We start from the raw sequence: 56,417 nt of genomic DNA, 5'->3' as shown, positions 1-56,417 counted from the left end.
CGTGGCGGCCATGGCCTCGGTCGGTGCGCACGCCTTGCCGGTGGTGACCGGCGCCTACGCACGCGATACGGGTGAGATCTTCGAGCACTTTCCCTTCGACGAGGAGGCCGTGGCCGAGCAGGCGCGCGCCGTGCTGGAAGACGTGGCGGTGCAAGTCATCAAGGTCGGATTCGTCGGCAGCCCGGAGAACATCAGCGCCATCGCCGAGATCGCCGCCGACTATGCCGACGTGCCGCTCGTGGCATACATGCCCAACCTCTCGTGGTGGGACGAGGACAAGATCGACGAGTACCTGGACGCGTTCCGCGAACTCATGCTGCCGCAGACCACGGTGTTGGTTGGACACCACAGCACCCTGCGCCGCTGGCTGCTGCCCGACTGGAACAACGACCGCAACCCCACCCCGCGCGACATCGCCAAGGCGGCCGGCGAAATGGGCGTGGCCTACACCCTGGTCACCGGCATCCCCTTGCCCGACCAGCATGTGGACAACGTGCTGACCAGCCCGCAGGCCGTGCTGGTCAGCGAGAAATTCGAACTCTTCGAAGCCGTGTTCACCGGCGCCGGCGACACCCTGTCGGCCGCCCTCGCCGCGCTGCTGGCCAGCGGCACCGAACTCGGCGAAGCCGCGACCGAGGCGCTGAGCTACCTCGACCGCTGCCTCGATGGCGGCTTCCGCCCCGGCATGGGCCACGTCGTGCCCGACCGCATGTTCTGGGCCCAGCCCGACGAAGAGGACGGCGACGGCACGGGCGAGGAAGTCGACGAAGAAACCCTCAAAGCCATTGCCGCCCTGGAAGCCCCACCCCATGACACAAGACATTGATCTGAACCAGCAACTGTTCGCCCGCGCCCAGAAGGTCATCCCCGGCGGCGTGAACTCTCCCGTGCGCGCCTTCAAGGCGGTGGGCGGTACGCCGCGCTTCGTGAGCAAGGCCCAGGGCGCTTACTTCTGGGACGCGAACGGCCGGCGCTACACCGACTACATCGGCTCCTGGGGCCCGATGATCCTGGGCCATGGCCATCCGGCGGTGGTGGAGGCCGTGCAGCGGGCCGTGCTCGAAGGCTTCTCGTACGGCGCGCCGACCGAGCGCGAGGTCGAGCTGGCCGAAGAGATCCTCAAGCTCGTGCCCTCGATGGACATGGTGCGCTTGGTCAGCTCGGGTACCGAAGCCGGCATGAGCGCCATCCGCCTGGCGCGCGGCGCCACGGGCCGCAAGACCCTCATCAAGTTCGAAGGCTGCTACCACGGCCATGCCGACGCGCTGCTGGTCAAGGCCGGCTCGGGCCTGGCAACCTTCGGCAATCCCACCAGCGCCGGTGTGCCGCCCGAGGTGGTGCAGCACACCCTGGTGCTCGAATACAACAACGTGGCGCAGCTCGAGGAAGCCTTCTCGCTGCACGGCCCGGACGTGGCCTGCCTGATCATCGAGCCGATCGCCGGCAACATGAACTTCGTGCGCGCCAGCGTGCCCTTCATGCAGCGCTGCCGCGAACTCTGCAGCCAGCACGGCGCGCTGCTGGTGTTCGACGAGGTGATGACCGGTTTCCGCGTGGGGCTGCAGAGTGCCCAGGGCGTGTACGCAGAGTCCATTCCCGGCTTCAAACCCGACATGACGGTGCTGGGCAAGGTGATCGGCGGCGGCATGCCGCTGGCGGCCTTCGGTGGCTCGCGCGCGGTGATGGAGCAACTCGCGCCGCTCGGCCCGGTCTACCAGGCCGGCACGCTTTCGGGCAACCCGGTGGCCACCGCCTGCGGCCTGGCCACCCTGCGAGAGGTGCAGAAGCCGGGCTTCTACGAAGACCTGTCGCGCACCACCCGCCTGCTCGTCAACGGGCTCACCCAGGCCGCGCTGGGCGCCGAGGTGCCCTTCTGCGGCGACAGCGAAGGCGGCATGTTCGGCTTCTTCCTGCTCGACGCCCTGCCTGCCAACTACGGTCAGGTCATGAAGACCAGCAACCCGCGTTTCAACCACCTGTTCCACGGCCTGCTCGACCGTGGCGTTTACATCGCGCCGGCGCTGTACGAGGCCGGCTTCGTGAGCGCGGCCCACACCGAGGCCGACATCGCGGCCACGGTGGCGGCCGCGCGCGAGGTTTTTGAAACACTACCAAAAGCATAGCTGACTGCGCAGATGGCATCTGCGTCAGCGCATGATTTGCAGGTGAAACAGTCGTCACAGGCAGGGGCTTGGCCGTTTGCATTTGAAAACGGCGGGTAAAGGTCTAAACTTTTCAGGGCCATCGGGTTTCTAATCTGCACCATGAAAAAGATCATCTTGCTCTCCGCCCTGACACTGAGCACAGGGCTCACTTTCGCCCAGGAAGTTGGGCGGGTCTTGTCTTCCACCCCCGTGGTGCAGCAGGTCAGCGTGCCGCGACAGGTGTGCAGCACCCAGCAGGTCGCGGTCGAGCCGCAGAAGTCGGGCGCGGGTGCACTGCTGGGCATGATCGCCGGCGGGGTGCTGGGCAACACCATCGGCCACGGCGGCGGCCGCGCGGCGGCGACGGCCCTGGGCGTGGTGGGCGGTGCCATGGTCGGCGACCGGGTCGAAGGCAGCGGCGCACCCTACTACCAGAACGTGCAGAACTGCGGCACGCAGAATTTCTACGAGAACCGCACCGTGGGCTACAACGTGGTCTACGAATACAACGGCCGGCAGTACAACGTGCAGCTCGCGCAGGATCCCGGCCCGACGATTCCGCTGCAGGTAACGCCCGCCGCCAACAGCGCACCGCCACCGGTGCAGGCGCCCGTGCAGACGATTTCGAGCCAGCCCTATGCGCCGCAGCCGGTCTACGTGCAGCAGCCCACCTGGTACCAGGCGACGCCCTACGTGCGGCCCTATGTGGCGCCCGTCTCGGTCGACCTGAACCTGGGTTATGTCTGGGGCGGCGGGGGCTACCGGCACGGCTGGCGCTGAGCCGCTACGCCACTGGCCACGGGCAGCGGCGCCCTCAGCCCGCTGCCTCTTGAAAACCGGGTTTCAGTCAGCCTTTTTGGCCGTGGGCTCGCCGTAGCCGCCGCCACCCGGCGTGTGGATCTCGAAGATGTCCCCTGCCGCCATCTCCGCCTGCCCGATGTGCGCCAGTTCCTCCACGCGCCCATCGGCCCGCACCACGCGGTTGATGCCCACCGCGCCCGCGCCGCCGCCGGCCAGGCCGAACGCGCCGCGCAGCCGGCCGTTGGACAGGATGCTGGCGGTCATCGGCTCGAGGAAGCGCAGGCGCCGCACGCCGCCGTTGCCGCCCGTCCATTCGCCCACGCCGCCCGAACCCTGGCGGATCGCGTAACTCTCGAGCCGCACCGGGTAACGGAACTCCAGCACTTCGGGGTCGGTCATGCGTGAGTTCGTCATGTGGGTCTGCACCACGCTGGTCCCGTTGAAGCCGCCGATGACTTTGCCCTCGGCATCGGTGATCGGGCCCGCGCCGCTGCCGCCGGAGATGGTCTCGTAGTACTGGTAGCGCGCATTGCCGAAGGTGAAGTTGTTCACCGTGCACTGGCTCGCGGCCATCACGCCCAGCGCACCGAGCAGCGCGTTGGTGATGCAGGTCGAGGTCTCCACGTTGCCCGCCACCACCGAGGCCGGCGGCCGCGGGTTGAGCATCGACCCTTCGGGGATGATCACCTTCAAGGGCTTGAGGCAGCCGGCGTTGAGCGGAATGTCGTCGTCCACCAGCGTGCGGAACACGTAGAGCACGGCGGCCATGCACACCGCGGTCGGTGCGTTGAAGTTGTTGATCTGCTGCGGACTGGTGCCGGTGAAGTCGATCTCGGCGCGGCGGTTCTTCGCGTCCACGCGGATCGCGACCTGGATCTGCGCACCGTTGTCCAGCGGCAGCGTGAACTGGCCGTCCTTGAGCAACGTGATGGCGCGGCGCACCGATTCCTCGGCGTTGTCCTGCACATGGCCCATGTAGGCGCGCACCACGTCCAGGCCGAACTGCTCGACCATCTTGCGCAGTTCCTGCACGCCTTTCTCGTTCGCGGCGATCTGCGCCTTCAGGTCGGCCAGGTTCTGCTGCGGATTGCGGCTCGGGTATTCGCCGCTTTCCAGCAGCGCGATGATCTCGGCCTCGCGCAGCACACCCTGGTCGACGAGCTTGAAGTTGTCGATCTGCACGCCCTCTTCCTCGATGCGCGTGGAGAACGGCGGCATCGAGCCCGGCGTGATACCGCCGATGTCGGCCTGGTGGCCGCGCGCGCCGACGTAGAACATCGGCGCTGCATCCGTCGAAGCATTCAGGTACACCGGTGTGATCACCGTCACGTCGGGCAGATGCGTGCCGCCGTGGTACGGGTCGTTCAGCGCGAACACGTCGCCCGGTTTCATCTGGCCCGCGTTCTCGCGGATCACGGTCTTGATGCTTTCGCCCATCGAGCCCAGGTGCACCGGCATGTGCGGCGCGTTGGCGATGAGGTTGCCTTCGGCATCGAACAGCGCGCAGCTGAAGTCGAGCCGCTCCTTGATGTTGACCGAGTAGGCCGTGTTCTGCAGTTGCAGGCCCATCTGCTCGGCGATGTTCATGAACAGGTTGTTGAACACCTCGAGCAGCACCGGGTCGGCCGTGGTGCCGGCCGCGTAGGTGACCGTGCGCGCGATGCGCCGCTCCAGCACCAGGTGGTCCATGGCGGTGAGCGCGGCCTCCCAGCCGGGCTCGACGATGGTGGTGGCGTTCTGCTCGGCGATGATGGCCGGGCCCGGGATCAGATCGCCGGGGCGCAGGTCTTCGCGCACCACGAGCGCGGCGTCGTGCCAGGCGCCGCCGGAATACATCTTCACGGTTTCCCGGCGCGGCACTTCGCGCACCGGATGGGTGGGGTAATGCGGCTCGGCCGGCGCGTCGCCCGCGACCACCGCCTCGACCGACACGGCCTCCACGACCAGGCCCTTGCCGTGCATGAGGAAGGCGAAGCGTTGCTTGTAGGCGGCCTCGAACGCGGCCGTGAGCGCGGCGATGTCCGGCACGAAAGGCACGATGAGTGCCGAGTCGCTGCCCTCGTAGCGCACATGCACACGCCGGTGCGTGGTGATGCTGCCGGTGCTGACCTCCTGGCGCGTGAGTTCACCCTGCGCGGCGGCGGCCAGCGCGTCAAGCCGCTCGGCGATCAGCGGCAGCGCGTCGGCGGCGAGCTTGAGTTCGACCGCCTGCTCGCGGATCACGTTCTGGTCCGCCAGGCCCATGCCGTAGGCGCTGAGCACGCCGGCCAGCGGGTGCACGAACACCTTGGTCATGCCGAGCGCATCGGCCACCAGGCAGGCGTGCTGCCCGCCCGCGCCGCCGAAGCACTGCAGCGTGTAGCGCGTGACGTCGTAGCCGCGCGCCACCGAGATCTTCTTGATGGCGTTGGCCATCTGCTGCACGGCGATGTGGATGAAACCTTCGGCGACTTCCTCGGCCTTGCGCCCGGACCGCTCAGCCAGTTCCTTGAACTTGCCGCGCACCACTTCGTCGTCGAGCGCCTCGTTGGCCTGCGGGCCGAACACCTTGGGGAAATAACGCGGCTGCACCTTGCCGACCATCACGTTGGCATCGGTCACGGCGAGCGGGCCGCCGCGGCGGTAACTTGCTGGGCCGGGATTCGCGCCGGCGCTCTGCGGGCCGACGCGGAACCGCGCACCGTCGAAGGCCAGGATCGAGCCGCCGCCGGCGGCCACGGTGTGGATGCTCATCATCGGCGCACGCATGCGCACGCCGGCCACCTGGGTTTCGAACTCGCGTTCGAATTCACCGTTGAGACCACCGCGGAAATGGCTCACGTCGGTGGAGGTGCCGCCCATGTCGAAGCCGATCACGTCGTCATGCCCGGCCAGGCCCGCCGTGCGCGCCATGCCGACAATGCCGCCGGCCGGGCCGGAGAGGATCGCGTCCTTGCCCTGGAACACATGCGCGTCGGTCAGGCCGCCACTGCTCTGCATGAAGAACAGCTTCACACCCGGCATCTGGCCGGCCACCTGCTCCACGTAACGGCGCAGGATCGGCGAGAGATAGGCGTCCACCACCGTGGTGTCGCCGCGGCTCACGAACTTCATCATCGGGCTGGTGCCGTGCGAGGTGCTGACTTGGGTGAAGCCCACCTCGGCCGCGATGCGCGCCGCGGCCTTCTCGTGGTCGGTGTAGCGGTAGCCGTGCATGAAGACGACGGCCACGCTGCGCAGGCCGGCGTCGAAGGCGGCCCACAGGTGTTCACGCAGGCTGGCTTCGTCCAGCGGCTCGACCACCTCGCCCTGGGCGCCGATGCGCTCCTGCGCCTCGATGACGCGCGTGTACAGCAGCTCGGGCAACAGGATGCGCCGGTCGAACAGACGCGGCCGGTTCTGGTAGGCGATGCGCAGGCCATCGCGGAAGCCGCGCGTCGTGACCAGCAGCGTCGGCTCGCCCTTGCGTTCGAGCAGCGCGTTGGTGGCGACCGTGGTGCCCATCTTCACGCAGTCCACCTGCTCGGGCGTGATCGGCTCGCCCGGCTTCAGACCCAGCAGATGGCGGATGCCCGCCACGGCCGCGTCGGCGTATTGCTCGGGGTTCTCGCTCAGCAGCTTGTGCGTGACGAGACTGCCGTCGGGCCGCTTGCCGACGACGTCGGTGAAAGTGCCGCCGCGGTCGATCCAGAACTGCCAGCGGGAAGGGGTGGGTTGCATTTGCATGGTCAAGGGCTCCGGGCCAGGGAAGAGGTTCGTGAAAAAACGTGCAGCAGCGTGGCGGACTGCAGCAGGGAAAGGGTACGCCAGCCGGTCCGCCGCTCGATCGCCGCGGCATAGGGCGGCATGTTGGTGCACTCCAGCACCAAGGTACGCAGGTGGGGGGCATGCGCCTGCAGCACCAGCGCGGCGCGCACAACGTCGGCCTCGGCCGCGGCCACATCCAGCCCGGGCTGGTTGCGCAGGATCGGGCCGGCGAAGGCGCCTTCCGGATCCATGCCCTGGACCAGCACATCGCCGAGCCGCTCCTCGGGCACGCCAGCCACCCGCAGGTGCGCCGGGCCGAGCTTGTCGGCGCTGATGGTCAGGACGCCGACCTGGCCCTCACGCGCGAGGCAGCCAGGCAGCGCAAGCAGGCTGGAGGTGACGACCGGCACCTTCACCGCGGCCTGAAGCACCTGCTGCATCAGCACCAGGAAACCGCAGCTGGTGGTGATCGCGCGCACCCCGTCGGCCTGCAGCGCCCGCGCAGCGGCCACGAAAGCGGGCTGCATGCCATTGGCCTGCTGGGCCTCGGCCGTCTGCACCACGGCGGCCGGCCAGGCGCCCGACACCACCCGCTGGCGCACCGGCACGGCAAAACTCGCCGGGTTGCCGATGTCGCCCGGCGGGCGCGGGAAGCGCGTGTCGAGCATGATCACGCCGAGTGCGGCGGCTTCCACGGTTTCCATGGGGGTTTGCAGCGCCATTCGCCTCCTACAGCGACGCGGCCGAGCGGGCCGCCTGGTCGTAGGCACCGGACAGAATGCGCAGCAGCCGCGCCAGTTCGCCCACGTCGCGGTTCAGGCCGTCGTCCAGATTCATTGCATCCATCAGGCAGGACTCGCGGATCTCGCGGTAGCGCTGCACATAGGCATTGCCCTGCTCGGTGGAGGCATAGGTCACTTCCTTGCCGTTCTTGCTCGATGCCACCACGCCCAGGCCCTGCAGCTTCTTCAGCGCGTAGTTGATGAGATGGGTGTCTTCCACATTCATGATGAAGCAGATGTCGGCCAGCCGCTTGTCGCGCGCGCGGTGCGTCACGTGGTGCAGCACGAGCACGTCCAGCGGCGTCAGGTCCTTCAGGCCGGCGGCGCTCATGCAATGCACGATCCAGCGGTTGAAGGCATTGTTGGCCACGATCAGGCCGAATTCGAACTCACTCATCTCGGCGCTGCGCGGCGACACCAGGTGCGCGGACGAAACGATGGGCGGCTTGCCCGCAGCCCTGGGCGCGGCGGGTTGCGCGGTGGATCTAGGGGCCATCAAATTGCCTCCGGTTCGGGTGGTGGGACGCTCGATTCCTGAAATTGTAGAGAGTTAGCCAACAATTTATCGACAATTTTGTGACGTTGCGACAAAATGCGCGGCACAATCTTTATACCTGCACGTCATGTGCGTATTCTTTCCTTGCATGGGGCGGCCAAAGCTGTCCTCGCTGAAACCGGAGTTACCGCAGCAATGTCCGCGCCACCCCTTTCAGTTGCGCCTTTTCCGCCGCCGCTGCTGGCCGTGCGGTCGCTGTCGGTCGAGTTCGACACACCGGCCGGCCGCTTCCGCGCCGTCGATGACCTGAGCTTCGACGTGCAGGCCGGCCGCACGCTGGCCATCGTGGGGGAATCGGGCTCCGGCAAATCCGTCACCTCGCAGGCCATCATGCGGCTCACCGATTATTCGGGCGGCCGCATCGTCGGCGGCGAAGTGCGCTTCCAGTCGCCGGCGAACGGGCCGCTCGACATGGCGAAGGCGGACGACGACACGCTGCGCAGCATCCGCGGCAACGAGATCGCGATGATCTTCCAGGAGCCGATGACCTCGCTGAACCCGGTGTTCACGATCGGCAACCAGATCGCCGAGGCGCTGATCCTGCACCAGGCCATGACCCCGCCCCAGGCGCGCACCCAGGCCCGCGCCCTGCTCGAAAAAGTGCGCCTGCCCGATGCCGAACGCCTGCTTGACACCTACCCGCATGCGCTCTCGGGTGGCATGCGCCAGCGCGTGATGATCGCCATGGCGCTGTCGTGCCAGCCCGCGCTGTTGATCGCCGACGAACCCACGACCGCGCTCGACGTGACCATCCAGGCGCAGATTCTCAACATCGTGCGTGAACTGCAGCGCGACCTGAACACCGCCGTCATGTTCATCACCCACGACATGGGCGTGGTGGCGCAGATGGCCGACGAGGTGGTGGTGATGTGGCGCGGCCGCGCGGTCGAAAAAGGGCCGGTCGAGCGCATCTTCAACGCGCCGCAACATCCCTATACGCGTGCCCTGCTGTCGGCCGTGCCGCGCCTGGGCAGCCTCACGGGCCAGCCGTTCCCGAAACGCACGCCGCTGATCGTGCTCGATGGCCAGGGCGCCGACGCCAAACCCCGCGAGGTCGGCACCGAGCAGGTGCAGGACACGGTGGACGCTTCGGCGCCGCTGCTGGTGGTCGACAGGCTCACGACGCGTTTCGACGTCGCCCACACCCTGCTCGGCCGCGTGACGCACCGCGTGCATGCGGTGGAAGAAGTGAGCTTCGACATCTACCCCGGCGAAACGCTGGCCCTGGTGGGCGAATCGGGCAGCGGCAAATCCACCATCGGCAAGACGCTGCAGCAGCTCGTGCCCGCCACCGGCGGCCGCATCCGCTTCGCGGGGCAGGACATCGGGAGCCTGGACGCCGCGGGCCGGCAGCGGCTGCGGCGCGACATCCAGTACATCTTCCAGGACCCGTTCGCCTCGCTCGATCCACGCAAGACGGTCGGCTTCAGCATCGCCGAGCCGATCCACACGCACCGCCTCATCGATGGCGCCGCGGCGATCCAGGCGCGCATCGCCGAGCTGCTCGAAGACGTGGGCCTGCGGCCCGAGCACCAGCAGCGTTATCCGCACGAACTCTCGGGCGGGCAGCGCCAGCGCGTGTGCATCGCGCGGGCCCTGGCCAGCAACCCGCGGCTGATCATTGCCGACGAATCGGTCTCGGCGCTCGATGTGTCGATCCAGGCGCAGATCATCGACCTGCTCATGGCGTTGCAGGCCCGGCGCAAGCTGTCCTACCTGTTCATCACGCACGACATGGCCGTGGTCGAAAAGATCAGCCACCGCGTGGCCGTGATGTACCTCGGCCAGATCGTGGAGATCGGCCGCCGGCAGGACATCTTCGAGAACCCGCAACACGCCTACACCCGCAGACTGCTGGCCGCCGTGCCGGTGGCCGAGCCGGGCCGGCTGATCGACGCGCGGCTGATCCAGGGCGAAATCCCGAGCCCGGTGCGCAAGGTCGGCCACGAGCCCGCCATCCTGAAATTCACCACGGTCTCGCCGAGCCACCGCGTGGCCGAAGCGGTCCTCTGATTCCCACCGGCACCACAGAGAAAGAAACATGAAGCCTTTCCAACTTAAGACCCTGATCGCCGCCAGCAGCCTGGCGCTTGCGACCCTGTTGACGCCCAGTGCCCAAGCCGCCGGCACGCTCAACGTGGCGATTCACCAGGACCCGGGCAACTGGGACCCGATCGCTACCTTCCTGGTCTCGTGGGGTGCGGTGGGCAGCCAGGTCTTCGATGGCCTGATCATGCGCACGCCCGACATGAAACTCGTGCCGGGCTTGGCCACCAAGTGGGAGTTCCTGGACAAGAACACGAAGCTGCGCTTCACCCTGCGCACCGGCGTGAAGTTCCACAACGGCGAGCCCTTCGACGCCGAGGCCGTGAAGTTCACTTTCGACCGACTGCTCGGCGAGGAAGGCAAGAAGGGCCCGCAGCAGTCGAACTACAACGCGATCGAAAAGGTCGTGGTGGTGAACCCGACCACCGTGGACTTCGTCATGAAAAGCCCCGACCCGGTGCTGCTGACGAAGCTGGCCGGCTACGGCGCGATGATCGTGCCGCCCAAATACATCACGGAGAAAGGCAGCGCCTACTTCGGTGCCAACCCGGTGGGCACCGGCCCGTTCAAGTTCGCCGAATACAAGCCCAAGGTCAGTCTGTCGTTCACGAAGAATGCCGACTATTGGGGTGGCGCGCCCAAGGTCGACAACCTCAACTACCGCTTCATCACCGAGCCGGCCACCCAGGCCGCGGAACTGCAGGCCGGCCGCATCGACGTGGCCAATCAGATTCCGCTGGCGATGATCGACACGCTGAAGAAGGACCCGAAGCTCGCCGTGCAGAGCATGGACGGCCCCGTGGCCCTGGCCATGCGCTACAACACGCAGCGCGGCATCATGAAGGACAGGGAAGTGCGCAAGGCGCTGACCATGGCCGTGGACCGCGACGCCATCATCAAGACCATCCTGCTGGGCAACGCCAAGCCGATCGCGAGCTTCCAGGGTGAGCTGTCCTTCGGCTACGACCCGGCACTGAAGCCGTTGCCGTTCAACCCGGCGCAGGCCAAGGCCATGCTGCAGAAGGCCGGCGTGAAGCCGGGCAGCACGATCCAGATCGACTTCCGCGGTTCGGACAGCAACTTCCGCGAGGTGGCCCAGGCCGTGGCCAGCTACCTGCAGGGCGTGGGCATCACCGCTTCGCTCAAGCCCTACGACACCAACGTGCTGCTCAATGACATCATCCCGAGCGGCAAGACCGGCGAGATGTGGCAGAACCAGTGGGGCGGCTGGACCTTCGACTACGACAACACCGCGTATTCGATGTATTACACCAAGCAGCGCTGGAACCCGTTCGACGACGACGCCAAGCTCAACGCCCTGCTGCACACCCAGCGCAACACCTGGGACCAGGCCGCACGCAAGACCACGCTGCAGGAGATCGGCCGCTACGTCGCCGACCAGGCCTTGGAGATGCCGCTGTACAGCCTGAACACCATCTACGGGCTGAACAAGCGCGCGAAGAACCTGGCGCTGCCGGCCGATGGGCGCTTCCGCTTCGTGGATGCGACGGTGGAGTGAACGCCGGACATTCAACCCATGACGTCGCGTCAACGCCGTTCGCCCTGAGCTCGTCGAAGGGCTTCGACGGGCTCAGCCAGACGGTCATCTCACGGCCTCCATCCAAACGCGCCCCCACTTCTAATCCATGAGCGGCTTCCTCCTCAAGCGGTTCCTCCAGGCGATCTTCGTCGTCCTGGTGGTGACGCTGTTCGTCTCCTATGCGATCCGGCTCTCGGGCGATCCGGCGCTGATGCTGAGCCAGGGCGCTGGCAGCGTGACAGAGGAAGACCTGGCCAACATCCGCAAGGGCCTGGGCCTGGAACGCCCCTTCCTCGTGCAGTATGCGGAGTTCCTGCGCGGCGCGGTGGTGGGTGATTTCGGCAAGAGCTTCATGGGCGGCACGCCGGTCTCCAAACTCATCGCCGACGCCCTGCCGGCCACGCTCGCACTCGCGCTCGTCTCGCTGGGCGTGTCGGTGCTGGTCTCGGTGCCGCTGGGCATCCAGGCTGCGGTGCACAAGGGCAAGGGCATCGACCAGCTCATCCGCATCGTGTCGCTGGTCGGCCTGTCATTCCCCAACTTCTGGCTGGCCATCATGCTGGTACTGCTGCTGGCCATCACCTTCCCGATCCTGCCGCCCTCGGGCTGGGACGGCCCGGCCAGCCTGGTGATGCCCGCGCTGACCATGGCCATCATCCTCTCGGCCACCAACGTGCGGCTGGTGCGCACGGCCATGCTGGAGACACTGTCGGCGCAATACATCATGGTGGCGCGCGCCAAGGGCCTGAAGGACCGCGTCGTGCTGTACAAACACGCGCTGCGTAACTGCGCGATCCCGCTCATCACCTACATCGGCCTGCAGTTCGGCAACCTCATTGGCGGCATCGTGGTGGTGGAGCGCGTGTTCAACTGGCCCGGCCTGGGCACGCTCGCCTTCGAAGCCATCGCCAGCCGCGACTACCCGGTGCTGCAGGGCACCGTTACCGTGTTGTCGGTGATGATCGTGGCCGTCAACCTGCTGGTCGACATCGCCTACGGCCTGGTCGATCCACGTATCCGCACCAAGTGAAGCCCATGCAATCACCTGCCCTGGACACGGCACGAAAAACATCGCGCGGCCTGCCCTGGCGTTCGCTCGAATTCATCCTCGGTGTGCTGCTCACCGGCGCCATGCTCGCGCTGGTGCTGCTGTCGCCCTGGCTCTTCCCGGACGGCGGCGCAGCCATGGACCTCGGCGCACGCCTGACCCGGCCCTTCACCGATTGGGCCCATCCACTCGGGGCCGATCCCCTGGGCCGCGACGTGCTCGCGCGCGTGCTGGTGGGCGGCCGCATCTCGCTGCTGGTGGGCTTCACCTCGGTGCTCGGCGCATCCATCCTCGGCATCACCATCGGCCTGGTGGCCGGTTACTACCGCGGCTTCTGGGACATGCTGCTGATGCGCTGCGTGGACGTGCAGCTCGCCCTGCCCTTCATCCTGATCGCGCTGACCTTCATCTCCATCCTCGGCGGCGGGCTGTTCAACATCATCCTGTTCATGGTCATCTCGCAATGGGTGCAGTTCGCGCGGCTGGTGCGCGGCATGGTGCTGCAGGTGCGCGAGCGCGAGTTCGTGCAGGCCGCGCGCGCGTTCGGCGTGGGCGACCTGGCCATGGTTCGCCACCACATCCTGCCCAACATCATCGGCCCGGTGATCATCCTGATGACACTCAACGTGGCCAACAACATCCTGCTCGAATCGAGCCTGACCTTCCTCGGCCTGGGTGTCGATCCGCTGATCCCGAGCTGGGGCGGCATGCTGGCCGATGGCCGGACCTACATGCAGACCGCGTGGTGGATCAGCGTGTTCCCCGGCGTGGCCATCATGCTGACCGTGCTGGGGCTGAACCTGCTCGGCGACTGGCTGCGCGACCGCATCGACCCGACCGGAAAGCCCTGATGACCACGCTGATCGACACCACCTTCCCCCGCACCCTCGACGAATGGGTGCAGCAGTTCACGCAACCCGCATGGCGCGGTTCGCGCATCGAGGGCTGGCTGTTCGAAGGCGTGGCCGCACGCCGCGCCGCCGAGCGAAGGCTGGCCGAGGCCGGGGTGTCGGCACAGCTGCGCAGCGCCTACAAGCCGCTGGTCTTCCATGTCCTCGAAGAGGTCGAGGCCAGCACGCTGGCCGCCGTTAAGCTGACCTATCCGGTCCATGCGCAGGCGCTGCCGCAGCGCTTCCTGCAGGAGGCCTATCCGCTGGCCGCGCTGCTGGCGCACTGCCGACTCGACTTGGTGGCCGGCGGGGCGGACCTGCACTACCACCTGGTGTGCACCCACCAGGACGGCGGTCGCAGCGAAACCACGGTGTTCGCCCCGAACCGGCTGCACACCGATCCGCAGGGCCTGACGCACCTGTCGCCCACGGGCTGGCTGCGCGCGACAAAGCCGGGCAGCGACACGCCCGCCATCGATGCCGCCTGCGCCACCGATGTCCAGCAGCTCTTCGAGGAGGCCTTGCGCTGCGTGGACGCCCACGCCTGGCCCGCGCGCGAGCCGTATTTCGAACGCCTCGACATCCGGGTCGACATGCCCGGCATTGAGCACCGCACGGCGGTGGGGCACGAAACCATCAGCAGCTTCGAGGCGCTGCACGAGGACCTGTATTTCTCGCTGCTCGAAATGTTCCAGCGCCGCTCCGGCCGCGCCGCGCAGGACCGCCGCTTGCAGCCCGGCCAGATCGTGCCCGACATCCGGGCGAGCCGATATGCAGCACGCCTGCGCATCTCGCACAACCGTTTTGATGCACCGGCGCAGGACCTGTGCGGCCGGGCCCAGCCGGAAGCCGACGTGGCCCTCGAACTGGTGGGCGACCCGCTCTCGCCCGAGCGCATCGCAGCCTGCATGGGGCAGCTTGGCGGCGAGGCCTTCACGGCCAGGAGCCTGCAGGGGCGAGCGGTCGCGGGGCTCTACCGCCAGGGCGCTTCGGCGCCGGTACTCATCAGCGGAGGACAACATGCCAACGAGACCTCGGGCGTGGTCGGTGCGCTGCGCGCGGCCCAGGTGCTGCACACCCGGGCCGACGCGCACTTCGCGCTGATCCCGCTGGAGAACCCCGACGGCTACGCGCTCCACCGCGAACTTCGCCTGCAGCATGCGTCCCACATGCACCATGCCGCACGCTATAGCGCGCTCGGCGACGACATCGAGTACCGGGACCAGCCTCCTTTCCATGAACGGGAGGCGCGCCATCAGGGCCTGGCCCTGTCGGGGGCGCAGCTGCATGTGAACCTGCACGGCTATCCCGCGCACGAGTGGACCCGCCCTTTCTCGGGCTACGTGCCGCGTGGCTTCGAGCTGTGGACCATCCCCAAGGGCTTCTTCCTGATCCTGCGCCACCACGCCGGCTGGCAGGCCGAAGCCGAGGCCCTGCTCGAACACGTCAGCGCGGCGCTGGCCCGCGTGCCCGGCCTGCTGGCGTTCAACCAGCGGCAGATGGCGCTGTACGAGCGCCACGCGGGGCCGATCCCGTTCGCCATCCGGCACGGCATGGCCTGCACCGTGAGCGAAGTCGACCGCCCCGGTGCGCCCGTGACGTTGATCACCGAATACCCCGACGAAACCGTGGACGGCGATGCCTTCCGCCTGGCCCACACCGTGCAGATGCAGACCGTGCTGGCCGCCGTTGACGCATGGCAGCCGCTGGCACGGCGGCACCGGTGATGCGGACCTCGGCCTTTTTTCGGTTACAACCGCGCACAGGGCGCGATATTTGCATGGCCTTGCCACACGCAACTCGAACCCGCTGCGTTCGCTGTTTTCTTTGACCCCTGACCTGCCTGGAGCCCCCATGAAATTCAAACTCGCCCTCGCCGCCGTGGCCATTGCCACGGGCGGCGCCTCGATCGCGCAGACCAAGTGGGACCTGCCCACGGCCTATCCCGCGACGAACTTCCACACCGAAAACATCACTCAGTTCGCCGCCGATGTGGACAAGGCCAGCGGTGGCAAGCTCAAGATCACCGTGCACAACAACGCGGCGCTGTTCAAGGCGCCCGAGATCAAGCGCGCGGTGCAGGGCGGCCAGGCGCAGATGGGCGAGATCCTGCTCGTCAACTACCAGAACGAATGGCAGACCTACGGTGCCGACGGCCTGCCCTTCCTGGCCGACAGCTACGACTCGGCGATGAAGCTGTACAAGGCGCAGAAGCCGGCGCTCGAGAAGAAGCTGGCCGAGCAAGGCATGTTCCTGCTCTATTCCGTGCCATGGCCTCCGCAAGGCATCTATTCCAAGAAGCCGCTGGCCTCCGCCGCCGATCTCAAGGGCATCAAGTGGCGCGCCTACAGCCCGGCCACGGCCCGCATCGCCGAACTCGTGGGCGCGCAGCCCGTCACCGTGCAGGCGGCAGAACTGTCGCAGGCCATGGCCACCGGCGTGATCGAGTCCTACATGTCGTCGGGCTCCACCGGCTACGACACCAAGACCTACGAACACATCAAGTACTGGTACGACACGCAGGCCTGGTTGCCCAAGAATGCGGTGCTGGTCAACAAGGCCGCTTTCGACGCCCTCGACAAGCCCACGCAGGAGGCCGTGCTCAAGGCAGGCGCCGAAGCCGAAACCCGCGGCTGGGCCGCCTCCAAGGCCGAGAACGCGCGCACCATCGACCTCTTGAAGAAGAACGGCATGAACATCCTGCCGCCCTCGGCCGCGCTCAAGGCGGACATGAAGAAGGTCGGCGACACCATGCTCAAGGAATGGCTCGACAAGGCCGGCCCCGAAGGCAAGGGTGTGATCGAAGCCTTCCAGAAGTAACGCCGACCGGCCCGCCCCGCAGACGCCGGCCCTGGGCCGCGCTGTGGGGTGTTTTTCATCCAGAAATAGAAACACCATGCGTAAAACATTGGACTTCCTGTACGACGGCGCGGCCTGGCTGGCGGCGCTGGCCATGATCGGCGTGCTCGTCATGGTTCTGCTGTCCATCCTGGGACGCCAGCTCAACTTCCTCGTGCCCGGTGCCGACGCCTACGCCGGCTACAGCATGGCCGCAGCCGGCTTCCTGGCGCTGGCCCACACGCTCAAGCACAACGAACACATCCGCGTCACGCTGCTGCTGGGCAAGCTCAAGGGCAGCGCCAAGCGCGGCCTGGAGATCTGGGCGCTGACCGCGGCCATCCTGCTGTCTGGCCTATTCGCCTGGTATGCCGTGCGGCTGGCCTGGCAGTCGCATGCCTTCAACGACATTTCCACCAGCAACGACGCCACGCCGCTGTGGATTCCGCAGCTCTCCATGGCCGTGGGGGCGGTGGTGCTGTGCATCGCGTTCATCGACGAATGGGTGATGGAGCTGCGCGGCCAACGGGTGGTGGCCGACAACGCGGAGGCCCTGCACAATGAATGATCTCGCCATCACCGTACTGCTCGTCGGCACGCTGTTCGTGATCCTGGGCAGCAGCGTGTGGATCGGGCTGACGCTCTCGGGCGTGGCCTGGATCGGCATGCAGCTTTTCTCCGCCCGGCCCGCGGGCGACGCCATGGCCGTCACGATCTGGGGCTCCTCCTCCAGCTGGACCTTGACCGCCCTGCCCCTGTTCATCTGGATGGGCGAGATCCTATTCCGCACCAAACTCAGCGACAGCATGTTCCGCGGCCTGGCGCCCTGGGTCAGCCGGCTGCCCGGCAGCCTGCTGCACACCAACGTGATCGGCTGCACGATCTTCGCCGCGGTGTCGGGCTCGTCGGCCGCCACCTGCGCCACCATCGGCAAGATGACCCTGCCCGAACTCGCGCGGCGTGGTTATCCGGAAGACATCACCATCGGCTCGTTGGCCGGCGCCGGCACGCTCGGGCTGCTGATCCCACCGTCGATCATCATGATCGTCTACGGCGTCTCGGCCGACGTGTCGATCTCCAAGCTGTTCATTGCCGGGGTGTTTCCGGGCATGCTGCTGGCGGGCCTGTTCTCGGGCTACATCATCATCTGGGCGCTGCTGCACAAGGGCGCGATCCCGAAGTCGGGCGAAAAGATGACCTTCCTGCAGAAGCTCTTCGAATCGCGCCATTTGATTCCGGTGATGCTGCTGATCGGCAGCGTGCTGGGTTCGATCTACAGCGGCCTGGCCACGGCCACCGAGGCCGCCGCCGTGGGCGTGGTCGGCTCGTTGATCCTGTCGGCCTGTCAGCAGTCGCTGAGTTGGCAGAGCTTCCGCGACGCCCTGCTGGGCGCCACGCGGCTGTATTGCATGATCGCGCTGATCCTGGCCGGCGCGGCGTTCCTGACGCTGGCCATGGGCTACATCGGCCTGCCGCGTCACCTGGCGGAATACGTCGGCAGCCTGGGCCTGAGCCCGCTGATGCTGATCATCGCGCTGGCCATCTTCTACATCATCCTCGGCTGCTTCCTCGACGGCATCTCGATGGTGGTGCTGACCATGGGCGTGATCCTGCCGACCGTGCAGGCCGCGCACATCGACCTGCTGTGGTTCGGCATCTTCATCGTGATCGTGGTCGAGATGGCGCAGATCACGCCGCCGGTGGGCTTCAACCTGTTCGTGCTGCAAGGCATGACCGGCAAGGAGATCACCTACATCGCCAGGGTGACGTTCCCGTTCTTCCTGCTGATGTGCCTCATGGTGCTGCTGCTATGGTTCTTCCCCGGCATCGTGGTCTGGCTGCCGGCCAACATGTGATGCTGCCCCTCCTCGCCATCTGCGTGGGCGCCTGCGTCGGCGCGCTGGCGCGCTACGGCCTGGGGCTTTGGCTCAACCCGGGCACCGCCATGCCGCTGGGCACGCTGGCTGCCAACCTGATCGGCGGCTACCTCGTCGGCGTGTGCGTGGCGGTGTTCCAGAGCCTGCCGCAGCTCGATCCGGTCTGGCGGCTGCTGCTGGTCACCGGCTTCCTGGGCGCTTTGACCACGTTCTCCAGCTTTTCCGCCGAAGTGGTGGGCATGCTGATGCAGCAGCGCTATGCACTTGCGCTCGCCACCGCAGCCGTGCATCTGTTCGGCTCGCTGCTGCTGACCATCGCCGGCATCAAGACAGCGATGTATTTCGTCGCCGGCAGCACGGCCTGACCGGCGCCGGGACCGGGGCCGCCTGCCGGACCGTTCGCCCCGCGCATGTCGAAAAGCTCGCCCCCCGAAGCTGGAGGGCTGGCGTCAACGCCGCCAATCGCCGTGATGGTGCGGCCCATGCCGCCAGCCGTAACCGTAGCCCGGCTGCACATAGATCGGCCGCGGCGCCACATACACCGGCGGCGCCTGGATGTAGACCGGGCGCGGCTGCACGTAGACGGGTTGCGGCGGTGCGTAGTAGATCGGCTGCGGCTGGCTGTAGACCGGCTGCGGCTGCACATACACCGGCTGCGGCGCGTAATAGCCGGGGTTGCCGACCACCACGCCGACGCCAGGCGCGGACAGCCCGATCGAGAAGGCGACGTCACTGCGGGCCTGGGCGGCGCCGGAGGCGGCCAGCCCTGCGGCGGCCACGGCCAGAACGGCGGCAAAGGAACGGAAGCGTGAAGTCATGAAAATCTCCTTGTAAAGCATTCGGCACTTGCATGATGCAAATCCGTTGCATTGATTAAACGCTTGGCGGCCGATTCGGTATACAGGCCCGGCGGTTAAAGCGGTTGCGAGACGTAACACGCCCGGCGGGCCGCCTAGAATCAGGGGATGAGCGCCCCCACCCCATCTCCTGTCCATCCTGCGGCCCCCCACGCGCCGAACGAACCCGCCAAACCGAGCAACTTTTTGCGCCACGTGATCGAGGCCGACCTGGCCCAGGGCACCTACGCCAACCGCCACTGGGCCGGCACACCGGGGGATGCCGCCCACCACGCCGCCGGCATGGCCGACCCGGCCAAGGTGCGCACGCGCTTCCCGCCCGAGCCCAACGGCTACCTGCACATCGGCCACGCCAAGAGCATCTGGCTCAACTTCAGCCTGGCCCAGGAATACGGCGGCGTGTGCCACCTGCGTTTCGACGACACCAATCCCGAAAAGGAAGAACAGGAATACGTCGATTCGATCCGCGACGCGATCGAATGGCTGGGCTACGAGACCTACCTGGCCGACCGCCCCAGCGCCCCCGGCACGCTGCAACCGCACGAATACTTCGCCAGCAACTACTTCGACTTCATGTACCGCGCCGCCGAGTACCTGATCACGGCCGACCTGGCCTATGTGGACGAACAGACGCCCGAGCAGATGCGCCTCCACCGCGGCGACTTCAACACGCCCGGCACCGACAGCCCGTTCCGGGCGCGCACGGTGACAGAAAACCTGGCCCGCTTCCGCGCCATGCGCGACGGCCAGCTCGAAGACGGCGCCGCCGTGCTGCGCGCCAAGATCGACATGGCCAGCCCCAACATCAACCTGCGCGACCCGGCCCTCTACCGCATCCGCCGCGCCACGCACCACAACACTGGCGACAAGTGGTGCATCTACCCGATGTACACCTTCGCCCACCCGATCGAGGACGCGCTCGAGCAGATCACCCACAGCATCTGCACGCTCGAATTCGAAGACCAGCGCCCGTTCTACGACTGGCTGCTCGACCGCCTGGCCGAAGGCAACCTCATCGCCAGCCCGCATCCACGCCAATACGAATTCGCCCGGCTCAACGTCAACCACGTGATCACCAGCAAACGCAAGCTGCGCCAACTCGTCGAGGAAAGCCACGTCAGCGGCTGGGACGACCCGCGCATGCCCACCCTGGCCGGCCTGCGCCGCCGCGGCTACACGCCCGAGGCGCTGAAGCTGTTCTGCGAACGCAGCGGCGTGACCAAGTCGGGCGGCTGGATCGAATACAGCAGCCTCGAAGGCAGCCTGCGCGAAACCCTGGAAAACACCGCCCATCGCGGCATGGCGGTGCTCCACCCGGTGAAGCTGGTGCTGACCAACTGGGACGAACTCATGGGCGCCGGCCACCTCGAGCCCTGCAGCCTGCCCGCCCTGCCCCATCCGCCGGAGGGCGTGGCGCCCGTGCTGCGCCACTTCAGCATCGGCAAAGAGGTGTGGATCGAGCGGGAAGACTTCGAAGAAGTGCCGCCCAAGGGCTACAAGCGCCTGTTCCCGGGCAATAAGGTGCGGCTGAAGGGCGGCTACGTGATCGAGTGCACCGGCTGCACCAAGGACGCCACCGGCGCCATCACCGAAGTGCTGGCCACCGTGGTGCCCGACACCAAGAGCGGCACGCCCGGCGCCGACACCGTGAAGGTCAAGGCCGCCATCACCTGGGTGGGCGTGGCCGACGGCGCGCAAGCCGAAGTGCGCATGTACGACCGCCTGTTCCTGGACGCCCAGCCCGATGCGGGCGGCAAGGACTTCATCGAGAGCCTGAACCCGAACAGCCTGAAGGTCGTCACGGCCATCGTGGAGCCGTCACTGGCGAATGCCGTGGCGGAGCAGAAGGTGCAGTTCGAGCGGCATGGGTACTTCGTGGCGGACAAGGTGGACCATGCGGCAGGCAAGCCGGTGTTCAACCTGGCTGTTGGCCTGAAGGATTCCTGGGGGAAATGATGACGGCCGGGCTGACGGCGGCGCGCTACGATTTTGGTAGCTAACCGCGCACGCTGGATGGGCGCCCGCGCCACATTTTTCGCGTAGCTCACGCCACTTGCCGGGCCTCTGAATCCGAAACTACAGAAGATCAAAATAGTTTCTCGTTATTGACAAAATATCAATTTTGCAAATAATAAGAAACACAATGCCCTCGAAGCCTCCGATCGTCACCGACGCCTGTACCGCCCAGATGAAAGCCCTGGGCGCACAGATCCGCAACCAGCGCAAGGCACTGCGACTGAATGCCACGGTGACGGCCGAAGCGGCGGGGGTGTCGCGGGTGACGCTGCACCGCATCGAAAAAGGCGAGCCTTCGGTGACCATGGGCGCCTGGTGCAACGCCATGGCGGCACTGGGCATGGTGCTGCAGGCGCGCAACGTGGCCGATATTCATGCCGCATCGCCCGACCGCACGGGCTGGATTCCAGTGCGGGTGGCGCTGGCCGACTATCCGCAGTTGCGCAACCTGGCCTGGCAAGTGCACGGCACCGACACGCTCACGCCCGTGGAGGCGCTGGGCATCTACGAGCGCAATGCGCGGCACCTCGACCTGAATTCGATGTCGGCCGAAGAGCAGGCCCTGCTGCAGGCATTGCGGCTGGCCCTGCCGCCCAGCACTGGGGTTAGTGAAGGTGTTTGAGCGCTCACACCACCAGCGCATTGCCCAAGTGCTGGCGGCGCTGGATGGGGCGATGCTGCGCGGACACGGCTGCCTGTTCGGCGAAGGCACCTGCATCGCGCTGCGTTATGGCGAATACCGGGAATCGGTGGACATCGACTTTCTGGTTTCCAACGCTGCGGGTTACCGGGAACTGCGGCAATCGCTGACGGGCCCGGACGGACTCGGCGCCATCACCCATGAGCGGGCTGTGCCATTGGTGGCGCTGCGGGAGATACGGGCCGACCAGTACGGCATTCGCACCCAGGTGCAAATGGACGGGCAGGCCATCAAGCTGGAGATCGTGCGTGAGGCGCGCATCATGCTGGAGCCCCCAACGGCCGAAGACACGGTGTGCGGCGTCAGCACCTTGACATGGCTGGACCTCGCCACCTCCAAGCTGCTGGCCAACTCCGACCGCCAAGCCGACGATGGCGTGTTCAGCCGCGACGTGATCGACCTGGCCATGATGGACCTTCCCTTGCCTGCTCTACGCGCAGCCCTGTCCAAAGCGGCCGAGGCCTATGGTCCGTCGGTCGCGCGTGACCTGGGCAAGGCGATCGACCGGCTGCAAAACCGGGCAGGTTGGCTGGAGCGCTGCATGCAGGCCATGGCCATGCAAATTCCGAAAGCGGTGCTGTGGCAAAAAGTGCGGTCGCTGCGGCGCATCGCGCTCCCGACCTGAAGCCATTGCCCTTCATTTTCAACTGCGGACCCACGCGGGGTACGCTCCCGACCTCACCAACCAGAAAATCTCCATGAAAAAACTCAACGTCACCATCCAGCTCGAAATGTCCGTTCCCGATGACTGGGAACTGGTCGGCACCTCCGAAGGCACGCCTGTGCTGAAACTGCCCAATGGCGTGTTCATGGACATGGCGATCGAGCCGCTGTTCGCCAGCAACCCGGAAGAAACCTGGGCCAGCACGGATGACGACGAGGTGTTGAACGACGTGCTGGACATGGTGGAGAGCGAAGTCGTGACTTACGAATTCGTCACCCACTGAAAGGGGCGCGCGAGCGCTTCGCCGCACGCATCGTCGGCTCCTTACCCTCTCCACGCCATGCCCGCCCTGCAAATCCCGATCGACCGCGGCACCCGCGAGCCCATCGCCGAGCAGATCAGCGCCGGCCTGCGCACCGCCATCCGCGACGGGCGACTCCCAGCCGGGGCGCGGCTGCCGTCGTGGCGCGACCTGGCGGCGCAACTGGGCGTGGCCCGTGGCACGGTGCGGGCGGCTTATGAAACGCTGATCGACGAACAACTCGCCGTGGCGCTGGGCGCGGCCGGCACGCATGTGGCCCGGCGGCTGCCGCCGCAGGCGAATGCACGCACGCAGGCCGAGCCGCCTGCACGCGATCCGTTTGCCGACTACCCGCGCAGCGCGGGCCTGTTCCAGATGGGTGTGCCGGCACAGGACGTGTTTCCCACCCAGGTGTGGTCGCGCATCCTGGTGGGCGCCGCGCGGCTGGCGGCGAGCGCGCCGCTGGACTACCCCGATCCACGCGGCGAGCCGGCCTTGCGCGCGGCCATCGCGGCCTCGCTGGCGCTGACGCGCGGGCTGGCCTGCAACCCCGCGCAGATCTTCGTCACCACGGGTTATGCGGCTTCGTTGTCGCTGGCGGTGCGCACACTCGGCCTGGCCGGCGGCACGGCCTGGGTGGAAGACCCGGGCTACCCGACCACGCGCAAGGTGCTGGCGCGGCTGGGCGTGCGCCTGGCGGCGGTGCCGGTGGATGCACAAGGGCTGGACGTGGCCGCGGGCGAGGCCATCGCACCGGGCGCCGCACTGGCCGTGGTCACACCCGGGCAACAGGCGCCGCTGGGCGTGACCCTGTCGCCGCCCCGGCGAGAGGCCTTGCTGGCCTGGTCTGCACGCTCGGACGGCTGGATCGTGGAGGACGACTACCTCAGCGAGATGCAGATCGATGGCCGCGCCGCGCCGTCGATCGCGGCCGCCGACCCCACGGCCCGCGTGCTGCACATCGGCACCTTCAGCAAGACCATCACGCCAGCCCTTCGGCTGGGCTTCCTGGTGGTGCCGGCCAGCCACGCGGCACGGTTCGCCGACGAGGCCGCAGGGCAGTCGGCCGCGCCCGCGCCAATGGCGCAGCACGCGGTGGCGGCATTCATCCAGGGCGGGCACTACCTGCGGCACCTGCGCCGCATGAAACGCCTCTACGCGCAGCGTCGCGATGCCCTGGGGGCCTGCCTCGCGGCAGCCGGCGTGCGGCACCATGCGGCCGGGCTGGCGGTGCTGATGCAGCTGCCGGCCGGCATGGACGACGTGGCCTTCGCGCGCGAGGCCCGGCTGCAAGGCATGGCGCCGGTGCCGCTGTCGCCCTGGCATGCGTCGCCCACGCCGGCCAACGCGGGCCTGCTGCTCGGCGTGACCAACCTGCGCGAGGACCAGGCCGCCGCAGCGTTGGCGCGGCTCAGGGATGCGATCGCACGTTTCGGCTAGGACGCGGAGGCCTTCGCCACCGCGCCCGGCACCATGCGAAAGCTCACACCGAGCCGGTTCCAGGCGTTCATCAGGCTGATGGCCACGGTCAGGTCGGCCAGTTCCGCGGCGTTGAACACGGCGGACACGGCAGCGTAGTCGGCGTCGGGCACTTCGGTCTGCGCCACGCGGGTGACGGTCTCGGCCCAGGCCAGCGCGGCGCGCTCGCGGGCGTCGAACAAAGCCCCCGCCTCGCGCCACACAGGCACCAGCACCAGCTTGTCCACGCCCATGCCGAGCTTCTGCAGGTCGCGCGAATGCAGGTCGATGCAATAGGCGCAGCCGTTGATCTGCGAGACCCGCAGGTAGACCAGGTCGATCAGCATGGGCGGCAGGCTGCACTGCGTGAGGTAGGCGCTGGTCGCGCCCAGTCCCTTGATCGCGCCGGGCGCGGCTTTCTTGTAATCGAGACGCTGGGACATGGAAACTCCTTGTTGAAACAGTCAAAAAAACTCAGGCCGGCACCACGGCGGGCGGCATCGGCAGTTGGGCATCGAGCAGAGCGCTGGCGTGGCGCCAGGCCGCGCCGACGGCGTCGTCGCCCATCACCAGCGACTGCAGCGGAAAGAAGTGCAGGCTGCGCAGGCCGATGGTTTCGAACACCGCTTTCAGGTAGGGCGTGAGGAAGTCGGGCTGGCGTGCCCCATCACCCAGGTAGCGGCCACCCGAAGCCACGGCGATAAAGACCGGCCGGTCGTGCAGCAGGCCGCGCTTGCCCTCGGGCGTGGGCACGAAGCTGCGGTGGATGCGCAGCACATGGTCGATCCAGGCCTTCAGCGAAGAAGGCACGGTGTAGTTGTGCATCGGCGTGCCGATGACGACGGCGTCGGCATTTTCGACCTCGCGGATCAGCGTTTCCGACAAGACCAGCGCGCCGGCATTCGAGTCCTCGGCCGTGGGCATGCGCGAGCCCGCCAGTGCATGGGCATAGACGCTGTCGACGTGCGCCGGTGGCAGGCCGGCCAGGTCACGTGCCGTCACCCGGGCACCGGACGAACGCGCCATCAGCCGGGCCACGATCTGCTGCGAGAAACGCAGGCTGTGCGAATCGGCGCCGCGCGGGCTGCAGTGGAGGTGCAGGATCTTCATGCAGTCTCCTGCGCAGTCGTCGCACTGATGGGCCGGTTGAAACGCATCGCACTGCTGAGCAGGCCTTCGCGGAAGTAGAAGCGCTGCGCACGCGCGTTCGACAGTCCCGTGTCGAGCACCAGCTTGACGCAGCCGGCTTCGCTGGCGGTGCGCACCATGGCTTCGATCAACCGTGCGCCCCACTTCTCTCCGCGCGCCGACTCGTGCGTAACCAGGTCGTCGAGGTACAAGAAGCGGCCATAGACCAGGTTCTCCTGCAGGCGGTAGCCGGCCATGGCCAGCACGGTATCGCCCCGCCACGCCGCCAGCAGGCGGTAGCTTTGGCCACGCATGCGCGACACGCGGGCGATGAAATCGTCGGCCGACGGGATGTGCGGGCGCAACTGCTGCATCACGGGCCAGCAGGCGCGCAGATCGTCGTCACTTTCCGCATGGCGCAGCGTGGCGCTGCGGGCGGGTTGGTCTTCCAGGGTCATGTCCAGTCCTTCGTTCGTGCAAGAACTTTAGGTGGACACCGGGCCGCGCGGTAGACCCAAGAACTTCAGATCGCGATGGACCATCGGTGGTCGCACCGGACCGTTGTGCCGGTCACTTCCTCCTGTAGACCACCAGTTCGGTTTCGCCGGGCGGGATGTCACCCGTCATGGGGATGGTCTGCACCTTCTCGAACGGCGCGCCGGCCTCGAGCAGCCGGTGGAAGTTGCGCATGCTCGGCTGGTCGTCCAGGTAGCCGGCCTGCGACACGACGACGGCGATCTTTTCATGGTCGAGCACCGCCAGGATGTCCTGCGCGCTCATGTTCATGTCCTTGATGCCCATCTCCCGCATGATCCGCATCTCGACGAACAGCTTGTCGGCACGCCGCACGCCGATGTCGCGGCGCTCGCCAAGGGTGCGCATGTTGAAGATGAAGCTGCCGTCGCGCCGCGCCGAGACCAGCACGTTGGCACCGGGGGGCGTGAGCGCCTGCGCCAGCAGCGCAGCCTCCTTGAACCCGGTGACCACCGGCGCCGGCCCGGCCACGGCGGCCTGGAACACCAGCCAGCCCGCCAGCAGCACGGACGACACCCGCGCCAGCCGGGGCAGCACCGCGAACAGGCCCATGGCCGCCAGGATGAACAGCAAGGGCAGGCTCGGCAGGTTGAAGCGCGGCTCCTTGTTCGACACGACGGTGAAGAAGAGCCAGGAACAGCAAAGCATGGCCAGCACCACACGCATCGGCACCGGCATGCCCCTCCGCAACGACACCATGCAGCCGGCGCCGATGCCGGCCAGCACGAAGACCACGGCAGGCCAGCCGATCTGCCGCGGCAGGACGTTGAAATACCAGAACCAGTTCTGCCAGGACAGGAACGCGGGCCGGCCCGCCATCTGCACCACGAGCGACTGGTTCATCTGGCTGAAATAGGCCGCCATCAGCACGGCGGGCAACGCGACGAGACTGCCGATGGCCAGCGCCGTCAGCCGGATGCGCAGGGCCGGACGGCCCTCGTAGCGCGGGCCGAACACGAAGAACAGCACCGCCGGCACGGCGAAGACGGTCTGCACACGGGTGAGCATCGCCAGCCCGAGGCACAGGGCCGTGGCGAAGAGCCACGCCCGCCGGCCACCCTGCAGATGCCGGATCAGGCTGTAGGCCGTGGCCAGCAGCAAGGCCGCGGCCGGCACATCGGGCTGGACCTGCCGCGCCCAGAGCAGGACGCCGGGGGAAGCCAGGACGCAGATGGCGATGGCCAGCGCGGTGAGACCGTCCATGGCGCGCAGGCAGATGAGGTAGATGCACACGCCGGCGCCGAGCGCATACAGGCCGATGACCAGCTGCGCCACGTCATGGCTCGCGCCCAGCAGGGCATAGAAAGGCGCCGCGGTGACGTAGAGAAACGGCGGGTAGAAGCCGATATTGATGCCCGGGTACTTCTCGTAATACGCCTTGGCATATTCGATCGGATGCCGCAGCCCGCCTTCGAGGATGAAGTCCCGGATGAACACGCCGTTCATCGCATGGCGCGAAGAGTCGAACCACCAGAAGTCGCCGTTGCGGGGTGAACTCAGAAAGATGAAGGCCGCGAAAGCGGAAAGGGCCAGCAGTGCAATGACGGTGGGCGCATCGAAGCGGGGCCTCCCCTTCATTTCACCCCCGCCTTGCCGAAGGGCAGCCCGCACACGGTCTCGACATGGAAGCGGGGCCGGTTCTTGGACGACTCGTACACCTTCGCAAGGTATTCGCCGATGATGCCCAGGCTCAGCAATTGAACGCCGCCGAGAAAATACATGGGGATCACCGTGGACGCCCAGCCGGGCAGGGCCTCGTTGGTGAACAGGCGCAGGCAGAAGGCCCAGGCGGCCATGGCGAGGCTGGCCAGCGAGACCAGCACGCCGGCACCGGTGATCAGGCGCAGCGGATAGGCGGTGAACGAGGTCACGCCCTGCCAGGCCAGCGACAGCATCTTCGACAGCGGGTATTTCGACTCGCCCGCGAAGCGCTCCATGCGTTCGAATTCAACGATGTCGGTCTTGAAGCCGAGCTGGTGGACCAGCCCGCGCAGGAACAGGTGGGTCTCGCCGTAGTCGCGCAGCACCTCCAGCGTGCGTCGGCTCATGAGCCGAAAGTCGGCATGGTTGTAGATGACCTGCACGCCCAGAAAGGCCAGCATCCGGTAGTAGGCTTGCGCGGTGAATTTCTTGAGCGGTGAGTCCGTCTCGCGTTTGCTGCGGACCGCAAACACGATCTCGCTGCCGGCCCGGTAGGACTGAACCATCCTGGGGATGGCTTCCAGGTCGTCCTGAAGGTCGGCGTCCAGGCTGATCAGCACCTCGCCGGGCGCCGTCATCAAGCCGCACAACAAGGCGTTCTGGTGACCGCGGTTGCGACTGAGCTTGATGCCGCAGACGCGCGGATTCTGCCGCGAATAAGCCGCGATCAGCCCCCATGTGCCGTCGCGGCTGCCGTCGTCGACATAGAAGATTGCGCTGGCCGGGTCGATCTCGCCATCGGCTTCCAGGCGATCGAGCAGGGCCGTCAATCTTCGGGTGGTTTCCGGCAAGACCTCTTCTTCATTGAAGCACGGCAGCACCAGACTGATCACGGGGCGAGATCTCTTGCCTTCTTGTTCCTGAATGTCCAGACACTGTTCACGCCGTAATTCCATAGGAGGACACATGCCGTACTGAGGATTTGTGAAATGACGACATTCAATCCAATCGACAGCAGGAAAGCAAGCGCGATCGTATTGACGAGCAGCCCCGCCAGGGCGGTGATCGCAAAGCGCGGCAGGGTTTCCCGGTGCGACTTCTCGCTTTTGAACGTGAACCTGGCGTTGAGGAGATAGTTGGCCACCGCGCTGATCGAGAAGGCGATCGCGGAGGCCCGCACCGGCGGCACGCCGAAGCCCAGGGCCATGATGGCGGTCAGCAGGTATTGCAAGGCCGTGGCAAGGCCGCCCACCAGCAGGAAGCTGAATGCGCTGCGCACCGAAAAATGTTTCGTCGCTGCGGATGCTTGCTCGTGATCCATATGGATGAATTTTTGGGGCGCTTTCGGCAGCGCAGCATACACAACAAATTTCGAAGGTCGCTCGCCCCGCGCCGCCCGCTCCGAAGCAGCCAAGGGTTTGACTGCTTGCGCAGGCGAGTCCGCGCGCTTAGTGTCGGTCGGCGTCATGTCGTCAAACCGAAGCCCGCGGCAGGCGGTCACGGCCTGAATATTGCTTGATGGCGATCTCACCCTTCCCCTACCTGGAAACAGCCGATGCGAAAGAATTTCAAGTTCCATGCGATAGCGACCACCGTGATCGCCACGACGCTTGTCACCGCCTGTGGCGGCGGCAGTGACGACGTCCCGATCGCCAGCGATGCCTGCCAGGTCCTGTCCACCAGCGGCGGCTCGGTCACGGTCGGCTCCGGCGTGGCTGGTGACCCGGCATTGCCCGAAGCCGCCTCCGGCTACCGTACCGGCCTGAAGCCGGTCTACTCCCGCAACATCATGGTCACCAGTTCCAACGCGCTGGCCAGCGTGGCCGGCTGCAGCGTGCTCAAGAAGGGTGGCTCCGCCGCCGATGCGGCCGTGGCCGTGCAAGCCGTGCTCGGGCTGACCGTGCCCGAGGCCACCGGGCTGGGCTCGGGTGGCTTCATGCTTTACTACAACAAGGCGTCCGGCACCGTGCAATCCTACGATGGCCGCGAATCGGCACCGGCCGCGGCCACCGCCAACTACCTGCGCTACATCGACGACAACACCAACAAGACCACGCCGATGCCGAGCGCCCGTGCAAGCGGCCGCTCCATCGGCACCATCGGCATTCCGCGCCTGCTCGAAGCGGTGCACAAGGACCATGGCCTGACGGCCTGGAAAGACCTGTTCGGCGATGCCATCAACCTGTCGACCAACGGCTTCCAGATCGGTGGACGCCTGGCCGCCGCCATTTCGTCGAACGCGACCAGCCTCAAGCGCGACCCCGAAGCCACGGCCTATTTCTTCAATGCCGACGGCACGCCGAAAGCCCTGGGCACGGTGCTCAAGAACCCGGCCTATGCCCAAACGCTGACCAACATGGCGGCCAACGGCGCCGGCGTGATGTACAGCGGCCAGATCGCGGCCGACATCGTGGCCAAGATCGGCGCCACCACCGCCACCGATGGCTCCGCCATCACGCCCGGCAAGACCACGCTGGCCGACCTCGCCGCCTACCAGGTCAAGCGGCGCGAGCCGGTGTGCACCACGTACCGCGCCACCTACTGGATCTGCGGCATGCCGCCTCCCACCTCCGGCGGCATCGCCGTGGCCTCGGCCATGGGCGTGCTGGAGAACTTCAACCTGGCCCAATACGCACCGACCGCCATCGACGGCGAAGGCGGCAAGCCCACGGTGCTCGGCGTGCATCTGATCTCCGAGGCCGAACGCCTGGCCTATGCAGACCGCGACAAATACGTGGCCGACACTGACTATGTGCCCCTGCCCGGCGGCACCTGGGACACCATGCTCAACAAGCCCTATCTGAAGAGCCGCGCCTCGCTGATCAAGCTCACCGCCAGCATGGGCACGGCCACGGCCGGCGACCTCGGCGCGATTCCGCTGGGCGTGGACACCACCATCGAGCACGGCACCAACCATTTCACCATCGTCGATGCCTTCGGCGACGTGCTGACCGCGACCACCACCGTCGAGTCGAGCATGGGTTCGTTCCACATGACCAACGGCTTCCTGCTGAACAACCAGCTCACCGACTTCTCGGCCTCGCCCACCGATGCCAGCGGCGCGCTGGTGGCCAACCGCCTCGCACCGGGCAAACGGCCGCGCAGTTCGATGGCGCCAACGCTGGTGTTCAAGATCAACGTCGTCGGCGGCAAGGGTGACTTCGTCATGGCCACCGGTTCCCCAGGCGGCGGCACCATCATCCAGTACGTGGTGAAGACCCTGGTCGGCTCGCTCGACTGGGGCCTGAACGCGCAGCAGTCGTCCGGCCTGGTCGACTTCGGCGCGAGCAACGGCCCGACCACCACCGTCGGCGGCGAACATCCGAACGTCAACATCACCAACAACGGCAACAACGACCCGCTGATCACCGGCCTGCGCAGCCTCGGCCACACGGTTTCCACCGCGGCCCAGGCCAGTGGTGTGAACACCATCATGCGCGCCACGGTCAACGGGAGCGCGGTCTGGCAGGGCGGTACCGATCCACGCCGCGAAGGCCTGGTGCTGGGCGATGCCTTCACGCCCTGAACGGGACTTGGACCGGGCTGTATCCAGACCGTCATGCTCTCCCCTGCCCTCAACGCCGCCGCCGACCGCAACAAGCAGCCCATCCTCGATGTGCTGCGTCAGACCATTCCGGAACGCGGCCAGGCCCTGGAGATCGCCTCCGGCACCGGCCAGCACGTGGCCTGGTTTGCCGCGGCGCTGCCGCAATGGCAGTGGCAGCCGAGCGACATGGCGGCCTCGGCGCTCGGCGACATCGAGACGCTGGTGGCGCGGCATGGCCTGGCCAATGTGCGCCGGCCGGTGCGGCTCGACGTGCTCGCGCCATGGCCGCTGGACGATGCGGCGTTCGACCTCATCTACTGCGCCAACATGCTGCACATCGCGCCGTGGGACTGCTGCGTGGCGCTGATGCGCGGCAGTGCGCGCCATCTGGCGCCGGGTGGCCGGCTCGTGATCTACGGGCCCTATCTCGAACACGGCGTGCCCACCTCGGAGGGCAACCTGGCGTTCGACCTGAGCCTGCGCGTGCGCCATCCGGCCTGGGGCATCCGTCACCGCGAAGACGTGGCCGAGGTGGCAGCGCGGGCCGGGCTGCGCCTGGCCGCGCGCCACGCCATGCCCGCCAACAACCTGCTGCTGGTATGGGAACGCGGCGCCGGCATCGCCTGATCATCGACCGATGAATTGGCATGCCCGGCACGCGGTATGCTGCTCCACCCACTCGACCTTAAGCCCATGCCCCCTGCGCTTTTGAAGAGCTTGTTCGCCGGCACGATTTTCAGCAGCGCGTTCCTGCTGTTCCTGGTGCAGCCGCTGATCGCCAAGCAGATCCTGCCGTGGTTCGGCGGCTCGGCGGCCGTGTGGTCGGTCTGCATGGTGTTCTTCCAGGTGGTGCTGCTGGCCGGCTATGCCTACTCGGACTGGCTCACACGTCGCCCGGCGCGCATGCAGGCCATCATCCACGCCACGCTGCTGGCCGCCAGCCTGGCCTTCCTGCCGATCATCACGGCCGCGCACTGGAAGCCCACGGGCGCGGAAGACCCTTCCTTGCGCATCCTCGGACTCTTGATCGGCACCATCGGCCTGCCGTACTTCCTGCTGTCCACCACCGGGCCGCTGGTGCAGTCATGGCTGGCGCGCACGCCCTGGGGCGCGCAGGTGTACCGCTATTTCTCGCTGTCGAACCTGGCCTCGCTGGTGTCGCTGCTCGCGTACCCGGTGCTCATCGAGCCCTATTCGGCCCTGCGCGAACAGGCCCTCGGCTGGTCCTGGGCCTATGCGGCCTTCGTGCTGATGTGCATCACCGCGAGCATCCATGCCGCAAGGCTGGCACCAGTGGTGCACGCTGCGCCACGACCGGGCGGCGACGCGAAGGACGCGGCCCCGGGCTGGGGCACCTACGGCGTGTGGCTGGCGCTGCCAGCACTCGGCTCCTGGCTGCTGCTGGCCATCACCAACCACATCACGCAGAACGTGGCGGCCATCCCCTTCCTCTGGGTGCTTCCGCTGTCGGTCTACCTGTTTTCCTTCGTGCTCACTTTCGAGAGCGACCGCTGGTACCGGCGCGGCGTGATGCTGCCGGCCACCGCCGCAGCGCTGCTGCTGTGCGCCTACGGCCTGCAGGACAGCATCGGCTACGACGTGAAGACCGGCGTGCCGCTGTACGTGGCCGGCCTGTTCGTGCTGTGCATGTTCCTGCACGGCGAGATGGCCTCGACGCGGCCCGGCCCGCGCTACCTCACCCGCTTCTACCTGATGCTGTCGCTCGGCGGCGCCGTCGGCGGCGTCACCGTCGGCCTGGCGGCGCCGCACGTGCTGCCGGCGTATTACGAGCTCGGCATCGGCCTGGTGCTCGTGGCCCTGCTCGGCTGGATCATCTTCCGCCGGCAGCCCGCACGGGCCGCGGCCTGCCTGCTGGTGGCCGTGGCCTGCGGCTGGTTCCTGTGGCAGCAGATCCGCGGCGAGCAGGAAGGCACACGGCAGATGGCGCGCAACTTCTACGGCACGCTGAGCACCATCGACAGCGTCGACAAGGACCAGCCCGGCCACGACCGGCGCCAGCTCTACCACGGCTCGGTGAAACACGGCGAGCAGTACCTGGCCGCCGAGCGCCGCCGCGAACCCACTGCCTACTACGGCCACACCGCGGGCATCGGCCGGGCCTTGCGGTCGGCCTCCGAAAGCCCGCGCCGCGTGGGCCTGATCGGCCTGGGCGCGGGCACGCTGGCCACGTACGGCCGGGCTGGCGACGTGTACCGTGTCTACGAAATCAACCCGCAGGTGTTCGCCTTCGCCGACACCGAATTCAGCTTCCTCCAGGACAGCGCCGCGCGGATCGAGCGGGTGCTCGGCGATGCGCGCCTGGCGCTGGAACGCGAGCCGCCGCAGCGCTTCGACGTGCTGGCGGTGGATGCGTTCTCTGGCGACTCCGTGCCGATCCACCTGATCACCAGCGAGGCCATGCAGGTCTACCTGCGGCACATGCAGCCCGACGGCATCGTCGCCTTCCACGTGACCAACCGCTTCCTGGCGATGGCGCCCGTGGTCGAGAAGATCGCCCAGGCGCAAGGCCTGCACCTGGCCTTCATCCACGACGAGGCCGAAGCCAGCGACCTGCGCCGCACTGACTGGGTGCTGGTGAGCCGCAGCGCCGAGCGGCTTCAACAGCCGTTGATCAAGACCGCTGCGAGCGCCATCCCGCCCATCCCGGGCCTGCGCCTGTGGACCGATGATTTCAACAACCTGTTCGGGGTGTTGAAATGACACTTTTCCATGAACCGATGACCAATGCCGATTCACCGATGAGAGATTCAGAACTCAAAGCCATCATGACATCCGTTCGGGCTGAGCCGGTCGATGCCCTTGGATCGGGTGCGCAGGCACTTCGACAAGCTCAGTGCGAACGCTTGGGGCGGCGCACGGCTTCGCTCGGCCTGCTGGGCCTGCTGACGTTGCCCTCTGCCTGGGGGGCAACAAGCCAGGCCGGCAAAGTCCCGGCACCCGTCGTCTGGCCGCACAAACTCGCCGTGCCCGGCGGCGTGGCGCGGCTGTCCCTCGGCCCGGCCGCCGCGCGGCCCCTGGCCTTTACGGGTGACGTGCCGCTGCTGGTGGTCGGCGACGCGATCGAATGGACGGCTTTGGTCGGCATTCCCCTGGCAGCGGCACCGGGCGCGGCCAGCATCACCGTGACCATCGACGGTGACGCACCGCAGGCCATCGGCTACCAGGTCGCCTCGAAAAGCTACCGCGAGCAGCGCCTCACCGTGGCCCCGCGCACCGTGGACCTGTCGCCCGAGGACGAAGCCCGCTACGAGCGTGAGCGGGTGCACCTGACGGCCGTGATGGCCACCTTCACCGAGCGCGGCACAGAGGCCGACCTGCACCTGCAGGTGCCCGTGCCGGGTCGCCGATCGAGCTCGTTCGGCCTGCGCCGCGTGTTCAACGGCCAGGCGCGCAATCCGCACAGCGGCATGGACATCGCCGCGGCCACCGGCACGCCGGTGCGGGCGCCGATCGCCGGCCGCGTGATCGACACCGGCGACTATTTCTTCAACGGCAACACCGTCTGGCTCGACCACGGCGGCGGCTTCCTCACCATGTATTGCCACCTGAGCGCGATCGACGTGAAGACCGGCGACGAGGTGAACACCGGCGAACGCTTCTGCGCCGTCGGCGCCACCGGCCGCGTCACCGGGCCGCACCTGCACTGGGGGGTGATGCTCAACCGCACGATGGTGGACCCCGCGCTGTTCATCGACGCTTGACGGGCGATTGAACTTTTGCGGGGCGCTGCGGTTCCATAAGGGTTTACACCTGGCGCAACCCTGGAATCCGCGATGAACACCACGACGACCCGTCCTTCGGCCACCTGGCCTGTCCCCGATTCGCCGGCACGCTACGGCACGGTGAGCCGCTGCTTCCACTGGGGCATGGCCCTGTGTTTCGCGGTGGTGTTCTCCGCCGCGCTGGTGCACTATTTTGCGGAGAAGACCGCGCTGGACGCCTGGCTCTGGCCAGCGCACAAACCCACCGGCGCGCTGCTCATGGGCCTGGTGGTGCTGCGCGCGGCCTGGGCCCTGCTGCATGCACGCCAGCGCCCACCGCACGTGAACCTGGCCGCGCACCTGGGGCACCTGGCGCTGTACGCGCTGATGATCGCCGTGCCCGCCATCGGCCTGCTGCGCCAATACGGTTCCGGACGCGAATTCGCGCCGTTCGGCGTGCATCTGATGCAGGCCCGGCCCGACGACAAGATCGAATGGATGACGCAGCTCGGCAGCCTGCTGCACGGCGAGCTCGGCTGGGTCCTGCTGGCCATCGTGGCCGGGCACATCTTCATGGCGCTGTGGCACCGGCGCAGCCGCCACCACGACGTGTTGCCGCGCATGACGGACTAGCGCCGGAACCGTCGGCCTGCATCGTCCGACCATTCGCCGGTGGTGCTCCACACGATCAGCCACAGCAGACCCACCTGCACTGGCAGCCGCAGCACCAGCGCCCAGTACGGCACCGAAGGAAACAGTTCCGGCTGCTGGAGCATGTAGAAGTGCGCCGGCGTGACGGCCAGCGTCAACAGGAACAGGCCCCAGCCCGCCGCGCGGCGCGTGGGACGCCACAACAGGCCGGCGGCACCCAGCAGTTCGAACACGCCGCTGACCAGCACGGCGGCGCGTGGCCAGGGGATGTAGGGTGGCACGATGCGCATCTCCAGCCCGGTCAGTGCGAAATGGGCCAGGCCGCCGATGAAGAACCACAGGAAGACGAAGGCGATGCCCGCGATGCGCGTGTGGCTGAGTCCTGGGCGAAGCGGGGTCTGAGAGAAACGCATCGCCGCATGGTAGGCCCGCGCTCTGCCCGCGACGCCAGCCAAGGCGCCGAAGGCGGGACGGCCGGGACGCCTACACCGCCAGTCCGCACGTCGCCACTGCCAGGTTGTGCCTTAACATCTGGGCTTCCGGTCCCATCCCGAGACCTGTCCAGGAGGTGTTATGGCCAAAGGCGAGCAGTACAACAACAAGATGACGAAGAAGCCCAAGAAGGACACTTCGCCACCCAAGGATGCGGCGCTGTCCGACCGGCCCAAGCCGCCGGTCACGGCGGTGATGCCACGCGGCAAGCTGAAGAACAAATAGACCCGTAGCGGCGATGCGGGGCGCCGCACGCGCAGCCCTAGATTCCGGAGACAAGCCATGCCCGATTCCTTCGATCCCACTTCCTCTTTTTCGCGCCGCGGGCTGCTCGCGCGCGGTGCCGGCTTGGCATCCGCTGCGACGCTGGCCGGCCTGCCGCTGGTCGGCCGCGCGCAGCCGGCTTGGCCGAGCAAGCCGATCCGCCTGGTCGTGCCGTTCGCGCCGGGCGGCAGTTCCGAGATCGTGGCGCGTGCGGTGGCCGGTGAAATGGCCAAGACCATCGGCCAGAACGTGTTCGTGGACAACAAGCCCGGCGCGGCCGGCAACATCGCCATGCAGGAGGTGGCCAACTCCACCGACGAGCACACCATCATCCTCGGCCACATCGGCACGCTGGCGGTGAATCCCTACATCTTTGCCAAGGTGCCGTACGACGCCGAGCGCGACTTCGCGCCGATCACCCTGGTCTCCAAGGTGCCGAGCCTGTATGTGGTGCACCCCGACTTGCCGGTGAAGAACCTCAAGGAATTCGTGGCCTATGCCAAGAGCAAGCCGGGCCAGATGAACTACGGCTCGGCGGGCAACGGCAGCGCCGGCCACCTGGCCTTCGAATACCTGAAGATGGTGACCGACACCTTCGTCGTGCACGTGCCCTACCGCGGCACCGGCCCGATGCTGACCGACCTGCTGTCGGGCCGCCTGCAGGCCGCATCGGTCGGCGCACCCGCGCTGCTCCAGTTCATCAAGGCCGGCAAGCTGCGCTGCATCGCCACCGGCACCACCGCGCGGCTGCCGCAGTTGCCGGATGTGCCGACCGTGGCTGAACAGGGCTACAAGGGTTTCGAGATGACGCAGTGGTACGGCCTGCTCGCGCCGAGCAAATGGTCCAAGGACCACGTCGCGCGGCTCGAGGCCGAGGCGATCAAGGCCAGCCGCAGCACGGTGGTGAAAGACAAGCTGTCGCAGGACACGGCGCTCGCGGTGGGCAACACCGCCGCCGAATTCGACGCCTTCATCAAGTCCGAGCAGGCCCGCTGGAAACCCGTGATCGCACGCGCGCAGATCAAGCCCGAAGGCGCCTGAGTTTGCTGCCGCTATGCATTCCGAAGCGGCCCACGCAGGCCCTGCAAGGGCTGGCACTGTAACAAGCGATTAGGGCGCGGCAACTAACGCGAACGCCGAAAATCGGACATCGTTTTCGTCTGGAGCCCCCATGCGCACCACAAGCCACGCCAAGTCCGACACCCCGGACGTGTCCGCCCTCACCGCCGAGCTGATCACCGCCTACGGGGTGACGGTGAAGAACCTGGTGCAGGCCTATCGCATCGGTGGCGAGCGCATGGCCGATTTCCTCGAACAGCGCTGGTCCGCGGCCCTGGGCCAATCGCATGACCGGCTGAGCGCCGAGGCCCGCCGCAACGCCAAGCTGGCCCATGACTTGGCCGGCAGCGTCTACCACCGCAGCCTGGACCTCAGCACCGCCGGTGCCGAGGCGGTGGTCGACAAGGTGATCGAATTGGCGCAGCAGGGCGTGCACCATGCCGCCGCGAATGCCGCGCGTTTCGATGAAAAGATCGGCGTCGGCGCGCTCGACAAACTGGCCCGGGTGGTCGCCCCCGCCGCCGCGGCTGCCAACGTCCTGGCCAACCACATCGAGGCCACCTCCGGCGAATGGGTGCAGAAGATCGCCGATGAAACCGCGGCCAGGCCCGCGGTGCGGCGGCGCACGGCGTTCGCCCGCGCCCGCGCCCGACGCGCGGCTTAGCCTCAGGCCAGCGCCTGGGCGCGGTCGGGCTGCGTCAGGTCGAAGGGCATGAAACGCTCCGAAGCGAGCAGGTCTTCGATCGGCATGGCCGGCGCGAAGAAATAGCCCTGGCCCCGGGTCACGCCGAGTTCGAGCAAGGTGTCGAGCTGCTGCCGGGTTTCCACCCCTTCGGCCACCAGCGTCGCGCTGTAGCGGCGGGCACTTTCATACGCCAGTGAGACCGCCGCACGCATGCGCGGCTGCTCGAGCCGCGCCACCATGGCATGGTCGATCTTGACTTCGTTGAACGGAAACCTGGCGAGCATCGACAGGGCCGAATAACCCGTGCCGAAGTCGTCGAGCGACAGTCGCACGCCGGCCGCATGCAGCGCCAGCAGGCTGTCGGCCACGGTGTCGATGTCGGGCACCGGGCTGTTCTCGGTGATTTCCACCGCCAGCATCCGGCACGGCGTGCCACGCTCGCGCAGCAGCGCCAGCAGCCGCTGCCCGAAACCCGGCACGGCGATGGACGCGGCCGACACGTTCACCGCCAACGGCGTCGGCCGGCCGGCGCGCAGGCAGCGGTCGATGGCCTGCACCACGGTCTCGATGGTGCACCATTCGAATTCGACCAGCAGGTGGTTGCGCGCAGCCACCTCGAGCATGTGCGCCGGCGCCACCTCGCCACCCCGCACGTCCAGCGCGCGCAGCAGGGCTTCGGCACCGATGATCTCGCCCGTATGCAGCTGGCACTTGGGCTGGAAGTGCAACGGCGCGCGGCCGGCGCCGATCCAGCCGATCAGCATCTCGCGCAGCTGCTCGTCGAGTTCGGCCTTTTCGGCGAACGAACGGTAGAAATACCGCAGCGAACGCGAGTCGCCCTGCAGCGCGAGATGGAGGTCGCGCAGGATGGACACCGCAGGACCCGAGCCGCCTTCGAACTCCCCGCGCGGCCCTCCCGCGGCGGGCAGGCTCGCCATCGCAACGCCCATGCGCAGCCGGGGCGCAACGAGGCCGGGCCGGGTGCTGCGCAGGTGCTCGGCCAGGTCGTTGAAAAACGCTTCGGCCAGCCCGCTGCGTTGCACCGTCTCGATCGACACGCCCTTGAGCACGATGGCCAGCACCAGGTCGCTGAACATGAAGGCCGCGGGTTGGTAGGGCATCAGCGGCGCGGCCAACCGGTGGGTGCACAGCATCGGGACGAACTGTCGCCAGAAGTCGTCGGGCCAGGCGTGGCCGTGCAAGCGCACCATGTCGCCCAGGTTGTCGATCTCGAGCGTGATCAGCGTATTGGGGGCATCGGGCGCCTGCGCCAGCAGGCCGTCCAGGCAGGCGTGCAGCGCGCGGCGGTTGGGCAGTCCGGTCAAGGGCTCGGTGCCGGCCTGTGCCTGCTCACGCGCTTCGTGCCGGCGCAGCAGCAGGACGCCGCCGAGCACGACGAAGGACAGTGGTGCATAGGCCAAGCGCAGGAAAAAAGGATCGGCCGACAAGCGACTGACCGACATCCGGTCCATCCAGGCCGGCCACACCGCCGCACAGAGCCCGGCCAGCAGCGCCGCCAGCCAGACGGCCAGGAGCGTGCGATGGCCCAAATGCCGAGCCGGCCGCCGCTCGAGCCACCGGTGCATCGAGGCGCCTGCGAAGGCCATGACGCTGGAGGCCCACAGTCCCGCACCGCCGAATTCACCGAACAGCAGACCCGCCAGCGCCACGCCCGAGAGGCCGATGCCGCCACCCAGCCAGCCGCCAAGCAGGCCGGCCAGGAACACCAGATCGCCGCTCACACACAACGGCCAGCGCGAAGTCAGCAGGTCCGGTGTCTGGGTGGCCAGTGCAATGAACAACACGGCGCACAGCCCGAATGCGAGGCCGTAGCCGGCCTGCACGTACCGTTCTGCGTGCAGGCGGGACCTAGGGGTTTTCTGGACCCACCAAAGCAGCGTCGGCAGCCAGCCAGCGACCGCCGCCGTGTGCAGCAGCAGCGCGGGAATGCCGCCGCCCTGCCGGCCCCAGCCCTCCCCCAGATTCCCGAATATCTGTTGCCACATGGACCGTCTCCCCTGTTTCAATGGTGACGCCGCGCTACCGCCGAGCCGATTGCGCCGCCGGCGAAAGGCCCAGCTGGGCCATGTACAACCGCAGCGCCCATCGAGATGATTTGTATTGAATCCTAATTCATATTTTTACATGCATACAGTCCAACCTGGTTGTTAAAAATTGATCCGGTCCTCGGGCGCGCACGGGCCGCGCGCTCCGCGACAATCGCTGACCAGATCAACCGACTCCATCCATGGCCATCCAATGGTTCCCCGGTCACATGCACGTGACCAAGAAAGCCGTCATCGACCGCGTCAAGGAAATCGACGTGGTGATCGAACTGCTCGACGCCCGCCTGCCCGGCTCCAGCGCCAACCCGATGCTGGCCGAGCTCACGCTGGGCAAACCCGCGCTCAAGGTGCTCAACAAGCAGGACCTGGCGGACCCGGCACGCACCGCGTTGTGGATGGCCCACTACAACGCGCTGCCCGGCACGCAGGCGATCGCGCTGGACGCGAGCGAGCCCGCGCCCGCGCAACGCCTGGTGCAGGCCTGCCACGGGCTCGCGCCGAACCGCGGCGGCATGGCCAAGCCGATGCGCGTGCTGGTCTGCGGCATTCCCAACGTGGGCAAGTCCACGCTGATCAACACGCTCAAGGGCAAACGCGCGGCCAAGACCGGGGACGAGGCCGGCATCACGCGGCTCGAGCAGCGCATCACCATCGCCGACGACTTCTACCTCTACGACACCCCAGGCATGCTGTGGCCGCGCATCATCGTGCCGCAAAGCGGCTACCACCTGGCCGCCAGCGGCGCCGTGGGCCGCAACGCGTATGAGGAAGAGGAAGTGGCGCAGGAACTGCTGGCCGTGCTGCGGCGCAGCTATTTCGGGCTGCTGCAGGCGCGCTACCGGCTCGGTGCGGCCGAGGTCTTCGAGGGCCAGGACGAAGAGGCGCTGCTTACCGAGATCGGCCGCAAACGCGGCACGCTGCTCGGCGGCGGCCGGGTGAACCTGCAGAAGGCGGCGGAGATCGTGATTTACGAATTCCGCGCCGGCACGCTGGGCCGCATCACGCTGGAAACGCCGGAGGAATTCGCCCAGTGGCTGGCCGCCGGGCAACTGGCCGACGCCCAACGCCAGGCGAAGAAGGACCGCCGCAAGCAGCGCGGTGCGCCCGCCGCGCCCAATCCGGCAGACTCAGCCGATCCGGAATGACCATGCCGGTTACAAGCGGTTGCCTCTTCCATTGACCTTGCATTGACATACGCGGCGCGCGGTTTCCGCACCTGTCCTACGCCCCGCCGCGGGCGTTCGGGCGCACACTGTGTCTCCGTGCCGCCATCGCGCGCCTTTGACCAGCGCAGGCGGTTCATTCACCGAAAGGAGACCTATGCAAATCCAAGTCAACACCGGCAATGGGATCGAAAACAAGGAAACACTGGAACGCTGGGCACAGGCCGAGCTGACCGAAACCCTGAGCCATTTCAAGGGTGAACTGACCCGCGTCGAGGTCCATCTCAGCGACGAGAACGGCGACAAGGCCGGCGGCAGCGACAAACGCTGCGCCATGGAAGCCCGTCTCACGCACCACCAACCCGTCGCCGTGACGCACCATGGCGCCACGCAGGACGAAGCCTTCCGCGGCGCCAGCGGCAAACTCAAGCGGCTGCTGGACAGCACGCTGGGCCGCTTGAAGGACCACCGCGACCACGGCTCGATCCGCAAGGATGGCACGCTGGAAGCCGAACCCGGCCTCTGATCCCGGCCTCAGCCGCGCGGCAGGTGCGCGTGGATCAACTCCCCGGCGATCGAAAACCCGCGCGGCGGATATTTGGGCATCACATCGCCGGGGCCGAACCAGCCGGCTTCGGCAATCTCGTTTTCATCCACGCGGATCTCGCCGCTCTCGTATTCCGCCGTGAAGGCCAGCATCAGTGAATGCGGAAAAGGCCAGGGCTGGCTGCCGAAATAAGCCACGTCGCGCACCCTGAGGCCGACTTCCTCGTACACCTCGCGGTGCACGGTTTCCTCGATCGACTCACCGGCTTCGACGAAACCGGCGAGCGCGGTGAAGAACTGCGCCGGATGATGCAGGTGGCGCGCCAGCAGCACGGCCTCGCCTTTCTTGATCAGCACCATCATGGCCGGCGAAATGCGCGGATAGGCCACCATGCCGCAGGCCGGGCAACGCGCACAGCGTTCCCCGGCCACCCTCTCGGTCGGGGTGGCGCAGGCGCCGCAGAAACGGTGGGTACGCGCCCACTCGGCGATCTGGTAGGCGCGTCCGGCCACCGCCACCAAGCCCTCGTCCATCACGCCGAAAAGCGAACGCAGCTTGCGGAATTCGAACCCCTCTGGCGCGACGGCCTCGCGCGCCAGCCACGTGGCACGGGCATAACGCCCTTCGAGCACACCCACGGGCAGGAAGGCATCGGGCACCGGCTCGAACGCGGCTGGCAGTTCCGCTGCATCCTGCCGCACCAGCAGTTCATCGCCACGAAAGACGAAATTCAGCGGCGCGGGATGTTCGGCCAGATCGGGTGCCGTGAGCAGGGGCACGAAAGAAGGCGGGGTCTTGAGCATGGTGTCGGCACTTCAGTTGAACAGGGCCTCGAAGCCTTCGACCGGCTCGAAACGTTTGTTGCGGTAACGCAGGCGGGTCGGCCCGGGCAAGGCGCGCGCCGCGATGCTGTGGCGCGGATCGCCCGGGTAGCAGATCGTGCGGACGCCCTCGTCGTCGAAGGGCTCGGGCTGGATCACGGGTGGGCGCCGTGCGCGCGCCTCGGCGAACACGGTCTCCAACGTGGCGTGGCGCGCCAGATGCGCCAGGCTCATGATCTGCGGCGGCGCGAGGTCGATCGCACCGTCCCAGTATTGTTCGAGCGCCACACGCGGCGGCAGCCAGAGGCTGTGCACCGCCTCGTGGTTGTCGTGCACCGCCGCCTGGCCCTCCGGCACGGCAGCCACGAAGAAGCGCGTGTCGAAGCGTTTGTTCATCACGGAGGGCGAGGTCGGCGTGACCCAGCGCGACCAGGGCAGCACGGCCGCCGTCTGCAGCCGCAGGCCGAGCTGCACCAGCGCGGCATTGAACGGCGTGCCTTCGCGCAGCAGGGCCGCCGCGTTGCCGACTTCGGCCAGCGTGCCCGGGCGCGCGAACAACACGCCGGACTCCTCGAACACTTCCCGCAGCGCCGCCACGTGCAGGGCCGCGGCGGTGGCGGCGTCGATGTCGGGTTCACCCATGGCCGCGTGCAGTCGATCGAGCGGCCGGTCGAGCGCGGCCAGCAGTTCGGGCTCGGCATCTTCCGCATCCAGCTTGCCGCCAGGGAACACATACGCGCCGCCGAGCACTTCGGACGCGCCGTGGCGCTGCACCAGGAACACTTCCAGCCCGAGCGGGCCATCGCGCAGCAGCACGACGCTGGCAGCCGCGCGCGGGGGGGTGTGGACGACGCTGTAGTTGAGTTCCATGGGCTTTGCGGGTTGGGGAGGGATCGACCTCCTGCAAGGCTATCAGAGTCACGGGCGTTGCGTGTGCCGAACCCGAGGCCTAACCCAAGGCCGCCGTTCCTGCAGTATCCGCCCCCATCACGCCGCCCTGGTGCAGGGGCTGCGCGGGCGCGCCAGCAGCGCCGGCCGGCCTGTGTTAACTTCCCGCCCATCCCGATTTACAGGCCATAACAAGATGAACAGTCCGTCCGCGCCCGCCAGCGCCTCCCTGCCGCAACGCCTCGCCGCGCTCGCGCCGGGCGCCCTGCAGGGCATCCGCCGCGGCATCGAGAAAGAAAGCCTGCGTGCCAAGCCGGACGGCAGCCTCGCGCTCACGCCGCACCCGGAAGCGCTCGGCTCCGCCCTGACCCATCCGCACATCACCACCGATTTCAGCGAGTCGCAGGTGGAACTCATCACCGGCGTGCATGCCGACGTCGAAGCCTGCCTGGCCGAACTGAAGGAAGTGCACCAGTTCACCTACAAGACGCTCGAGGCCATGGGCGACGAGATGCTGTGGGTATCGAGCATGCCCTGCGGCCTGCCCACCGACGAGACCATCCCGCTCGGCCGCTACGGCAGTTCCAACGTCGGCCGCGCCAAGAGCGTCTACCGCATGGGCCTGGGCCACCGCTATGGCCGACGCATGCAGACGATTTCAGGCATCCACTACAACTGGTCGCTGCCTGGCGTGTCGAGTGAAGACTACTTCGGCCTGATCCGCAATTTCCGCCGTCATGCCTTCTTGCTGCTGTACCTGTTCGGCGCCTCGCCGGCCGTGTGTTCGAGCTTCGTCGCCGGGCGCCAGCACGAGTTGCAGGCGCTGAACGAGAACACCATGTACATGCCGCACGGCACCTCGCTGCGCATGGGCCGGCTCGGCTACCAGAGCGACGCGCAGGCCTCGCTGGCGGTGAGCTACAACAGCCTGGACGGCTACGGCGCCTCGCTGCAGGAGGCGCTGACGCGGCCCTATCCGGCCTACACCAAGGTCGGCGTGAAGAACCCCGGCGGCGACTACAACCAGCTCGGCACCAGCCTGCTGCAGATCGAGAACGAGTTCTACGGCACGATCCGTCCGAAGCGCGTGATCTTCCCCGGCGAGCGGCCGCTGCATGCGCTGCGCGAACGCGGCGTCGAATACGTGGAAGTGCGCCTGCTCGACCTGGATCCGTTCGAGCCCATTGGCATCAACGCCCAGACCATGCGCTTCATCGACGTGTTCCTGCTGCACTGCCTGCTGTCCGACAGCCCGCCCGATTCGCCCGAGGAGATCGCCGCCCTGGCGCGCAACCAGCACCGCGTGGCCGCGCGTGGCCGCGAGCCTGGCCTGCTGCTCGAACGCGGCGGCCAGGAAGTGCCGCTGACCGATTGGGGCCGCGAACTGGTCGCGCAATGCGCGCCGATCGCCGCCGCACTGGATGCCGCGCATGGTGTGCGCCTCTACAGCGAAGCGCTGCAGGCCGCCACCGCGGCGCTCGGCGATCCCGACAGCCTGGCCTCGGCGCGTGTGCTGAAGGCGATGCAGCAGGACTTCGACGGCTCGTTCATCGACTACACGCGTGCGCGCTCGGCCCAGACCCGTGCCGCCCTGCTCGCCGAGCCTTTCAGCGCAGCGCAACAGGCCCGCTTCAGCGCCATGTCGGCGCAGTCGGTCGAAGAGCAGAAGGCCATCGAAGGCGCCGACACCATGCCCTTCGACATCTACCTCACGCAATACCTGTCGCCCGGCCGTCTCGGCCTGAAGCCGCGCCAGGCCGCGCAGAAGGTGGGTCCGGACACGGCCTCCACGTCCGTGAAGGCCACGGCGCCCGTGCACTGAGCGCGGGCGTTCAGTCCAGCATGAGCAGCGCCTCGTCGCGCCAGTAGGCGACGGCGGCGTAATACCCTTCCCACACGCAGCCGTTGCAGCCGCGGCCGCAGCAACTGCTGGGCTCCGGCGGCGGTGCGCGCAGGGCCAGGCCGGCGGTTGCGGCGCGCGCCTGCAGCGCATCGAACATCTGACGGGCGTCCACCACACCGGTGATCGGGGCGTTCGCCCAGTCGATGACCGTCATCAAGACGGCGTGGCTTCGGTCTCGACGACCAGATCGAGCACCAGCACGGTGGCCGACGCGTCCGCGGGCACCGGCCCGGCGCGCTGGAAGCGCTTGACCCGCAGCACGTTGCGAACGCCCTCGGTGTGGGTGTAGCCCTCGATCTCGCCGTAAAGCGGCTGCCAGGGCCCTGGCGTGCCCGTGGAGCGGCCCTGCGCGTCGTAGCTGCGCTCGCGCACCTGCAGGCAGCGTGCGTTGGGGATAAGCGGATGCGAACACGCCACCTGCCTGGCGGCCACCTCCATGAACACCAGCGTCGCCGGGCCGCCGTAGCGGGTCTCGCTCGTCGGCTGGCCGACGAAGACCAGGGCGGTCTGGTTGGCTGTGGTCAAACGCAGCTTCGGCGCCTCAGCCGCCGATGCGGCCACCAGCGCCAGTTGCACCGGCTGCGCCAGCAAGGACGAGAGCGTGGCGTCGACCTGCATCAGCGCCGGCGCGCAGGCCATGCGCGTGGACATCAGTTGCGAGACGGCGAGCGCGCCGCCATCGCTCACCGTATACGCTCCGCTCATCTGGTTGCACCCGCCGCGCACGCCGAGGCGGCCTTCGGGCTCGAAGCTCAACAGCAGCGGACGGTCCGCACGCGGCGCGAGCGCGGCGATGGGCCGGCCGGTGGCGTCCGTGGCCGATTCGAGCCGCCAGCGCTGCGCCTGCAACAGCGGCATCCAGTCGGCGCTGGTGGCGGGTGGGCTGGTCATGGCGGCTCCAGAAGCAGGAGAAGAGGGTTTCGGACCGGCAGCACAGGCCAGCAGGCTCACGGCCAGCAGCCCCGCGGCCGGGATCAGCCGCCACCGGCCCGTCAATGATCGATTCAAGGGTGACATGCCATTTTTTCCTCTCGGCTGCGAATCCGCCGATTTTGCGGTTATAGGAGGTTTGCCGGCGAAATCCATGCTGCCTTTTTCTTGAGCAGTGCAATGCAAACCCTTTGAAATCAACGACTTGGCAGGGCCATACAGCCCATTTACCGGTTTATCCACAAAGTTGTCCAGAGGGGCTCTGGAGAACCTCCGGCGCATCGGCCAAATCCGTGTTTTCTACTGCCCATTAAATAAGCAGCCTAAGCTTTCCCCTTATGAAACAAGCACTTGCACGGGCCATACAGCACCATCTCCGGGTTATCCACAAACTTGTTCAGCGATGTCATGGAAAACTATATTTTTCATGCGGCGAGCCCGATCCGGGACATTTCTGTGGCAGCGAATGCGCGCGATTCAGGGCGCCTTGCCGATGGCGCGCCGGCGAAGGTAGAGCCCGAGGAAGGCCACGCCGAGCACCAGCGCGAACCAGCCCACCAGCGCCGAGCCGGCAACGGCTTCGCGCATGCCGCTCGGGGCCATGAAGGAAGGGCTGATCAACACCGCCAGGCCGATCAATGAACAGAGGATGCCGCGTTGCAGCAGGTCGGTGTTTTCCTTGCGGGTGGGTTTCTTGGTCATGGACCAAGGTTAGCGCAAAGTGCTGGCCTTGACGGCCACGTCGAAACGCAACTGGCTGCTGGCCTCGCCACGCCCTGCGGTCTTGCTGCGCCCGACCCAGAGCCAGCTCCTGCCATCAGCGCTGCGGGCGTACTGGAACTTGCGCTTGAGCGTGGCCCCGATACGCGGGACTTCCTCCTCCTCGAGCCAGAGGCGTTCGGCCTCGGGCATGGGCCGGTTCGGGTTCTGGCGCAGCAGGTGGCCGCGCGGGTAGAACACGTAGGCGCGCACGTTGGCATCTTCGGGAATCGGCAGCGGGCTGATGAAGTTGGGCTGCGCGTCGAGGCCGTCGAGGAAGTCGCTGAACGCCGGATCGTCCGCACCGAGCACCGCTGGCGCCGGGTAGAAGCGCTTCATGCCCGCGCGCTCGAGCTGGATGTCGAGCGGATCGGCCAGCTGCAGGCCGTTGCGCCGCACCGGCAGCAGCGGCGTCCAGTTGGCCGGCACGGGTGTGGCCAACCGGTACACGAGTTGCGGGTCAGTGGCGGCGAACTTCACCTGCTGCTGGAAGGCCAGGCCCTTGGCTTCGAGATCGCGGTCCAGCGCCTCGCCCGACACGCCTTGCACCTTCTTTTCGATAGCCCAGGCCAGGTTGGCCATTTCGTCGCGCACGAAGAGCGTCTGCTCCAGCGGCTCGCTCTCCATCACGCCGTCCAGGCTGTCCGGGATGAACACGGTGTGCGCCAGCAGGTCCTTCAAGGCCGGCGCGGCGTTCACCTCGAACATGCGCCAAGGGCTGGTGGTCACGGCCGAGATCGGCCCGGCCGTGCTCACGATGCCGAAGCTGTCGACCACCTCGAAGCGGGTCACGCGGTAGAGCCCGCCCGCGGGAAGGCGCACCGGCAGCATGAACCAGTCGTTGCCGAAGGTCAGCGCGAACTCGGTGACCGAGAGCCGCAGCAGGTCGGTGGCGCCGGCTTCGGCCCCGGCGAAGTTGACGTTGCCATCCTCGAATTCCCAGTAACGGTCGGCCGGCATGCCGGGGTAGCGGACCGGCGTGGGATGGCGCTGCGCCACGCTGAAGCGGCGTGCCGGCGCGGCGTCGCCCCCGTTGCCTCCGTTGTCCGCCAGCGGCCTGGCCCTGAATTCGTCCCAGTCCACGTGGCCGTCGGTGTACTCGGGCACGTCGAGGGCGACCGCGCCCACGCCCGGCGCCGCCGGGCCAGTACCGAGCGCAAACGCATATTCGAAGCGCTCGCGCTGCCAAGCCGGGTTGCCGGCCGCGGCTTCGTCCGCTTCATTTCCTTCGAAGACCACGCCATCGAGCCAGGCCAGCCAGGGATCGAGCGCCGCCTGCACGGTGGCGGGCAAGGCGGCCAGCGCGGCGGGCAGGCCGGTCAGCAGGCCATCGGCGCCACGCAGCGGCGTGAGGTCGGCGGCAAGTGCCTGGGCATCCAGGGTGCGCCCGGGCAGCACGCCGGACCACAACAGGCCGGCCATGTCGGCCGCCCCGTCGGTCGGCGCGGGCAACGCCAGCGGATAGGCCGAGCACAACACCGGGCGCGCGCCGGCGTCGACCCGGCGCAACAGCTGCAGGCCGGCTTCGCCGCGCAGGCGTGGATGGGTGCGCCACACCGCTTCGGCCTCCACCCGCGTCTCGATCGGCGCCTGCCCCGGCGCGAGCGCCTGCCAGGGCTGCCGATCCTTCTCGGCCCCCGCGCGTAAGCGGCTCACCGGCAGGCCGCTCACCTCGAAGCGCACGGACAGCGGCGTGCCCGCGTCCTCGCCCTGGAACTCGTTGAATTGCCACTGCCGCGCAAGCATCCACAGCGGATCGGCCAGCGGCGCCTGCAGGCCGAGCTTGAGGCTGACCGTGGTCGGCTGGGTTTCCAGGCGCGTGAAGCCGGTGATCGACGGCTTGCTCACCGCCGCCATCGCCGCGCCCTGCAGGTAAGCGCCACTTTCCTTGAGGAATTCGCGTTTCATGATCGGCCTCCTTGCGTGCTCAGACCTTGCCCAGCGGCAGCACGACCTTGCCCGTGACCCCGGCCTTGAGCTTGCGGCGCAGCGCCTGGCGCGAGAGCTCGAGCAACTGCACGCTCGGCCATTCGTCGGTGAAGTTCTGCGGCAGGTAGTTGCCGGGCAGCAGTTCACCCAGTCCACCTTCGAGGTCGCGCGGGCGCACGGCGCGCAGCCGCGCCAGGTCCCAGGCCTCGTGCACCACGTCCAGCACCTGGTCGAACTGCCAGTGGGCCTGGTTGGCCTGCGGCGGCAGCGCCAGCACGATGGTCTGCGGCGGCCGCGCGCCCGGCGCGTCATAGTGGAAACCGATGCCCGCGGTCTGGAAACGGTCCGGAATCGCCTCCTGCCATTCGTCGCAGACGAAGGCCGCGAGGCGGGTGGCAGGCGCCACGGCTTGGCGCCCGCCCGGCGTATGCAGGGCCAGCGCCAGGCTGGGCTTGATGCGGTGGAAGTTCTTGAAGGCCGACACCTCGCCGGCCAGCAGTTCGCGCAACTCCTCGGGTACCTGGGTCAGGTCGGCGGCCACGCCGTCGGCCTCTTTCCAGGCCTCGGGCAGCGCGGCCCAGGCCTGGCCATCGCGGTGCGGATACTGCACCACGGTGAAGTCGCCCGGCGCGCTGAAATCCACCAGCGTCTCGTGCGCAGACAAGGCGCCGGCAAAGCGGTCCAGCCCATCGCGCACGCGGGCGAGTTGCGTCATCCAGCCGGTCACGCGCCACGGGTCCTGCACGGTCAGCACATCCTGGGCGGCGAGCGAGGCGTTGAACTGCGGCGCATAGTCGCCAAGCGTGAAGCGCGGCAGCACCGGGAAGTCGCGGCCGAGCAACGCGCGGATCTGGTCGATGGCCTGCTGCGCCTGTTGGCCGTGCGTGGCGCCATCGGGCAGCGGCGTGAGCAAGGCATCGAGCCGCGCCTGCAGGATGTCCCCTAGTGTGGACTTGGCAACTTCTGCGCGTGCTTCGCGGCCGGCCGGGTCGGCACCGGCGCTGTCGATGGCCGTGACCTGCGGCGGCCAGCTCGCGGGCGGCACGAAGTCTTCCAGGGCCGAAAGGTTGGCCAGCAGTTCGTCGGCGTCGGCGCTCACCGCCAGCGTGTCCTTCAAGGCCACGAATTCGGTGAGCAAGCTGTCGGCGCGGTCCTGCAGATCGGCCAGGTCCACGCCGGGGTATTCACCCTCGTCGGGCAGCGCCTGCTCGATGGCGTCGGCCGGCACCACCAGGTCCTTGCGCGTGGCCGGGCGCAGCTTGTCGAGCAGCGCACGCAGCGTGGTGCACAAGGCCTCGAAATGGCCCAGGCCGAGGTCCCGCGGCGTCGCGCCCTCGGGCTGGATGTCCAGGCCGGTGATGCTGGCGGGATCGTCGGCACGCTCGGCCAGTGCGCGCGCCAGCAGCGCGCGAAAACCGGTGTTGGCCTGCTGCGCCTGCACGGCGGCGTCGAGCGCGGTGGCACCGAGCACGGCACTCAGCGCCGAGAGGCCGAGTTCGTCCAGCGCGACCACCACCGGCTGCTCGTCCACCGCGTTGCCCCGGTGCACACGCGCGCTGAAACGGTAGCGGCCAGGGGCGCCGAGCATGTGGGCCAGCCATGCGTCGAGCGCGGGCTCGGTGCGCGCTCGGCGGTCCTGCGGCCAGCCGGGCATCGGCGGCGGGCACAGCACGGCGAAGCGCTGCGTGTAGGCCACGCCGCCGCGCGGCGTGCGCGCCACCTCGGGCTCGATCGGCAGCGCCTGTTTGTCGACCACGGCCATGGCCGCACCCGCGCGCTCGAAATTGCCCTTGACGATCTGGTGCACGCCTTCGGCCATCAGCAGGTCGCTCACCGCGTCGGCCAGGTCCAGCGCCTCGGCGATCACCGCCTCGAAGGCCTGCTGCTCCGCACCCGGCAGGCCGCTGAAGGGCTGGTGCCCGCCGACGACCACGCCGGCCAGCCGCGCGCGCACCGTGGCCGGGTTGTCCTGCCAGGCCGCGAGCAGGGCCACGGCATCGACCACGTCGCGCGCGGCCACGGCCTCCTGCGGCTCGTCGCTGGCCTGGTCGCCCGCGGGCCGCCAGGGATAGGCCTGGCGCAGCGGCCAGATCAGCTTGCCCAGCGGCGGCTGCGCATCGCGCAACCCACGTTCGATGCGGTAGCCGTACAAGGCCGCGAGCGGCTGGTCGCGCGTCAGGCCCTGCAGGATGTCGAGCGCGCGGCGTGTGCGCAGCGAATCGAGGTTGATGTTGAACGCACCTTCGGCCCGGTTGGCCATGGCCCCGCTGCGCAGGATGGCGGCGGTGGCGGCCTGGGCCAGCGAGGGCGCGAGGATGTAGCCTTCGCTGTCGGGCCGGGTGTCGGGCTGGAGGTTTTCCACCCAGCCGAAGCCGCCGACATAGACCCCCGTGGCCTGCCGGGCGCGCAATTGGGCCAGGCGTTCGCTGGCGCGTGCCGTGTACCAGGCGTCGAGCCGGTAGGAGAACGCGTCGAGCGTGGTGCGAAAAGCCGTGTTGAGCTCGCCCACCGATCGTGTCGCCAGGTAGGCGAGACTGGCCTTGACCGCGCTGATGTCACGCAGCGGCTGGATCAGTTTCTGGCTGCCCTCGAGCAAGGCACTCGCCGCCGCCCCCGCGCGCACCGGCGCCATGACCAATGGCTGCGCGGCCAGGCCCTGCATCACGTGCTGGCCGAGCGTGGCGGTGCCGCTCACGTCGGGCAGCACCACGCTGGCCAGCTGCCGCGGCGTGTGCACTTCGAAGCTGGCTTCGGTTTCGAGGCGTGGCTCTACATTCACCAGCTTCGCGATGGAGGCCGAAATCGTCTTGCTGTAGGCAGCGCTTCCGAAGGCCAGCGACACCGCGGCCTCGTGTTTCTCCAGGTCCACCGAATACGCGGCCAGCGCCTGCAACAAGGCCGGCCCGGCCTCGTACTGCTTGAGCAGGGCATCGGCCTGCGCGGCCGGCCCACCGAGCGCGGCCGCCATCTGGGCCAGGTAGTTGGGTGCGCCGGCGGGCAGGAAACTCGCGGCCGGGGCCTCGTTCTGCGGCGCCTTGGCGTCGGCCAGCACCCAGGGCACGCCAGCGAGATAACCCGGCGTGTAGGGCGGATCGGGCCGGAAACGCCGGCAGACGATCTCGGCATTCCAATAGTCGGCAATGTTGAACAGGCCGAACAGCTTCTTGGCCAGCATGTCCTTCGCGGGTCCCCACGGCGTCTGCGCCATGCACACCTTCAGCGGGTCCTCGTCTCGGTAGAACGCAGCCTGCGACCACGGCGCCGTCTGCAGGATGTCCTTGGCGCGCGCCACGTCGCCGTCCTTCATCAGCGGCACCTTCCGGCTCGCGATCTCCCACATCGGCCTGAGCAGGCCCAGCACCTTGCCCACGCCGACGGCCACTGCCGGGCTGCCCGCATCGCTGTAGCCCTTGCCCACCACCGGCAGCAGCCCATAGGGCTGGTTGCCCACGCGCAGCACCGGCAGCGGCCCCGCGGGGCGCAGATGCGTGACGGCGTAGCTGCGCAGGCGGTACAGGGTCTGCGGCTTGAGGAAGGCCGTCTTCTCGTCGTCGCCGGCGGCGTTCCACAGTTCGGCGAGGTACTGGCCGAAGGTGCCGCGCCACAGAGTGTTCACCATGTGCAGGCTGGTGCGCTGGTCGGTGAGATGGGCGTTGACGATGCCCTCGGCTGCGAGGCTGTCCGTCGGCAGACCGAAGGCGTCACCCACCAGTTCGAGCGCGTCCTTCTGCGCCGGCAGCGCGGCGTTCTCCGCCGCGGTCGGCGCGGCCTGTTCTTCGACCGGGCTGTAGCCGGACGGTGCGCCTTCGGTGTTGTTGGTGGGCGTGCCCGGCGGTATGAAGCCGATGCCGCGCCCATCGCGCTGCGCGGCCAGCAGCTCGGCCAGTTCGGTCGCGCTCTGTGCCGCATCCTTGCTCCACTCGAGGCCAAGCACGACCAGCCGCTTCAGCGTGCCCTGCGCCAGGCTGAAACGACCGCTCACTTGCTGCTGCGTGACCTCGATGGCCATGCCCTTGTGCAGCGCGGCGTCGAAGTCCACCAGCCAGCGGCGCTCGCCATCGAACAGGCCCTCGGTCTGCTCGCCGAGGTTCAGCCAGTCGGGCGACATGGGTAATTCGTCGGGGATGCGGTTGCCCCAGACCCGGAACACCTCGGCCAATCCGTCGCCGGCGCCCGCGGCATAACCGATGGCGCACCAGCGCTCGGGCAGCAGCACGGCGCGCGTGGCCTTGGCGCGCGCGTCGATGGCGGGCACGTCCGGGAACTGCGGTGCAGCGCCGGGCTGGCCGAGTTCCGCCAGGTTGAGCGGCTGCAGCACGCGCACGACCCAGGCCGCGCGGCTGCGTCCGAAGACGCGGGCCATATCGCGCCCGGCACGGTCCGCTTCATCGGTCGCGCCCGCGAATCGCGCCACCCACACCGCCGTGCCGCCTTCGCGTTCCGCATCGGTCAGCGCGGCGGCATGGCCCAGCACATGCAGGACGTCGGGATAGACACGGATGCGCAGCGCAGCACCGCCCTGCACGTAACGCGTCTCCAGCCGCACCGGAAACAAGGCGATCGGCAGGCCACCGTCCAGCGCTTCGGCGAGCAGCGCCGGGTCACGCTGCGGCACAAGCGCGTTGACCCCCGCATCGAGTTGCAGCTCGAGTTCGGCCCGGCGCCTGGCGAGTTCGGCGCGACGCTGGCGCAGCGCGGCGAGTTCGGATTCGGCATCGGCAACGGCCGCGTTCTGTTGTTTGAGCGCACCGATGCGCGCAGACTGTTGCAGAAGCTGCTGGTCGAGCTGGCTCTGCAGCGCGGCCAGGCGGGCGCCGTCCTGGCGCAGGCCATTGACGCGGTCGAGGTTGAGGTCCAGGCGTGGCATGCGACTCCTCCCTATTTTTTTGGCGGCACGAGTTTGCTGCCGGCGTAATAACCGCGAAATGGCCGCTGCATCAGCGCCTGCGCGGCCATGGCCGCGTGTGGCGTATTCCATGCGGCCTGGCCCCGGGCCGGTGGCGCCCCGCGCAGGTTGGCGCCGTTGAAACAGGCACCGGGCGCGACGCCGGCCTCGGACCAGTCCACGTCCATCCAGCTGTTGCTGTCCTGGCCCGGCCCGTCGGGCTCGTCGAAGCCGAAGCGCGGCTCGGTCATGTGCTCCTCGAGCACGAAGAACCAGTTCTGCATGTTGGCCTCGGTCGGACGGATCGCGGGGTCGAAGCCGACGTAGGTGATGTCGCTGCCCAGATGGCCCCGCAGGATCGGCGGCCTCACCAACGCCGGATCCATCTGGGGTTTGCCATCGGCGTCCAGTGGGCCGCTGGCGCCGGGGCGCTGGTCGTTCGGGCCTTTCGGGTAGGCGTAGATGTTGAGGCTGGGGAAACGCTCGAGCAACTGGCCGCGGATCAACAGCACCAGCATCTCGCTGCTGCCGGGCTGGCCGCCGAGCGGCTTCTGCTGCCAGGTGTGGATGAAATCGATGTCGACCCCGCCGTCCAGCCGCTGCCAGAAGTGCTGGAACGGCGTGCCGCGCTGGTCGGTGGGGAAGCCCTGCCACAGCAGTTCGCGGCCCATCTCGTGGTTCGCGCCGACCATCAGCGCCTCGACGAAGCGTGGGTTGGTCTTCACGGCCATGATGAAGTCGTCGGGCAACACACCGACACCGGGCAGGAACACCTCGGGCGCGAACAACTCGAGCTTGCGCGCCAGCGGCATGGCGAGATGCGGGAAGGCCATCACGCGGTCCCACTGGCGCGGTACGACGTAGCGCATGCTGGCCAGGAAGGCCGTGTCGAGCCGGGTCGAGAGGAAGGGGTTGGCCAGGCCGGTTGCGGCATTCCAGGCCACGCTCTGGCCGCCGAGCGCAAGCGTGGAGGCCAGCCGCGCCGGCACGGTCTGCGCCGGATCGATGCGCGCGCGCGCCTGTGCCGTGGACGGCGCCAGGGCGAAGTCCAGCGGCGCGATGCTGACCTGCAGCGCCTCGAACGGATCGACGGCCCGGGCCTGGTAGTCCTTGAAGGCCTGCGCATACCGGCCGACCACCGCCCGGCGCTTCTCGGCGGGTGGCAGGGTGATGGTGGGCAGAGCCTCGGGCGCCGGCGCGGCGTCGGCCGGCTCGAAGCGGCCCGGTGCGCCCACCTTGATCACCACGGCCTCGGCGCCCTGCCCCAGCGCACCGCTGGGCAGGCTGGCGAACACCGCCGCGTTGCCATACTGGCGCAATGCACGCACCGGCACCGCGCCGAGCGCACCCTTGGCGATGGCGCGGGGCGCGGGGCCCTGGCCGCGCATGCCGACGGCGCGGCCCATGAGCTTCAGGTTGCCGTTGCGACCATCGATCCTCATCGCCTGCGCCGTGACCGCGCCTTCCGGTGCCACGCTCAGCAGCACGCCTTCGGCGCCGGGCTTGCTCACCTGCTTCACGAGCTGGTCGACCTCGGCCACGTCCAGGTGCCGGCCGGCCGCGCGCTGCAGTGCGGCAATGCGCAGCGTGTGCGTCTCGGTGAGGATGCCGGTGTGCCAAACGTCGCCCATCTTCGGCGCGGTGCGCTTGCTGACAGCGGCCTGTTGTCGCGCGGCCGCGATGCCGTCGCGGATGCGCACGATCTCGTGGCCGGTGAGGGTCTCGGTGAGGCCGGTGTAGGGCGCGAGATCGACCACGGCATCCAGGTCGGCCGGCAGCGGGATGTCGTCGAACGAACGGCTGCCCATCAGCCCGTCGGGCACGAAGCGGTTCGGGTCGACCTGCGCCACCTGGCTCGCCGCATTGGCGAACAGGTTGACCAGGCCCTGCATCTGCGTGGCCACGTTCGGCAGGCCGAGCTGGCGCCCGCGCCACAAGGCCATGCGCAGCGTCTGGCGCGTGGGGGCGGCAAAGCGCCGCATGGCACCGTCGAACAGTTCCTCGGGCAGGGTCGCGGCCTCGATGCGGCCGTACAGGCTGAGGCTCTCCTGCAGCTTGAGCCGCGCGCGCGCCGGCGCCAGCAGCGCCATCAACCGGTGGTCCGGCAGCTTGGCCAGGTGGCGCCGCTCGATGGCCTGCAACACGTCGCGCGACAGGCGGCTCAGCGAGAACGCGCGCTCGGCGGCCAGCACCTCACCGACCTGCTCCCACGCGGCCTGCATGAATTCGTCCTGGTTGCGGCGCACCAGTTCCGCGCCCCAGCCGGCGGCCAGCCGGTAGCGCGGCTGCAGGTTCAGCTGGTCGAGCCAGCGCATGCCGACCTGGCCGCGCTGCACCGCGTGGCGCCGCGCGGGGAACTCGCCATAGATCGGCGGCGACAGCGTGGGCACCTTGGCCGGCTTGGGCGTGCCGGCCGAGGCCAGGTCCTGCCCGCTGTTGAGCATGCCTTCGAGCTTCTGCGCTACCGTCGGCTCGGGCGCCGCGGGCGCGAAGTCGAGCGACACCAGCGCGCCTTCGAAGATGGTCTGCCCCGGCCGCGCCCCTTCGAACAGCAGGTGG

Annotated in this window: 48 protein-coding genes (2 of these 48 cut by a window edge); 28 read left to right on the top strand and 20 right to left on the bottom strand. The window is 67.9% G+C overall.

Features of this window, described 5'->3' with window-relative positions:
* From thiD to RD110_RS05925, 3 genes are all read left to right on the top strand, one after another.
* On the top strand, positions 1 to 826 hold the 3' portion of the coding sequence (gene thiD, locus RD110_RS05935) for a bifunctional hydroxymethylpyrimidine kinase/phosphomethylpyrimidine kinase (protein ID WP_076197592.1). It extends 143 nt beyond the left edge of the window; 826 of the gene's 969 nt are visible here — the last part of the coding sequence; the start codon falls outside the window, past its left edge; the stop codon is at positions 824 to 826.
* Positions 810 to 2,123 carry a glutamate-1-semialdehyde 2,1-aminomutase gene (gene hemL, locus RD110_RS05930; protein ID WP_076197590.1) on the top strand — a complete coding sequence of 438 codons (1,314 nt, stop codon included), beginning with the start codon at positions 810 to 812 and terminating at the stop codon, positions 2,121 to 2,123. The genes thiD and hemL overlap by 17 nt, the downstream gene beginning before the upstream one ends.
* 141 nt (positions 2,124 to 2,264) lie before the next feature.
* Positions 2,265 to 2,924 (top strand): glycine zipper 2TM domain-containing protein, encoded by a 660-nt coding sequence (locus tag RD110_RS05925; protein ID WP_076197588.1) that lies wholly within the window; start codon positions 2,265 to 2,267, stop codon positions 2,922 to 2,924.
* A 63-nt stretch (positions 2,925 to 2,987) separates the two neighbouring features.
* On the opposite strand, the gene RD110_RS05920 is transcribed toward RD110_RS05925, so the two are convergent.
* The 3 genes from RD110_RS05920 to RD110_RS05910 are packed head-to-tail and all read right to left on the bottom strand — an operon-like array spanning position 2,988 to position 7,949.
* Complete coding sequence (locus tag RD110_RS05920; RefSeq protein ID WP_394329452.1) at positions 2,988 to 6,644, bottom strand: hydantoinase B/oxoprolinase family protein; 3,657 nt, start codon at positions 6,642 to 6,644, stop codon at positions 2,988 to 2,990.
* 8 nt (positions 6,645 to 6,652) lie between these two features.
* Positions 6,653 to 7,393, bottom strand: coding sequence for an aspartate/glutamate racemase family protein (locus tag RD110_RS05915; protein ID WP_239467181.1), 741 nt, complete (start codon positions 7,391 to 7,393; stop codon positions 6,653 to 6,655).
* A gap of 7 nt (positions 7,394 to 7,400) precedes the next feature.
* Positions 7,401 to 7,949 carry a winged helix DNA-binding protein gene (locus RD110_RS05910; RefSeq protein ID WP_076197582.1) on the bottom strand — a complete coding sequence of 183 codons (549 nt, stop codon included), beginning with the start codon at positions 7,947 to 7,949 and terminating at the stop codon, positions 7,401 to 7,403.
* A gap of 195 nt (positions 7,950 to 8,144) precedes the next feature.
* Between RD110_RS05910 and RD110_RS05905 the strand changes: the two genes are divergently transcribed.
* The 9 genes from RD110_RS05905 (at position 8,145) to crcB (ending at position 18,613) form a co-directional block, all read left to right on the top strand.
* Positions 8,145 to 10,022 (top strand): ABC transporter ATP-binding protein, encoded by a 1,878-nt coding sequence (locus tag RD110_RS05905; protein ID WP_076197580.1) that lies wholly within the window; start codon positions 8,145 to 8,147, stop codon positions 10,020 to 10,022.
* Between the two features lie 28 nt (positions 10,023 to 10,050).
* Complete coding sequence (locus RD110_RS05900) at positions 10,051 to 11,574, top strand: ABC transporter substrate-binding protein (RefSeq protein WP_076197578.1); 1,524 nt, start codon at positions 10,051 to 10,053, stop codon at positions 11,572 to 11,574.
* Positions 11,575 to 11,701: 127 nt separating this feature from the next.
* Positions 11,702 to 12,625 (top strand): ABC transporter permease, encoded by a 924-nt coding sequence (locus RD110_RS05895; RefSeq protein ID WP_076197576.1) that lies wholly within the window; start codon positions 11,702 to 11,704, stop codon positions 12,623 to 12,625.
* A 5-nt stretch (positions 12,626 to 12,630) separates the two neighbouring features.
* A complete protein-coding gene (locus RD110_RS05890; RefSeq protein ID WP_076197574.1) occupies positions 12,631 to 13,494 on the top strand; it encodes an ABC transporter permease in 864 nt (287 codons plus the stop codon).
* Complete coding sequence (locus RD110_RS05885; RefSeq protein ID WP_076197572.1) at positions 13,494 to 15,260, top strand: M14 family metallopeptidase; 1,767 nt, start codon at positions 13,494 to 13,496, stop codon at positions 15,258 to 15,260. The genes RD110_RS05890 and RD110_RS05885 overlap by 1 nt, the downstream gene beginning before the upstream one ends.
* A 127-nt stretch (positions 15,261 to 15,387) precedes the next feature.
* A complete protein-coding gene (locus RD110_RS05880) occupies positions 15,388 to 16,353 on the top strand; it encodes a TRAP transporter substrate-binding protein (protein ID WP_076197570.1) in 966 nt (321 codons plus the stop codon).
* A gap of 76 nt (positions 16,354 to 16,429) precedes the next feature.
* The gene (locus RD110_RS05875; protein ID WP_076197568.1) at positions 16,430 to 16,939 is read left to right on the top strand and encodes a TRAP transporter small permease; all 510 of its coding nucleotides are present in this window, start codon (positions 16,430 to 16,432) and stop codon (positions 16,937 to 16,939) included.
* Positions 16,932 to 18,227, top strand: a complete 1,296-nt coding sequence (locus RD110_RS05870) for a TRAP transporter large permease (RefSeq protein WP_076197566.1) — start codon at positions 16,932 to 16,934, stop codon at positions 18,225 to 18,227. Before RD110_RS05875 ends, RD110_RS05870 begins: the two co-directional genes overlap by 8 nt.
* Entirely contained in the window at positions 18,227 to 18,613 is a 387-nt protein-coding gene (crcB, locus tag RD110_RS05865; RefSeq protein WP_076197564.1) for a fluoride efflux transporter CrcB, read from the top strand. The genes RD110_RS05870 and crcB overlap by 1 nt, the downstream gene beginning before the upstream one ends.
* 84 nt (positions 18,614 to 18,697) lie before the next feature.
* Here crcB and RD110_RS05860 read toward each other — a convergent pair whose 3' ends face one another.
* Complete coding sequence (locus RD110_RS05860) at positions 18,698 to 19,066, bottom strand: hypothetical protein (RefSeq protein WP_083686639.1); 369 nt, start codon at positions 19,064 to 19,066, stop codon at positions 18,698 to 18,700.
* Positions 19,067 to 19,213: 147 nt separating this feature from the next.
* Here RD110_RS05860 and RD110_RS05855 point away from each other — a divergent pair, with 147 nt between their 5' ends.
* The 5 genes from RD110_RS05855 (at position 19,214) to pdxR (ending at position 24,226) form a co-directional block, all read left to right on the top strand.
* Positions 19,214 to 21,061 (top strand): glutamine--tRNA ligase/YqeY domain fusion protein, encoded by a 1,848-nt coding sequence (locus RD110_RS05855; protein WP_076197562.1) that lies wholly within the window; start codon positions 19,214 to 19,216, stop codon positions 21,059 to 21,061.
* A gap of 187 nt (positions 21,062 to 21,248) precedes the next feature.
* Positions 21,249 to 21,743: a helix-turn-helix domain-containing protein gene (locus tag RD110_RS05850; RefSeq protein WP_076197560.1), complete on the top strand. Its 495-nt coding sequence runs from the start codon at positions 21,249 to 21,251 to the stop codon at positions 21,741 to 21,743.
* Complete coding sequence (locus RD110_RS05845) at positions 21,730 to 22,446, top strand: nucleotidyl transferase AbiEii/AbiGii toxin family protein (RefSeq protein ID WP_239467180.1); 717 nt, start codon at positions 21,730 to 21,732, stop codon at positions 22,444 to 22,446. The genes RD110_RS05850 and RD110_RS05845 overlap by 14 nt, the downstream gene beginning before the upstream one ends.
* A gap of 73 nt (positions 22,447 to 22,519) precedes the next feature.
* Positions 22,520 to 22,768, top strand: coding sequence for a hypothetical protein (locus RD110_RS05840; protein ID WP_076197558.1), 249 nt, complete (start codon positions 22,520 to 22,522; stop codon positions 22,766 to 22,768).
* A gap of 57 nt (positions 22,769 to 22,825) precedes the next feature.
* Positions 22,826 to 24,226 (top strand): MocR-like pyridoxine biosynthesis transcription factor PdxR, encoded by a 1,401-nt coding sequence (gene pdxR / locus RD110_RS05835; protein ID WP_076197556.1) that lies wholly within the window; start codon positions 22,826 to 22,828, stop codon positions 24,224 to 24,226.
* Here the strand turns inward: pdxR and RD110_RS05830 are convergent.
* From RD110_RS05830 to RD110_RS27425, 6 genes are all read right to left on the bottom strand, one after another.
* Positions 24,223 to 24,687: a carboxymuconolactone decarboxylase family protein gene (locus tag RD110_RS05830; RefSeq protein ID WP_076197554.1), complete on the bottom strand. Its 465-nt coding sequence runs from the start codon at positions 24,685 to 24,687 to the stop codon at positions 24,223 to 24,225. The genes pdxR and RD110_RS05830 overlap by 4 nt on opposite strands.
* A 31-nt stretch (positions 24,688 to 24,718) precedes the next feature.
* Positions 24,719 to 25,354 (bottom strand): FMN-dependent NADH-azoreductase, encoded by a 636-nt coding sequence (locus tag RD110_RS05825; protein ID WP_076197552.1) that lies wholly within the window; start codon positions 25,352 to 25,354, stop codon positions 24,719 to 24,721.
* Positions 25,351 to 25,830: a GNAT family N-acetyltransferase gene (locus RD110_RS05820; protein WP_076197550.1), complete on the bottom strand. Its 480-nt coding sequence runs from the start codon at positions 25,828 to 25,830 to the stop codon at positions 25,351 to 25,353. Before RD110_RS05820 ends, RD110_RS05825 begins: the two co-directional genes overlap by 4 nt.
* 112 nt (positions 25,831 to 25,942) lie before the next feature.
* On the bottom strand, positions 25,943 to 27,484 hold the full coding sequence (locus tag RD110_RS05815) for an ArnT family glycosyltransferase (RefSeq protein WP_076197548.1): 1,542 nt from the start codon (positions 27,482 to 27,484) through the stop codon (positions 25,943 to 25,945).
* A complete protein-coding gene (locus tag RD110_RS05810; protein WP_239467179.1) occupies positions 27,481 to 28,440 on the bottom strand; it encodes a glycosyltransferase family 2 protein in 960 nt (319 codons plus the stop codon). The genes RD110_RS05815 and RD110_RS05810 overlap by 4 nt, the downstream gene beginning before the upstream one ends.
* The gene (locus tag RD110_RS27425; RefSeq protein ID WP_157900065.1) at positions 28,437 to 29,015 is read right to left on the bottom strand and encodes a GtrA family protein; all 579 of its coding nucleotides are present in this window, start codon (positions 29,013 to 29,015) and stop codon (positions 28,437 to 28,439) included. The genes RD110_RS05810 and RD110_RS27425 overlap by 4 nt, the downstream gene beginning before the upstream one ends.
* 87 nt (positions 29,016 to 29,102) lie before the next feature.
* Here RD110_RS27425 and RD110_RS05800 point away from each other — a divergent pair, with 87 nt between their 5' ends.
* From RD110_RS05800 to RD110_RS05780, 5 genes are all read left to right on the top strand, one after another.
* Entirely contained in the window at positions 29,103 to 31,073 is a 1,971-nt protein-coding gene (locus tag RD110_RS05800) for a gamma-glutamyltransferase family protein (protein ID WP_076197544.1), read from the top strand.
* Positions 31,074 to 31,106: 33 nt separating this feature from the next.
* The gene (locus tag RD110_RS05795) at positions 31,107 to 31,721 is read left to right on the top strand and encodes a DUF938 domain-containing protein (protein WP_076197542.1); all 615 of its coding nucleotides are present in this window, start codon (positions 31,107 to 31,109) and stop codon (positions 31,719 to 31,721) included.
* A gap of 66 nt (positions 31,722 to 31,787) precedes the next feature.
* Positions 31,788 to 33,815 carry a spermidine synthase gene (locus tag RD110_RS05790; RefSeq protein ID WP_076204451.1) on the top strand — a complete coding sequence of 676 codons (2,028 nt, stop codon included), beginning with the start codon at positions 31,788 to 31,790 and terminating at the stop codon, positions 33,813 to 33,815.
* Between the two features lie 65 nt (positions 33,816 to 33,880).
* On the top strand, positions 33,881 to 34,816 hold the full coding sequence (locus RD110_RS05785) for a M23 family metallopeptidase (RefSeq protein WP_083686636.1): 936 nt from the start codon (positions 33,881 to 33,883) through the stop codon (positions 34,814 to 34,816).
* 72 nt (positions 34,817 to 34,888) lie between these two features.
* Positions 34,889 to 35,449: a cytochrome b gene (locus RD110_RS05780; protein ID WP_076197540.1), complete on the top strand. Its 561-nt coding sequence runs from the start codon at positions 34,889 to 34,891 to the stop codon at positions 35,447 to 35,449.
* Here RD110_RS05780 and RD110_RS05775 read toward each other — a convergent pair.
* Positions 35,446 to 35,880 (bottom strand): DoxX family protein, encoded by a 435-nt coding sequence (locus RD110_RS05775; protein WP_076197538.1) that lies wholly within the window; start codon positions 35,878 to 35,880, stop codon positions 35,446 to 35,448. The two genes, RD110_RS05780 and RD110_RS05775, sit on opposite strands and share 4 nt — an antisense overlap.
* Positions 35,881 to 36,040: 160 nt before the next feature.
* Here RD110_RS05775 and RD110_RS28320 point away from each other — a divergent pair, with 160 nt between their 5' ends.
* The 3 genes from RD110_RS28320 to RD110_RS05765 all read left to right on the top strand — a co-directional run bounded on the left by RD110_RS28320 (position 36,041) and on the right by RD110_RS05765 (position 37,946).
* Positions 36,041 to 36,184: a hypothetical protein gene (locus RD110_RS28320; RefSeq protein WP_204250029.1), complete on the top strand. Its 144-nt coding sequence runs from the start codon at positions 36,041 to 36,043 to the stop codon at positions 36,182 to 36,184.
* A gap of 57 nt (positions 36,185 to 36,241) precedes the next feature.
* Entirely contained in the window at positions 36,242 to 37,264 is a 1,023-nt protein-coding gene (locus tag RD110_RS05770) for a Bug family tripartite tricarboxylate transporter substrate binding protein (RefSeq protein WP_076197536.1), read from the top strand.
* A 130-nt stretch (positions 37,265 to 37,394) separates the two neighbouring features.
* A complete protein-coding gene (locus tag RD110_RS05765) occupies positions 37,395 to 37,946 on the top strand; it encodes a hypothetical protein (RefSeq protein WP_076197534.1) in 552 nt (183 codons plus the stop codon).
* A gap of 2 nt (positions 37,947 to 37,948) precedes the next feature.
* Here the strand turns inward: RD110_RS05765 and RD110_RS05760 are convergent, their stop codons facing one another.
* Positions 37,949 to 39,973 (bottom strand): EAL domain-containing protein, encoded by a 2,025-nt coding sequence (locus RD110_RS05760; RefSeq protein ID WP_076197532.1) that lies wholly within the window; start codon positions 39,971 to 39,973, stop codon positions 37,949 to 37,951.
* 242 nt (positions 39,974 to 40,215) lie between these two features.
* Here RD110_RS05760 and ylqF point away from each other — a divergent pair, with 242 nt between their 5' ends.
* Positions 40,216 to 41,178 (top strand): ribosome biogenesis GTPase YlqF, encoded by a 963-nt coding sequence (gene ylqF, locus RD110_RS05755; protein WP_076197530.1) that lies wholly within the window; start codon positions 40,216 to 40,218, stop codon positions 41,176 to 41,178.
* Positions 41,179 to 41,353: 175 nt separating this feature from the next.
* Complete coding sequence (locus RD110_RS05750; RefSeq protein ID WP_076197528.1) at positions 41,354 to 41,722, top strand: HPF/RaiA family ribosome-associated protein; 369 nt, start codon at positions 41,354 to 41,356, stop codon at positions 41,720 to 41,722.
* A gap of 8 nt (positions 41,723 to 41,730) precedes the next feature.
* Here the strand turns inward: RD110_RS05750 and nudC are convergent, their stop codons facing one another.
* Together nudC and RD110_RS05740 are read right to left on the bottom strand one after the other, a co-directional pair.
* Positions 41,731 to 42,546 carry an NAD(+) diphosphatase gene (gene nudC, locus RD110_RS05745; protein ID WP_204250028.1) on the bottom strand — a complete coding sequence of 272 codons (816 nt, stop codon included), beginning with the start codon at positions 42,544 to 42,546 and terminating at the stop codon, positions 41,731 to 41,733.
* Positions 42,547 to 42,558: 12 nt separating this feature from the next.
* A complete protein-coding gene (locus RD110_RS05740) occupies positions 42,559 to 43,434 on the bottom strand; it encodes an NUDIX hydrolase (RefSeq protein WP_076197526.1) in 876 nt (291 codons plus the stop codon).
* Positions 43,435 to 43,648: 214 nt separating this feature from the next.
* Here RD110_RS05740 and gshA point away from each other — a divergent pair, with 214 nt between their 5' ends.
* Positions 43,649 to 45,274, top strand: a complete 1,626-nt coding sequence (gshA, locus tag RD110_RS05735; RefSeq protein ID WP_076197524.1) for a glutamate--cysteine ligase — start codon at positions 43,649 to 43,651, stop codon at positions 45,272 to 45,274.
* Positions 45,275 to 45,284: 10 nt separating this feature from the next.
* On the opposite strand, the gene RD110_RS05730 is transcribed toward gshA, so the two are convergent.
* The 6 genes from RD110_RS05730 to RD110_RS05705 all read right to left on the bottom strand — a co-directional run.
* Complete coding sequence (locus tag RD110_RS05730) at positions 45,285 to 45,509, bottom strand: oxidoreductase-like domain-containing protein (protein WP_076197522.1); 225 nt, start codon at positions 45,507 to 45,509, stop codon at positions 45,285 to 45,287.
* Positions 45,509 to 46,246, bottom strand: coding sequence for an META and DUF4377 domain-containing protein (locus RD110_RS05725; RefSeq protein ID WP_239467178.1), 738 nt, complete (start codon positions 46,244 to 46,246; stop codon positions 45,509 to 45,511). Before RD110_RS05725 ends, RD110_RS05730 begins: the two co-directional genes overlap by 1 nt.
* 516 nt (positions 46,247 to 46,762) lie before the next feature.
* On the bottom strand, positions 46,763 to 46,987 hold the full coding sequence (locus RD110_RS05720) for a hypothetical protein (protein ID WP_076197518.1): 225 nt from the start codon (positions 46,985 to 46,987) through the stop codon (positions 46,763 to 46,765).
* A 9-nt stretch (positions 46,988 to 46,996) separates the two neighbouring features.
* Complete coding sequence (locus RD110_RS05715) at positions 46,997 to 48,952, bottom strand: hypothetical protein (RefSeq protein WP_076197516.1); 1,956 nt, start codon at positions 48,950 to 48,952, stop codon at positions 46,997 to 46,999.
* A 19-nt stretch (positions 48,953 to 48,971) separates the two neighbouring features.
* The gene (locus tag RD110_RS05710) at positions 48,972 to 53,840 is read right to left on the bottom strand and encodes a hypothetical protein (RefSeq protein ID WP_076197514.1); all 4,869 of its coding nucleotides are present in this window, start codon (positions 53,838 to 53,840) and stop codon (positions 48,972 to 48,974) included.
* A gap of 11 nt (positions 53,841 to 53,851) precedes the next feature.
* Positions 53,852 to 56,417, bottom strand: the 3' portion of a protein-coding gene (locus tag RD110_RS05705) for a hypothetical protein (RefSeq protein ID WP_076197512.1). Its footprint extends 899 nt past the window's final position; 2,566 of the gene's 3,465 nt are visible here — the last part of the coding sequence; its start codon lies off the right edge, out of view; the stop codon is at positions 53,852 to 53,854.

This window comes from Rhodoferax koreense (assembly GCF_001955695.1).
Lineage (GTDB): Bacteria > Pseudomonadota > Gammaproteobacteria > Burkholderiales > Burkholderiaceae_C > Rhodoferax_B > Rhodoferax_B koreensis.
The sequence above is the reverse complement of the archived record's forward strand: the minus strand, read 5'-3'. Positions and strand labels throughout refer to the sequence as shown.

What these genes read in the sequence shown, in the direction of transcription:
- RD110_RS05890 (WP_076197574.1), top strand. Translation starts at nt 12,631, where the DNA reads ATGCAATCACCTGCCCTGGACACGGCACGAAAAACATCGCGCGGCCTG.
- RD110_RS05710 (WP_076197514.1), bottom strand. Translation starts at nt 53,840, where the DNA reads ATGCCACGCCTGGACCTCAACCTCGACCGCGTCAATGGCCTGCGCCAG.
- nudC (WP_204250028.1), bottom strand. Translation starts at nt 42,546, where the DNA reads ATGCTCAAGACCCCGCCTTCTTTCGTGCCCCTGCTCACGGCACCCGAT.
- RD110_RS05775 (WP_076197538.1), bottom strand. Translation starts at nt 35,880, where the DNA reads ATGCGTTTCTCTCAGACCCCGCTTCGCCCAGGACTCAGCCACACGCGC.
- RD110_RS05905 (WP_076197580.1), top strand. Translation starts at nt 8,145, where the DNA reads ATGTCCGCGCCACCCCTTTCAGTTGCGCCTTTTCCGCCGCCGCTGCTG.
- RD110_RS05730 (WP_076197522.1), bottom strand. Translation starts at nt 45,509, where the DNA reads ATGACGGTCATCGACTGGGCGAACGCCCCGATCACCGGTGTGGTGGAC.
- RD110_RS05855 (WP_076197562.1), top strand. Translation starts at nt 19,214, where the DNA reads ATGAGCGCCCCCACCCCATCTCCTGTCCATCCTGCGGCCCCCCACGCG.
- RD110_RS05770 (WP_076197536.1), top strand. Translation starts at nt 36,242, where the DNA reads ATGCCCGATTCCTTCGATCCCACTTCCTCTTTTTCGCGCCGCGGGCTG.
- RD110_RS05850 (WP_076197560.1), top strand. Translation starts at nt 21,249, where the DNA reads ATGCCCTCGAAGCCTCCGATCGTCACCGACGCCTGTACCGCCCAGATG.
- RD110_RS05900 (WP_076197578.1), top strand. Translation starts at nt 10,051, where the DNA reads ATGAAGCCTTTCCAACTTAAGACCCTGATCGCCGCCAGCAGCCTGGCG.
- RD110_RS05820 (WP_076197550.1), bottom strand. Translation starts at nt 25,830, where the DNA reads ATGACCCTGGAAGACCAACCCGCCCGCAGCGCCACGCTGCGCCATGCG.
- pdxR (WP_076197556.1), top strand. Translation starts at nt 22,826, where the DNA reads ATGCCCGCCCTGCAAATCCCGATCGACCGCGGCACCCGCGAGCCCATC.
- RD110_RS05885 (WP_076197572.1), top strand. Translation starts at nt 13,494, where the DNA reads ATGACCACGCTGATCGACACCACCTTCCCCCGCACCCTCGACGAATGG.
- RD110_RS05920 (WP_394329452.1), bottom strand. Translation starts at nt 6,644, where the DNA reads ATGCAACCCACCCCTTCCCGCTGGCAGTTCTGGATCGACCGCGGCGGC.
- RD110_RS05800 (WP_076197544.1), top strand. Translation starts at nt 29,103, where the DNA reads ATGCGAAAGAATTTCAAGTTCCATGCGATAGCGACCACCGTGATCGCC.
- RD110_RS05740 (WP_076197526.1), bottom strand. Translation starts at nt 43,434, where the DNA reads ATGGAACTCAACTACAGCGTCGTCCACACCCCCCCGCGCGCGGCTGCC.
- RD110_RS05895 (WP_076197576.1), top strand. Translation starts at nt 11,702, where the DNA reads ATGAGCGGCTTCCTCCTCAAGCGGTTCCTCCAGGCGATCTTCGTCGTC.
- RD110_RS05915 (WP_239467181.1), bottom strand. Translation starts at nt 7,393, where the DNA reads ATGGCGCTGCAAACCCCCATGGAAACCGTGGAAGCCGCCGCACTCGGC.
- RD110_RS05880 (WP_076197570.1), top strand. Translation starts at nt 15,388, where the DNA reads ATGAAATTCAAACTCGCCCTCGCCGCCGTGGCCATTGCCACGGGCGGC.
- RD110_RS05815 (WP_076197548.1), bottom strand. Translation starts at nt 27,484, where the DNA reads ATGAAGGGGAGGCCCCGCTTCGATGCGCCCACCGTCATTGCACTGCTG.
- RD110_RS05725 (WP_239467178.1), bottom strand. Translation starts at nt 46,246, where the DNA reads ATGACCAGCCCACCCGCCACCAGCGCCGACTGGATGCCGCTGTTGCAG.
- gshA (WP_076197524.1), top strand. Translation starts at nt 43,649, where the DNA reads ATGAACAGTCCGTCCGCGCCCGCCAGCGCCTCCCTGCCGCAACGCCTC.
- RD110_RS05910 (WP_076197582.1), bottom strand. Translation starts at nt 7,949, where the DNA reads ATGGCCCCTAGATCCACCGCGCAACCCGCCGCGCCCAGGGCTGCGGGC.
- ylqF (WP_076197530.1), top strand. Translation starts at nt 40,216, where the DNA reads ATGGCCATCCAATGGTTCCCCGGTCACATGCACGTGACCAAGAAAGCC.
- RD110_RS05925 (WP_076197588.1), top strand. Translation starts at nt 2,265, where the DNA reads ATGAAAAAGATCATCTTGCTCTCCGCCCTGACACTGAGCACAGGGCTC.
- RD110_RS05825 (WP_076197552.1), bottom strand. Translation starts at nt 25,354, where the DNA reads ATGAAGATCCTGCACCTCCACTGCAGCCCGCGCGGCGCCGATTCGCAC.
- RD110_RS27425 (WP_157900065.1), bottom strand. Translation starts at nt 29,015, where the DNA reads ATGACGCCGACCGACACTAAGCGCGCGGACTCGCCTGCGCAAGCAGTC.
- RD110_RS05830 (WP_076197554.1), bottom strand. Translation starts at nt 24,687, where the DNA reads ATGTCCCAGCGTCTCGATTACAAGAAAGCCGCGCCCGGCGCGATCAAG.
- RD110_RS05780 (WP_076197540.1), top strand. Translation starts at nt 34,889, where the DNA reads ATGAACACCACGACGACCCGTCCTTCGGCCACCTGGCCTGTCCCCGAT.
- crcB (WP_076197564.1), top strand. Translation starts at nt 18,227, where the DNA reads ATGCTGCCCCTCCTCGCCATCTGCGTGGGCGCCTGCGTCGGCGCGCTG.
- RD110_RS05760 (WP_076197532.1), bottom strand. Translation starts at nt 39,973, where the DNA reads ATGTGGCAACAGATATTCGGGAATCTGGGGGAGGGCTGGGGCCGGCAG.
- RD110_RS05870 (WP_076197566.1), top strand. Translation starts at nt 16,932, where the DNA reads ATGAATGATCTCGCCATCACCGTACTGCTCGTCGGCACGCTGTTCGTG.
- hemL (WP_076197590.1), top strand. Translation starts at nt 810, where the DNA reads ATGACACAAGACATTGATCTGAACCAGCAACTGTTCGCCCGCGCCCAG.
- RD110_RS05715 (WP_076197516.1), bottom strand. Translation starts at nt 48,952, where the DNA reads ATGAAACGCGAATTCCTCAAGGAAAGTGGCGCTTACCTGCAGGGCGCG.
- RD110_RS05720 (WP_076197518.1), bottom strand. Translation starts at nt 46,987, where the DNA reads ATGACCAAGAAACCCACCCGCAAGGAAAACACCGACCTGCTGCAACGC.
- RD110_RS05860 (WP_083686639.1), bottom strand. Translation starts at nt 19,066, where the DNA reads ATGACTTCACGCTTCCGTTCCTTTGCCGCCGTTCTGGCCGTGGCCGCC.
- RD110_RS05750 (WP_076197528.1), top strand. Translation starts at nt 41,354, where the DNA reads ATGCAAATCCAAGTCAACACCGGCAATGGGATCGAAAACAAGGAAACA.
- RD110_RS05875 (WP_076197568.1), top strand. Translation starts at nt 16,430, where the DNA reads ATGCGTAAAACATTGGACTTCCTGTACGACGGCGCGGCCTGGCTGGCG.
- RD110_RS05795 (WP_076197542.1), top strand. Translation starts at nt 31,107, where the DNA reads ATGCTCTCCCCTGCCCTCAACGCCGCCGCCGACCGCAACAAGCAGCCC.
- RD110_RS05785 (WP_083686636.1), top strand. Translation starts at nt 33,881, where the DNA reads ATGACATCCGTTCGGGCTGAGCCGGTCGATGCCCTTGGATCGGGTGCG.
- RD110_RS28320 (WP_204250029.1), top strand. Translation starts at nt 36,041, where the DNA reads ATGGCCAAAGGCGAGCAGTACAACAACAAGATGACGAAGAAGCCCAAG.
- RD110_RS05840 (WP_076197558.1), top strand. Translation starts at nt 22,520, where the DNA reads ATGAAAAAACTCAACGTCACCATCCAGCTCGAAATGTCCGTTCCCGAT.
- RD110_RS05765 (WP_076197534.1), top strand. Translation starts at nt 37,395, where the DNA reads ATGCGCACCACAAGCCACGCCAAGTCCGACACCCCGGACGTGTCCGCC.
- RD110_RS05790 (WP_076204451.1), top strand. Translation starts at nt 31,788, where the DNA reads ATGCCCCCTGCGCTTTTGAAGAGCTTGTTCGCCGGCACGATTTTCAGC.